Below are 57009 nucleotides of genomic sequence, written 5' to 3' on the forward strand. Positions count from 1 at the left end.
CGCTGGCCGAGGTGAGGCCGTACGTCGATGCCGGACTGCGTCACCTCGTCTTCCACGCGCCCGGCATGGACCAGGCCGAGTTCCTCCGCGAGTTCGGCGCCGAGGTCCTCCCCGCCCTCCGGGAGCTGTGAGGGCGGCCTCGATCACCGCCACCGATCACCGAGACGGCAGACGGGGAGCGGTCGGACTCGACATCGATGAGGAGGGACGACGATGACCGACCTTGGCATCGAATACCAGACGGTGATGGGACTGCCGCCGATTGAGTTCGTGCACCTCGCCGCCGACCTCGGATGCTCCCGGATCTCGATGAAGGCCCGGGGTGGGGGAGGCCCGTACAACCCGTGGGGGTTCCCGGAGTACTCCTTCGTCGACGATGCGGCCCTGCGGCGCCGGATGTGCGCTGCGATGGACGCCCGGGGCGTGTCGATCTCTCTCGGCGAGGGGTTCGTGGTGCTTCCGGGACGCGATCTCCTCCAGGACCGCGCCAATCTCGACGTCATGGAGGAGTTCGGGGTCAGGCGGGTCAACGCGGTGACGATGGATCCCGACCTCGCCCGGAGCGTGGACCAGATCGGTGCTCTGGCCGAGGCGGCGGCCGAGCGGGGGATGGAGACGACGATGGAGTTCGCTCGCTCCCTGGCGGTGAGCGAGCTCGCGGAGGCGATGTGGATCGTGGCCGAGGTCGCTCGGCCGGACTTCCGCCTGCTGATCGACACGATGCACGTCGCGCGCTCCGGAGTCACCCCGGAGGAGCTGGGAGCGCTCGATCCGTCGTTGATCGGCTACGTGCAGCTCTGCGATGCCACGGTCAGGCAGAACCATGCGGTCTATCGCGACGACTCGAGCGACCGTCTGGTGCCCGGGGAGGGCGAGCTTCCTCTGCCGGAGCTCCTCGCCGCGATGCCGGCCGGCCTGCCGGTCGGCGTGGAGGTTCCGATGCGGAGCAGGGCGGAGGCGGGGGCGAGCCCGCAGGCCTGTGCCGCGGAGGCCGTCGAGGGCGCTCGCCGAGTCCTCGCCCAGGCGGCCGTCCGCCGCGGGGTCGACGCGGCACGCGGGCTGCTCGCTCGGGACTCACGACACTCAGCGGAATGAGGGCCCGTGCCCTTCGCGTGGCTGAGCCCGTTCTCGGGCTAGTCGGCCGTCCCGTCGCTCGCCGGCGGCTGGTAGGAGAGGAAGCCGGCCTCGCCGGGGTTCTCCGACTCGCTCCTGGAACTGCGCTCCTGGGCGTCGCGCAGCGCGGCCAACCGCGCCTCGAGGAGGGCGCGCTCGGGTGTTGATCCCGCCGCGTCGAGGGCGCTCTCGACGTGCGTGATCTCCTTGCGCAGCCGCACTCCCGACTCGTGGAACGTGAGCAGGTCGTGGTCGTCCTCGTCCCAGTAGGGGCCCTCTGTCTCCGCCATGAAGCACACCTTTCCATCGACGCGTTGTGGTACTAGTTGAATAGGTTATATGATAGACGTCACGCAACGCATCTCAGGTCGTCACGGAGGTTGTTCCCCGATGGTGTCGGTTCGACCCTTGCCGCAGCCGACCCTGGCCAGCGACCAGTTCTGGTCGAGTGGCGGCGATGGCATCCTGCGGGTCACCCGATGCCAGGAATGTGGGGCGTACACCCACCCGCCGTTGCCCCGGTGCCGGTCCTGTGGTGGGCCGAAGCTGGACCTCGAACCGGTCTCGGGGCGAGCTGTCGTCGTCGGATTCACGGTCAACCACCAGCAGTGGCTGGCCGACTTCCCGCCGCCGTACGTGATCGCCATCGTCGCTCTGGCGGAGGACGACGGCGTTCGCCTGACCACCAACATCGTCAACTGCGCCCCCGACGAGGTCCACGTGGGGCAGTTCGTCCGGGTTCTCTTCGATCACCTCGGAGACATCCACGTGCCGCTCTTCGAGCCCGACCCGGACAGGGTCGGCGAGGTCGGCGAGGTCCCGAAGGACGGCGACGTCGCCGCCGGGGTGCGGCCGCCCGCGTCCTCCGCTCGGTTCGAGCATCGCAGCTTCCTCAGCGGCGTCGGCCAGTCCCGGATCGGCCGGCGACTGATGGTCGATCCGCTGGCGCTGACGGTCGACGCCTGCCAGGAGGCGATCGCCGACGCCGGTCTGACCTTGGCCGACATCGACGGCCTGTCGACCTACCCGGGGCGGGTGCCGTCGCCGGGCATGTCCGAGGGCGGGATCGGACCGCTCGTCGAAGCGCTCCAGCTCCGCCCGACCTGGTTCAATGCGGCCGCGGACACGCCCGGCCAGGCGGGTGCCGTGATCGCGGCGATGCTGGCCGTCGCCTCGGGCCTGTGTCGCCATGTGCTCTGCTACCGGACCGTCTGGGAGTCCTCCCACGCGACGATGGTCCGCGACGGTCGGTGGGACGCGCCCGCGGCTCGCGCCTCCGGACAACTCGAGTTCCTGGCGCCGTACGGAGCGATGTCGGCGGCCGGTTGGATCGGGATGTACGCCTCGAAGTACTTCCACCGCTACGGCGCCGACCGCACGATGCTCGGCTGGCTCGCGGTGAACTCCCGCGCCAACGCGGCACGCAATCCCGAGGCTGTCTATCGCGACCCGATCACGCTCGACGACTACTTCGCCGCGCGGATGGTGTCGACTCCGTTCGGGCTCTACGACTGCGACGTGCCGGTCGACGGGGCGGTCGCCCTGGTCGTGTCGGCGATCGAGACCGCCGGCGACCGTCCTCAGCCGCCGGTGAGGGTCGAGGCCGTCGGGACCCAGATCCTCGAGCGCCTGAGCTGGGACCAGGGCACCCTCGAGCACGAGCCCCAGACGGCGGGCCCTGCGCAACACCTCTGGACCCGCACCGACCTGCGCCAGCACGACGTCGACGTCGCGCTTCTCTACGACGGCTTCACCTTCAACGCCGTCTCGTGGTTGGAGGCGCTCGGCTTCTGCGAGCCGGGTGGCGCGGCCGACTTCATGGACGAGGGCCGTGCCATCGCACTCGGAGGAGCGTTGCCGGTCAATCCCCACGGCGGACAGCTCTCGGCGGGGCGACTCCACGGATTCGGCTTCCTGCGCGAGGCGGTTCTCCAGCTGCGCGGTCAGGCTGCGGGCAGGCAGGTCGCCGGCGCCGAGACCGCGGTGGTCACCACGGGCGGAGGAGCGCCCGGCAGCGCGCTCCTCCTCAGCCGCCACTAGTCCGAGCAACGACGTTCAGAGTGCCACAACGATTCCTACGAGGAGATCCGACGATGTACAAGCCCATGACCGGTGTCCGGGTGCTCGAGGTCGCCCAATTCACCTTCGTCCCTGCCGCGGGTGCGGTCCTGGCCGAGTGGGGTGCGGAGGTCGTCAAGATCGAGCACGCAGAACGAGGCGACGGTCAGCGCGGCCTCACCACCGTGCTCGGGGTGGACGCGATCAGCGAGGGGAGCAGCTTCTCGCCCATCTTCGACGCGCCGAACCGCGGCAAGCGGAGCGTCGGCCTGGCGCTGGAGAGGCCCGAGGCGCGGGCGGTCTTCGAAGACCTCGTCCGCAACAGCGACGTCTTCATGACCAACTTCCTGCCACCAGCACGGGCGAAGCTCGGGATCGAGCTCGAGGACGTACGGGCGATCAACCCGGACATCATCTACGTCCGCGGCTCCGGTTACGGCCAGCGCGGCGAGGAGTCGGACATGGGCGGCTACGACATGAGCGCCTTCTGGGCGCGCGCCGGCGGCGCGGCCGGAGCCACGCCGCCCGGAGCGGACCGTCTGGCGCCGATGCCGGCCGGCGCGTACGGCGACAACCAGGGGGGGATGACGATCGCGGGAGGCGTCGCGGCTGCGCTCTTCGCCCGTCAGGCGACGGGGGAGACCTCCGTCGTCGACGTCTCCCTCCTGGGGGTCGGCGCCTGGGCGAGCCAGTTCACCGTGAATCTCGCCATGATGGCGGGCGGGCCCCCGCCCCGCCCGCCGGCTCCCCGCCACGGATCGGCCCGGAACCCGCTGGTCGGGAGCTATCGGACCTCCGACGACCGGTGGCTCCTGCTCTCGATGGTCCAGCCCGGTCCGTACTGGCACGGATTCTGCGACCTGATCGGCCGGCCCGAGCTCGCCACCGACGAGCGCTTCGACACCGTCCAGAAGCTGATGGCGAACGCCTCCGCGGCAGGCGAGATCATCGCCGAGGTCCTCGCGACGCGCCCCTACGACGAGTGGATCGCGGCGTTCGAGGGATTCAAGGGGCCGTGGGCGAGCGTCCAGGATGCGTGGGGCGTGGCCAACGACCCCGCCCTGCGGGCCAACGGACTGGTCGGCGCCTTCGAGGATGCCGAGGGGGTGCGGCGCGAGATGATCGCCAGCCCGGTGCAGTTCGACGGGACCCCGGCCGAGGTCTCTCGCGGGCCGCTCTTCGCCGAGCACACCGACGAGGTCCTGGCGGAGCTCGGCTACAGCGACGAGCGGCTGCTGGAGCTCAAGATCGCCGGCGCGATCACCTGACGCGACGCCCGGAGCCCGGGCGCACGATCGGTGAATTCGGGCAGTCTCAGCGGGAGGCGGTCGTGACGGCGACGCTCAGCCCGCCGTCGTCGCTTCGGCGACCCAGGTAGGCCTCCTCGATCCGGCTCTCGTCAGCCGCCAGCTCCCGGGCATCGCCGCGAAGCGCGACGTCGCCGTGGGAGAGGACCAGGGCCGTGTCGGCCACCCGAAGGGCGAGGCTGACGTGCTGCTCGACCAGGACGCATGCCGCGCCGGTGTCGTGGGCGACCCGTCGGATGACCGGGAGCAGCGACTCCACGATCACGGGAGCGAGTCCCATGCTCAGCTCGTCCACCAGCAGGACCCGGGGATCCTGCATCAGCGCCCGGCCGATCGCCAGCATCTGCTGCTCGCCTCCGGAGAGGCTGCCGGCGCCGACCTTCGCCCGCCGCCCGAGCTCGGGAAAGTACCCGAAGATGGTGTCCAACGTCGTCGGCGAGCCCCGGCGACTGGCCAGCCGGAGGTTCTCCACGACCGTCAGCTCCTTGAACAGCGCACGATCGTCCGGCACCAGCACGACCCCTGCGCGGACGGCGGCGCGCGGCGAGCCCGGCCTCAGCTCGCGCCCGTCGACCTCCACGCGGCCACCGAGCGGGCAGAGGAGGCCGGCCAGGGTGAGCATCAAGGTCGTCTTGCCGGCGCCATTGGGCCCGAGGAGGGCGAGCACGCTGCCCGCCTCCAGGCTGAGATCGACCTGCCGGGCGACCGGGTGCCCCGCGTGGTAGCCCGCGTCAACCGCGGTGCAGGTGAGTGCGGTCGTCATGCTCCTGCTCCTGCCTGCGCGGCGTGCGTCGTGCCGAGGTAGGCACGCTTCACCTCGTCGTTTCCCTGGATCTCGGCCGGTGTGCCGACGGCGACGACCTTGCCGAGGTTCAACACCACGATGCGATCGCAGATGTCGAGCACCAGGCCCATGTCGTGCTCGACCATCACGACGCTGATGCCGGCGTCTCGCACCCGGCGCAGGCGCTCGCCGAGCCATTGACTCTCACCGGTGTCCAGACCGGCCGCAGGCTCGTCGAGCAGCACGACTCGAGGACGTCCGGCGAGTGCCCGTGCGACCGAGACCAGCTGCCGCTGCCCCACCGAGAGCTCGCGCACCGGGCGGTGGGCGACGTCGGAGAGATCGACCAGCCCAAGGTAGACGTCGATGTCGAGTGCGCCGTCGGCATGCGAGTAGCGGGCCGCCGTCGTGCCGACCTCCACGTTCTCCCGAACGCTGAGATCCTCGTAGAGCTCGATGCCCTGGAAGGTGCGGCCCAGCCCCTTCCGGCTGCGTTCGAACGGCTTGAGGCCGCTGAGGTCGAGGCCGTCCAGGGTGACCGATCCGGTGGATCGGGCGAAGCCGGTGATGGCGTCGATCAGCGTCGTCTTGCCCGCTCCGTTGGGTCCGATCAGGCCGATGATCTCCCCGCTTCGGGCCTCGAAGCTGACGTCCTCGTTCGCCACCACGCGTCCGTAGCGGACACCCACCTCGGAGATCGTCAAGATCGGATCGATCGCGACGGGCGACGACGCGACGGGCGCGGACGCGGGGGTCGTGCCGGTGTCGTGCACGAGATCCGCGTCGGGGCTCGATCGGGGTGCTGAATCCTGGGGGCGGCGCGTCTGCCGCCTCGCGCGCAGGTGCGCGATCTGCGCGTGCACCTCGCCCACGATGCCCTCGGGGTTGAGGATGACCGTGAGGATCAGGAAGAGCCCGCTGACGGTGGTGAAGTACTCGCCACCCTTGACCGGACCGTGGTGGAACAACGCGGCCGCCGTCCCCAGCGCGACCAGGCCGAGTCCGATCCGGGTGAGCTTCGGGGCGACCAGTCGTACGACGCCGAGGACCAGGAGGCCGAGCACGAGGATGTAGATCCAGAGGGGCAGGCCCTTGAAGACCAGGACGTAGACCAGCCCGCCGGAGGCGATCACGCCGGCGTTGATGCCGCCCGAGACCGAGGTGATCCCGGAGAGGTAGGCGGTGGTGAACAGGGCGAGCGAGCCGAACGCCGTGTACGAGCTGAAGTTGGCCGCGGTCTGCTGATAGCCCATCATCGAGCCGCCCAGACCCGCGATGAACCCGCCGATGGCGAAGGCGATGAGCTTGACCCGCGAGACCGACAGGCCGGCCGCTGCCGCGGAGCGCTCGTTGGCGCGTACGGCCAGCATGGCGGCGCCGAGCCGGCTGCGTCGGAGCATGGCCACCCCGCCGGCGATGAGCAGCAGGACGACGAGCGTCAGGATGCCGAAGGACAGGTGGGGGTAGCCCTCGCCGGCGCCCACACCCAGATCCAGCCCGAAGAGATGCGGGTCCGCGATCGGCGCGCCGGAGTATCCGCCGTTGAAGTCGACGTTCTCGAACCACAGCGTCTGCAGGACGACGGCCAGAGCGAGCGTCGTCACGGCCACGGGCAGGCCGCGGATGCGGAGTGCGGGGAGCCCGACCACGACCCCCACGACCATCGCGACCAGGGCGGCGAGCAAGGGGGCGAAGGGGAACGGGACGTGCAGTTGCTCCTGGATGCGGGTGAGGGAGAAGGCGGCGACGCCGGCCAGGGTCAGTTGGGCGAACGAGATCTGCCCGCTGAACCCCGTCACCACCACCTGGGAGAGCACGATGACCGCCAGGATCATCGACGTGATCACTCCGCCCCGGACGGATCCGTGTGTCGTCGTCAACCCGATCAGGCCCAGCGCCGTGATCGAGATGGCCGGCAGCAGATAGCCCCGCGGGCGAGGGGCGACGCCCAGGGTCTGCTGGACGACGGCGCCGCGGTGGGGAAGCTCCTGGCCGCGGAGCAGCAGGAAGCCCAGGATGACGAGCAGGGGAACCAGGTCGGCGAGGCCCGAGTCCGGCAGCCAGCTCTTGGCCTGCAGGTGCGTCGCCTCGGACTGGAGCATGCCGATCACGAGCGCGGCGGTGACGGTGATCCCGATCCGGCTGAAGTTGCCCGCCAGCGCAGCGGCGAGTGCCGCGACGAGGAACACCGTGTACGACGCCGGGGTGAGCGGCACGATCGGCGCGATCAGGATGCCGCCGATACCGCCGATGACGGTGCTGAGGGACCAGTTGATCAGCGCGATGCGCTGGGGCGAGATCCCGGTGACGAAGGCGCCCTTCTCCGACTCGGCGGCCGCGCGCGTCGCCAGCCCGAAGCGGGTGAAGCGGAACCAGAGGCCCAGCGCGATCGACATCAGGACGATGATCGCCGCGAACCACAGCCGGTCACCGGGGACCCGGCTCCCGAAGATCGTGTAGACGTGGGACGAGAAGATCGGAGGGGTCTGGATCCCGGTCGTGCCCAAGCGGGCGCTGAGCAGCTCCTGGATCACGATCATGACCCCGACCGAGGCCACGGCCTTCGCCGTCGCGGGCGCCGACCGGAGTGGACGGAACACCAGGGCGTAGAGGACCGCGCCGACGATCGCCGCGACCACGAGCGAGATCGCGAACGCGGGCCAGAACTCGAGGGGCCCGCCGAGGTCCACGGTGGCGCTGAACCCCGGAATAGGGTTGATCAGCTCGCCCTTGCGGAGGAAGGCGTAGGTGTAGGCGACGTAGAGCGCGATCGCTCCGGTCGCGAGGTTCACGACACCGGAACTGCGGTACGTGACCACGAGGGCGAGCGCAAGCGCGGCGTAGACGGCCCCGTTGCCGAGCCCGAGGATGAGGAAAACGACGTCGATGCTGCCCATGCTTGGCGCTCGCCCTTCGTGGTCTCTGGTTGCTCAGTGGCCGGTCTCGCCGCTGCCTACTCGACCACCTGCGGGTCGGTCCCCTTGCCGTCCTTCACGGTGAGCAGGAGGCCGGCCGCCGTGCAGTCGGACGGGAGGGCGGGAAGGGCCGTGCCGTCGCAGGTGAACGTGATGCCGGTGGCGGCGGGCATCGGGACGTCCTTCGCGGCGGTGATGGCGGCCTTGATCGCGTCGGAGGTCACGTCTCCGCTGAGTCCGCCCAGCGTGACCGCGCGGACGAGGCCGAGGACGGACTGGTAGCCGGTCACGGTGAAGCCGGTGGCGTCGGCCTTCGGGGCGTACTTCTCCATCACCTGGCGGTAGAGCGCCGACTCCTCGTCGTCGGTCGAGGTGGAGGAGTTCGTCATCACCTTGACCCCGTCGAACGCGGACCCGAGCGCCTCGGCCGTCCCGCTGTTGAGGCACGAGGCATTGACCATCGTCGGGATGTCGGGCGCGACGACGGTGATCGCCTTGAGCGTCGTCGTGCACCCCGTCTCGCTGTTGACCACGGCGAGGCCGTCAGGGTCGCCGGCGAGTCCTTCGGTCACCTGCGGCGTGGCGTCGGCGACGCCGGCGGGGATCGCGGTGATGTTCAGCTCGACTCCGGCGGCCTCGAAGAACGGATCGCCCACGGCCTTGACCGCGCCGGCTGCGGCGGGGACGTCGACTGGGAAGACCGTGACGCTCTTCCATCCCTCGGACTTGGCGTACTCGGCGAACCCCTTGAGCGTGGCCGCGAAACCACCGCCCCACATGTAGGTGCCGTCCGAGGTCTGTTCTGCCGCGGAGTTGCCCGATGCCGAGACGTAAGGAATGCCGGCGCCGGTCACGATGGGCACGATGGTGTCGCCGAACCCGTTGGCCGTGGACACCACGACCGCGACCTTCTCCTCGACCATCTGGTTCGCACAGGCGGTGGCGCCGGTGGCGTCGGACTTGGTCCCGCAGCGAACGATCTCGATCGGGTGACCCGCCAGGCCCCCGAGCTCGTCGTTGGCGTACTTCGCGGCCGCCTCTCCGGCGTCGTTGTAGTTCGAGTTCGACACCGCGCCACCGCCCTCGTCGCTCACGAGTCCGACCTTGACCGCGGTGCCGCTGGCCTTGGTGCCGGGGAAGTAGCTGGCGAGCGCCGTCGGGACCGTGCTCGAGCCGTCGTCCGCCGAGTCGTCGGAATCGCTCGAGCCACATCCGGCGACGCCCGTCAGGGCCATGCTCATCACGGCGGCGAGCGCCGCAGGTCGGCGCAGAAGGGAGCGCGTGGGGTTCTGTCGTGCTGTTGGATTCATGTCCTGCCTCGCTGATCGTGCGGGCGGCGGCGCCGCGCAGTATCCGACATCTCGATGAACTAGTGAGATGATTCAACTGATCTTTAGGTACGGCAGGGCAGTGTGTCAATCGTCACAACAAATTGAATGTTGCGCCCGTATGTGCCGCGGGCAGCAGGCATGCCCGGACCCGGCGTCAGGTGAAGAGGTCGACGACCTGGGTGGACTTCAGGTCGTCGTTGAGGAGGTAGTGCGCGGCGGACTCCATGTGGGCCAGCCAGTGCTTCTCGGCGCCGTCGGCATCGCCGGCCTTCAGGAGGCGGATGAACTTCGCGTACGACCGGATCGTGCGTCGGAAGCGCTCCTGGTCGCCGGCGTCGTAGCCCTGGGAGAGCTGGGCCCGGAGGTGGGTGCCGACGATCTCGGCGAGAACGGCGCCCTGGGTGGCCAGGGTCTTGTTCCCGCACTCCTGGAGGATCGCCTGATGGAAGTCGGAGGTGAGTCGCGACCACGTGTCCGGGTTGAGGACGAACGGCTCGCGCTCGTCTAACTCCGCGGCAAGCTCGTCGACGATGGCCGAGAGTCGCGCGATGCTCTCCGGGCTCTTGCGCAGAGCCAGCAGCCGCGCCGCGGCGGGCTCGGTCACCATGCGCGCCTCGTAGACATCGCTGATCATCGTGCCCTGCGTCTGCAGGACGAGGCCGACGTACCTCGCCGCGACGGAGACCTGTGGCTCGATCACCTCGGCGCCGCCGCGACTGCCGCGCCGGACGCTGATCAGAGCCTCGGCCTCGAGGATCCGGAACGCCTCGCGCAACGTGGGCCGCGAGACCTGGAACTGCTCCATGAGCTGGGACTCCGGCGGCAGGGTCTGTCCCGGTGTGATCTCGCCCAGCACGATCTGTCGGCGAAGGCGGGCGGCGATCAGCTCGGCGGTCTTCGGTGCTCGGATGGTCGTTCCGACCCGGCCGTTCGTGCCCGGCGAGCCCGAGGCGGTCGTGGGCATGCCCGATGGTACCGCGCTCATCGGTCATTCGGTCCAGACCCTTCCGCAATGCGCGCTTTGGTGATATCAGTTTACTGATTGTTCGTCTTTCGTATCGACGTGGCGAGACCTGCTCGCCTGCCAGGAGGCACGCGTGTACAGCCCGTTCTTTCATGTCGGCGTCCTGGTCCGTGACATCGATGAGGCCGTCCGGGACTTCTCCGAGGTCCTGGGCATCGAGTTCGAGGACATCCTGACCGCGCCGGTCGCCACGGGCGAGACGATCCGGTGCTGCTACTCCTACGGCGGCCCGCCGATGCTCGAGCTCGTCGAGGCGACGGGCACGGGGATCTGGCGACCGGATCTGGGGGAGGGCCTGCATCACCTCGGCTTCGCCACGCCGGACGTGGCGGCGGTGTGCCCGGCCTTCTCCGGCGAGGTGGACACGATCATCCCGGGTGCTGACGCGGGCGACGGGCCCCGGGTGATCTACACCCGCCCGCAGGTCCTGCACGGGGTGCGAGTGGAGTACCTGAAGTCGTCGATGGTCGAGGCCTCGATGGCCCGCCTCGCGGCACATCGTTCAGTATGATCAGATAACTATTACAACTATCATGAGTGACGTGGAAGAGGAGGCCGGGAGATGTCGGCGCTGCTGTCCGGCGAGGAACTGGCACTGAGGGACTCGGTCCGCGCGTTCCTCGACAGGAAGATCGCTCCGCTGGTCCGGGACCACGAGCAGGCTCACACCTTCCCCTGGGACCTGCTCCCCGAGGTCTACGCCTGCGGCTACGTCCGCGGCGGCGTTCCGGAGGCACTCGGCGGTGACGAGTTCCCCATGATCGCCCAGGCGATCCTCATGGAGGAGGCCGGCCGTTGCTGGGGGTCCCTCCGGACCACCGTCAACGTCCAGGGGATGGTGGCGCGGATCGTGGCGGCGGCGGGCACCGCCGAGCAGCGCGAACGCTTCCTCGCCCCGGTGCTGGCCGGACGACGTTTCGGCTGGTTCGCTCTGACCGAGCCAGGAGCGGGCTCGGACGCCGGCTCGCTGCGGACCCGGGCCAAGCGAACCGCCGGCGGGTTCATCGTCAACGGCAGCAAGATCTACATCACCAACGCGCTCGGGTGCGACTTCGGCATCCTGTTCGCCCGCGTCGTCGGTGAGGACGACGCCGACGAGGGGGTGACCGCCCTCCTGGTGGATCGTGCGGAGTCGGCGTACGGCGTGCACGACATCCCGCACATGCCGCTGCGCGCGACCACCAGCTGTGAGCTCACCTTCGACGACACCTTCGTGCCGGAGACCAACGTGCTCGGGGAGATCGGCGGTGGACTCGCCCTCGGCATGGGCGCGGTGAACGTCGGGCGCCTGAACATGGCGATGGGCGCGGTCGGGCTCTCCCAGGCCTGCCTGGAGGAGTCGATCCGGTTCTGCACCCAGCGCGAGCAGTTCGGCAAGCCGCTGGCGGCCTTCCAGCTGGTCCAGCAGATGGTGGTGGAGATCGCCACCCTGACCGAGACCTCCCGGCTGCTCGGCTACCAGGCGGCCCGCGCCATCGATGCCGGCGAGCCCGGACGGTACGAGTGCTCGATGGCCAAGCTCTACTGCGGGGAGTCGGCCGGTCGCGCTGCGACGTTGGCGCTCCAGGTCCACGGAGGTGCCGGGCTGATGGAGGAGTCGCCGGTCGAGCGGTACTTCCGAGACGCCCGCGAGGCGACCATCCCCGAAGGGACCAGTCAGATCCAGATCCTCCACCTGGGCAAGGCGCTCCTCGGCCAGTCGGCGATGCGCTGACCGCGGGGCGGCGGAGGAGCGGGCGTGGGTGCGAACGAGAGGACCAGGAGATGAGTGACGCCGTCGAGGTCGACCAGGACGGTCCCGTCCTGGTCATCACGATCAACCGACCCGACCAGCGCAATGCGGTCAACGGCGCGGTCTCGCGGGGGATCGCCGAGGCGCTCGACCTGCTGGACGCCGATCCCGACCTCCGGGCGGGGGTGCTGCACGGCGCGGGCGGCACCTTCTGCGCCGGCATGGATCTCAAGGCGTTCGCGGCCGGCGAGCCGGTCCGCGACGACGTCCGCGGCTTCGCCGGTCTCGTCGAGCGCCCGCCGGCCTCCCCGCTCATCGCCGCGGTCGAGGGGTGGGCCCTCGGTGGCGGCTTCGAGGTGGTGCTCTCCTGCGATCTCGTCGTCGCGGCCCGCACGGCGAGGTTCGGGCTGCCCGAGGTCAAGCGCGGGCTCGCCGCCCGCGGCGGCGGTGTCTTCCGACTGCCCCGGCGGATGCCGTACGGGATCGCGATGGAGCTGATCATGACCGGCGCGGCGCTGGAGGCGCCCCGGGCGGCGGACTTCGGGCTGGTCAACCGGCTCGTCGAGGAGGGGGAAGCCCTCGCCGCCGCGGTGGAGCTGGCGCGCGAGGTGGCGGCGAACGCGCCGATGTCGGTGCGGGCCTCCAAGCAGGTCGCCTCCGCATCGCTGGACTGGCCGGTCGAGGAGTGCTTCGCGCGCCAGCGCGAGTATCTGGAGCCCGTCTTCGCCTCGTCCGACGCTGCTGAGGGCGTCGCGGCGTTCCGCGAGCACCGCGACCCCGTCTGGAAGGACCGATGACACACGGCGCCGAGACGCGTGCCGGGCGGCAGGCGCTGGGAGACCTCACCGTGGTCTGCCTCAGTGCCCTCGGGCCGGTGCCGTACGCGGCCATGCTGTTGGGCGACCTCGGAGCCCGCGTCATCAGGGTCGACCGACCCCAGAGGCCCGTGGGCGTGACGGGCCTGCGGCAGGAGGACGACCCCCGGACCCGTGGGCACGAGTCCCTGGGGCTGGATCTCCGCGACGAGCGCGGTCGGGAGGTGCTCCTGCGCCTGGTCGGCTCGGCCGATGTCTTCCTCGAGGGCATGCGGCCGGGAGCGGCCGAGCGACTCCGGGTCGGGCCGGAGGACCTCCGGGAGCACAACCCGGCGCTGGTCTACGGCCGGGCGACCGGGTGGGGACAGACCGGCGCGCGGGCGCTGACTGCCGGGCACGACATCAACTACGCGGCCGTCGCCGGCGCGCTCTATCCGATCGGTCCGGCCGACGCACCCCCGCCGCCGCCGCTCAACCTGCTCGCCGACTTCGGCGGTGGCGGCATGTTCCTCGCGCTCGGCGTCCTGGCGGCAGTGCACCAGCGGGTCGCCACCGGCCGCGGCCAGGTGGTCGACGCCGCGATGGTCGACGGCGTCGCCTCGCTGACGACGATGATGCACGGGATGCTGTCGGCGGGCCTGTGGAGCGACACCCGTGGCGACAACGCACTCGACGGGGCGGCGCCCTACTACCGGACCTACGCCACGGCGGACGGTGGATTCATCGCGGTCGGTGCCATCGAGGGCCAGTTCTACGCCGATCTGCTCGCGGTCCTCGACCTCCCGGCCGAGGAGTGGCCCCAAGACGATCGGTCGCGCTGGCCCGAGCAGACCCGTCGGCTCGCCGAGATCTTCGGGAGTCGCGACCGGGAGCACTGGGAGAGGACCTTCGCCGGGCGCGACGCCTGCGTCACCCCGGTCTACTCGCTGGGCGAGGCAGCCCTGGTCGGCGAGCTGCGCGAGCGGGGCACGTTCGTGGAGTGGGACGGCGTGGTGCAGCCGGCCCCGGCGCCGCGGCTCTCCGACTCGGCCGTGATCCAACGCCCACGCGTGGGCTGGTGCCGTGACACCGAAGGCCTGCTGGCGGAGGCCGGCCTCACGGGCGCCGAGGTCGACGAGCTCAGGAAGGCAGGGGTGGTGCGCTGATGGACACGCGCGAGCACGAAGGCAAGGTCGCTCTGATCACCGGCGGCGGACGGGGCTTCGGCGCCGCCTTCGGACGGGCGCTTGCCGAACGGGGCGCCCACGTCGTCCTCGCGGACGTCGATGTCCAGGCGGCCACCGAGGCGGCGACGGCCCTGCGGGCAGCGGGTCTGGCGGCCAGCGGAGTCGCCTGCGACGTCGCCGACGAGGATCAGGTCGCCGCGGTGGTCGCCGACGTCGTCGCCCAGCACGGTGGCCTCGACATCCTGGTCAACAACGCCGGTCTGCACTCCGACGCCTACAACAGGCCCTCAGCCGAGATCGGGATCCCCAGGCTGCGCAGGCTCTTCGACGTCAACGTGATGGGGGTGCTGATCTGCACCCTCGCCGCGCAGGAGGCGATGGCCGGACGTCCGGGCGCCTCGGTGGTCAACCTCGCCTCGGCGGCGGCGTACACCAACCCGACAGCGTACGGCGTCTCGAAGCTGGCCGTCCGGGGCCTGACCATCTCCCTGGCCAGGGAGCTCGCCCCGCTCGGGATCCGGGTGAACGGGATCGCGCCGGGCCTGATCTTCACCGACACGATCCGGGAGGAGCTGCCGCCGGCCGTGGTGGAGCGGGTGATGGCCGGTCAGCTCCTGCCCCGCGAAGGCGAGGTCGGCGACATCGTGAACACGCTGCTCCACCTGGTCTCCTCGCGTGCGGGATTCGTCACCGGCGAGACGTTGCGGGTCACCGGCGGCAGTCACCTGTCCATCTGAGCTCCACGGGCCGACGTGGCCCGGGATCACACGAGAAAGAGAACGACTTATGCGAGACGCAGTCATCGTCGACGCGGTCCGCGCCCCCATCGGGCGTCGCAACGGAACGCTCGCAGGTGTCCACCCCGTGGACCTGGCGGCCGACGTGCTCATCGCGGTAGCGGAGCGAAACCAGCTCGACCCGGCGTCGGTGGACGACGTGATCTGGGGGTGTGTCACCCAGATCGCCGACCAGTCGACGAACGTCGGTCGGCTCGCGGTGCTCGCCGCGGGGTGGCCCGAGACGATTCCGGGGGTCACCGTCGACCGCGCCTGCGGCTCGAGCCAGCAGGCGGTGCACTTCGCGGCCGCGTCGGTCATCTCGGGGCAGAACGACGTCGTCATCGCCGGTGGTGTCGAGTCGATGAGCCGGGTGCCGCTCGGCTCCGCACGGGCCACGGGGGAGCCGTTCGGTCCCCGGGTCAGGGACCGCTACCAGCGCGACAGCTTCAGCCAGGGGCTCGGTGCCGAGGAGATCGCGCGGCGCTGGGGGCTGGATCGGACTCGGCTCGACGAGTTCGCCTTGGAGTCCCATCTACGGGCCGCTGCCGCGATCGACGCCGGCGCGTTCGCCGGACAGATCACGCCGGTCCTCGGCCCCGACGGCGCCTTCACGATGGACGAGGGCGTCCGGCGTCAGAGCTCCATGGCCACACTGGCCGACCTCAAACCCGCGTTCCGGGAGGACGGGGTCATCCACGCCGGCAACAGCTCGCAGATCTCCGACGGCAGTGCCGCCCTGCTGATCATGACCAGCGAGAAGGCGGCGGCCCTCGGCCTGCGGCCGCTCGCGCGATTCCACTCCGGGGTCGCGCTCGGCGACGACCCCGTGACCATGCTGACCGCGCCGATCCCGGCGACGCGCAAGGTGCTCGCCCGCGCGGGCCTGTCGATCGACGACATCGGCGTCTTCGAGGTCAACGAGGCCTTCGCGTCCGTGCCCCTGGCCTGGGAGATCGAGACCGGCGCCGACCACGCCCGGGTGAATCCCCTGGGTGGCGCCATCGCCGTCGGCCACCCGCTCGGCGCCTCCGGGGCGATCCTGATGACGCGCATGATCCATCACATGGTGGACCACGGCCTCCAGTACGGCCTCCAGACGATGTGCGAGGCAGGCGGCATGGCCAACGCGACGGTGATCGAGCTCCTCGCCTCCTGACGCCCACGGACGCCTCACCCGGATCTCCGTCCTCTCTGCACCCTCTCCCTACCCGCCCCATCCCCTCACCAACAGGAGCCGCAAGTGAAGCTCGCGTCCACCTCCGCCCTCGTCACCGGCGGTGCCTCCGGCCTCGGCCTCGCGACCGTACGCCGCCTCGTCGCTGCCGGTGCGAAGGTCGGCATCGCCGACCTCAACCCACCTGCCGACGGCCTTCTCGACGAGCTCGGCGGGGGAGTCGTCTACGTCAAGACCGACATCGCCGACGAGACCTCGGTGATCGAGGCCCTCGATCTGATCGAGGACGCCAACGGCCCGATCCGTGCCGCTGTGCACTGCGCCGGGCGAGGGGGCGACCGCGTGCGGATCCTGGATCGAGACGGCAACCCCGGCTCGTTGGACACCTTCTCCGAGGTCATTCGGATCAACCTGATCGGCACCTACAACGTGCTCCGGCTCGCAGCGCAGCGCATCGGGCGGTCCGAGCCGGTGGACGGCGAGCGTGGAGCGATCGTGCTGACCGCCTCGGTGGCCGCCTTCGACGGCCAGATCGGGCAGACGTCCTACACCGCGGCCAAGGCGGCGGTGCACGGGATCACCCTGGTCGCGGCCCGTGACCTGGCCAGCCGGCAGATCCGGGTCAACACGATCGCGCCGGGCGTGTTCGACACCCCGATGCTGGCGCGGCTCCGCGACGACATCCGTGCGGCGTTGGAGGCGACGGTGCCCCACCCGAGCCGTCTCGGATCCCCGGACGACTACGCCCACCTGGCCGTCAGCCTGCTGGAGAACTCCTATGTGAACGGCGAGACGATCCGGCTCGATGGGGCCATCCGGATGCAGCCCCGCTGAGCGGCTGCGGCCGGCGTACGGGAAGGGCGAGAGGCGATGACCACGGGGGAACGAGCTGCGCGGGCGCCGCGCATCGGCTTCGTCGGGCCCGGTCGAATGGGACGCCCCATGGTCGACCGTCTCGTCGACGCCGGCCGCGACGTCCGCGTGCACGCACGGAGTGAGGAGCGCCGCTCGGAGCTCGAAGCGGCCGGCATCGCCGTGGCCGACGACATCGCGGGCCTGGCCGCCGGATGCGATGTCGTGCTGGTCACCGTCTTCGACGACGACCAGCTCCGGGCCGTCGCCGACATCGTCGCGGCGTCGATGCCCGACGGTGGCGTTCTCGTGTCCCACGTCACCGGGCGGGTGAGGACGGTGGACGAGCTCGCGGCGCGGCATCCTCGGATCGGTGTGGTCGCCGCGCCGGTCAGCGGTACGCCGGCCGACATCGCTGCGGCGCGCCTGACCGTCATGCTGGGTGGCGAGGAGGCCGATCGCAGCCGGGCCCGGGCGGTCGTCTCGACCTACGCCGATCCTGTCATCGAGGCCGGATCGCGACGGGCGGCCCTCTCGGTCAAGCTGCTCAACAACCTCCTGCTCGCCGCCAACGTCCAGTGCCTCCTGGATGCCGCACGCCTGGCCGGTTCCCTCGGCCTGGGCGAGGACGTGCTGCTGACCTCCCTGGCGCAGATGAGCGGAGGGAGCCGGGCCAGCGAGCACGCGCTTCGCTACGGAGGAACCGACGAGCTGGTCGAGGGCATCGCCCAGTTCCTGGTCAAGGACGTCGCGGTCTGCTTCGAGCAGGCGGAGGAGCTCGGTGTGGACACTGGCCTGCTGGGAGACCTCATCACGCGGGGCGGCCGCTTCGTCTGAGCCGGCGTTCACCTGTTCCGCGCCTGTCGCGTCCCTGTCCGGGCACCCTGGCGACGGCGGGAACCGGTGGATCCGGGCTGAGGCTCATGTCGTCGGGGCCGCGACCTTGCGGAAGTCCCAGCTGGTCACCTTCTCGGGGACCAGGCGCAGCCATCCGTGCCGGCCGTCGTGGGTCATCCGGCCCGAGGCGCTGTACTTGCGGGCGAACAGCTCCTCGGGCTCGACCAGCTCGGGGTCCGGCTCGCCCGTGCGGGGCGCGCTGCCGATCTGCTCGGCCCGCCCCGACAGCTCGACGCCGCGCAGCTCGAAGAAGTCCTCCCCGGCGTCGACCACGATCGCGCACCGGGAGTCGAGTGCCAGATCCGTCCAGCGCTGGCTCCGAACCACCGAGTTGAGCCAGAGCGCGGCGCCGTCCCAGACGAACCAGAGCGGGGCCACGTGGGGCCGCCCGGTCGCGCTCACGGTCGCGACGCGGCAGGTCCGCGTGGTGCGGAGGAAGGCGTCGACCTCCTCAGGGGACATCGCGATCGCGCGCCCCCGTCGCTGCCGGCGCGGTGTCGTCATCGGGTTACGCCGACTTCTCAGGGACCATTGCTGGATAGTACAATAGGTCATATGATTCACGTCACGCCCGACGTAGGGGAACTTGAAAGGTGAGGAACCGTGCCGCTCCAGGACTACATGCAGATCATCTCGGTCGACGACCATCTGATTGAGCATCCCCGTGTCTTCACGGACCGACTTCCGAAGAAGTTCCAGGAGCGTGGGCCACGGATCGTGGAGGACGAGCGCGGCAGCCACATCTGGCATTTCGAGGACGACATCTTCCCCTACATCGGGCTCAATGCGGTGGCGGGCAAGTCGCCCGAGCAGTTCGGGATGGAGCCACTGCGGTTCGACGACATGATCCCGGGGTGCTACGACCCGGCGGCGCGGGTCAAGGACATGGACGTCGACGGCGTCCAGGCGGCCTGCTGCTTCCCGTCGTTCCCGGGTTTCGGTGGCCGGGTGTTCCTCCGTGCCAAGGACAAGGAGCTCGGTCTCGCCTCGCTCCAGGCGTGGAACGACTTCAGCATCGAAGAGTGGTGCGCGACCGCTCCCGACCGGTACATCCCGCTCGCCCTCCTCCCGATCTGGGACATCGAAGCCTCCGTCGCCGAGTTCAGGCGGGTCGCCGCGATGGGCGCCCGGACCATCTCCTTCCCCGACAGCCCCGCGCCGTTGGGCCTGCCGTCGTTCCACAGCGACTACTGGGGACCGATCTGGGACGTCGCGGAGGAGACCGGGATCCCGATCAGCCTGCACTTCGGCTCGGGCAGCTTCGTGCCCGGGTTCTCCGCCTCGGCCTCCGGCCTGGTGACCGGGGAGAACTTCTCCTCGGTCGCGGTTCGCTATGACGACGGCTCCGGGCTTCCGAAGGACGAGGCGCCCAACGCGGTCTCGTTCACGCTCTACGCCTGCAACCTGATGTGGTCGGCGACCGACCTGCTGTTCTCCGGCCAGCTGCAGAAGCACCCCGACCTCAAGTTCATGCTCGCCGAGGGCGGGATCGGCTGGATCCCCTACATCGCCGAGCGGGCGGACGCGGTGTGGTCGAAGCACCGCTACTACCAGCCCATCGACTTCCATGCCCGTCCGAGTGAGCTGCTCAAGAAGCACTTCTGGGGCTGCTACATCACCGACGACTTCGGTCTGGCCAACCGGCACGCGATCGGGATCGACCGGATCTGTGTCGAGATCGACTATCCGCACTCGGACTCCGAGTGGCCGAACAGCCGCAAGGTCATCGCCGAGTCGCTGCTCGACGTCCCGGATGATGAGGCGCACAAGATCGTCGAGCTCAACGCGCGCGACGTGCTCAACTTTCCCCGGGTATGACCTCGGTCCACTCGCGACTCTCCGTCAGCGGGTTGTGCTTCCCCGAGATGTCGGCCGAGGAAGCCGTCCGTGCGTGCGGAGAGCTGGGGGTGCTCTGGACCTCGATCACCTCGGCCAAGGCGAGCGCGACCGGAGCCGGGGTGCTGGCCGCGGCGGCCCGTGAGTCCGGCGTGGGCGTGGCGACGACCACGGCCGCGATCCGCTTCGACCTGGCCCCGGGCGCGGACAACTCCGACCGGGTGAGCGCGGCCCTCGCCGATGTCGACCAAGCCGCCGCCTTAGGCGCGACCACGGTCTACACGCTGACCGGCCCTCGGGTCTTCGACACCTGGTCGGAGAACGCGGAGGCCTACGCGGCACTGGCCGCACCGGTGGTCGCCCATGCCGGGGCCAAGGGTGTTCGGGTCGCGCTGGAGCCGACGAACTGGCTCTACGCCGACCTCACCTTCGTGCACAGTTTCCGCGACGCCGTCGCGCTCGCCACCCTGGCGGGGATGGGCGTCTGCCTGGACCTGTTCCACGTCTGGACCGAGGCCGACCTGCTCGAGAACATCGCCGAGCACATCGATCTGATCCATCACGTCCAGGTGAGCGACATGGAGCGAGGCGCTCGCTCGCTCCCCTGCCGGACCGTGCCCGGCGACGGCGATATCCCGCTGCGCTCCCTGGTCGCGCACCTGCTCGCGGCGGGATACACCGGCCCCTTCGACCTGGAGCTGAGCGGACCGCGGATCGACGAATCCGGTCATCGTGCGGCCGTGCTGACCTCCTTGGCTCGGCTGGAGAGCCTCCTCGACGACCTCGGCGCCTGATCCGGCTCGGGCGCCGTTCCGCCTGGATCGAGGTTCAGGAGAAGAGGTCGACGACCGGCTTCGTCTTCAAGTCGTCCTTGAGCAGCCAGTGGCCGGCGACCTCCATGTGCGAGAGCCAGTGTGCCTCGGCGCCCGCGGCGTCCTTGTCCCGGACCAGCCGGATGAACTTCTGGTAGGACCGGATCGCGCGCTGGAAGCGCTCGGGGCTGTCGTCGGCGGTGAAGCCGGTCGCGATTCGTGTCCGCACGTGTGTCGCCACGATCTCTTGCAGGACCGCGCCCTGGATGGCCAGGGTCCGGTTGCCGCAACGCTGGAGGATGAGCTCGTGGAAGCGGTACGTCAGCTGCGACCAACTGTCGGGATCCGGCACGAACGTGTCTCGCGCGGCGACCTCGTCCTTGAGTGCGAGGACCACAGCCTCGAGGTCCTCGAGGTCCCGCTCGGTCCGGTTGGCGGCGAGCATTCGCGCGCACGGCGGCTCTGAGATCATGCGGGCCTGGTAGACGTCGTCGATGGTGGTGCCCTGGGTCTGGAGCAGGATGCCGACATAGCGGGCGGCGACCGAGGCGTCGGGAGCCATCACCTGAGCGCCGCCACGACTCCCGCGGCGGACGCTGATCAGGGTCTCGGCCTCGAGGATCCGGAAGGCCTCGCGCAGCGTCGGCCGCGAGACGCCGTACTGCTCCATCAACTGCAACTCGGGCGGAAGCGTCTCGCCGGGAGGCAGTTCGCCGCGCACGATCCTGCGGCGGAGATGCGTCGCGATGAGCTCAGCCGTCTTGGGGGCGCGGACGACCGTGCCGATCCGGGGGCCCGAGTCCTGAGCAAGAGTCATGGCCGGATCCTATCCCTACTAATGGATCAAATAGCGCACTGATCGTGTTACTTAAGCGACATGGCTTAGGAGACGGCGGGCGCTACTTCGCGCCCTTCGGGGTGAACCGCAGGCCGCCGTCGATGCGGATGGTCTCGCCGTTGAGATAGACGTTCTCGGCGATCTGCTGCACCAGCTGGGCGTACTCCTCGGGGCGTCCCATCCGCTTCGGGAAGGGGATCGCCGGACCCCAGTACCCGTCCAGCTGCGCTGGATCGGCGTCGCCGTACGCCGGGGTCAGGAAGGTCCCGGGCGCAAGGGTGAGCGCCCGAATGCCCAAGGGGCCGAGATCGCGAGCCAGTGGCAGGGTCATCGAGACCAGACCGCCCTTCGCCGCGGCGTAGGCGGTCTGTCCGATGGTGCCGTCGAAGGCGGCGATCGAGGCGGTGTTGATGATCACGCCCCGCTCGCCGCTCTCCAACGGGTCGGTGCGCGCCATCGCGGCCGCCGCCAGGCGGTCGATGTTGTAGGTCGCCAGGAGGAAGACCTCGATCACCCGGGCGAAGGACGACTGGGGAGCCGGCGCGTTCTCCTTGTCGAGGATCCGCGGACCGCCCGGCCCCCCGTGCGCCACGACGGCGATCCGGAGCGGGCCGAGCCCCTCCGCGGCCGCGACCGCGGCGGCGACGTCGTCCTCCCGGGTCACGTCGGTCCGCACGAAGACGGCGCCCACGCCGAGCTCGTCGACGATCGCGCGTCCCTTGGCCTGGTCGAGATCGCTGACGACCACCCGCGCCCCCGCGGCGTGGAGGCGGCGCGCGGTCGCTGCGCCGAAGCCGCCCCCGCCGCCCGCAACGAGTGCCACTGCACCGGCGATGTCCATGGTTCTCCCTCCGTCACCGGCGCCCTGCGCGGTCGCCAGTTAAGTTGAATCATTGCACTATAAGGATTACGGTAGCGGACAACGCAGATCTGAACGAGGGGCGGCAGATGTCAGTCGGTTCCACCACTGAGCACGACGAGTTGCGGTCCGTGCTGCGGCGGTTTCTCGACGAGAAGTCCAGCAGCGAGGACGTCCGTCGGCTGATCGCCTCCGCCGAGACCCATGACACCTCGGTGTGGGAGCAGATGTCGAACCAGCTGGGCCTCCAGGGGCTGGTGATCCCCGAGGAGTTCGGCGGCGCCGGCTTCGGCCCGGTCGAGCTCGGCATCGTGCTCGAGGAGATGGGTCGGGCGCTCCTGGTCGCGCCGTACTTCGGCACCGTCGCGCTCGCAGCGCAGGCCCTCGTCCTCTGCGATGACGGTGACATCTCTCGGCGCTGGCTTCCCGAGATCGCCTCCGGTTCCGTGACCGCGACCGTGGCCATCGCCGAGGACGACGGATCCTGGACCGCCGATCCCTCGGCCACGGCGCGTCGCGACGGGGACGACTGGCGTCTGTACGGCACCCGGTGCTTCGTCATCGACGGCGCCACGGCCGACCTTCTGGTCGTGGTCGCCGCGGCGCCGGACGGGCCCGGAGTCTTCGTGGTCGAGCCGGGCGCCTCCGGAGTGGCGCGCACCCGTGTGGAGTGGCTGGATCTGACCCGCGAGCTCGCCGTCGTCGGGTTCGACGCCGTCCGGGCGTCGCGGGTGAGCCCGAGTGGCGGCTTCGCGGCCTGGCGGAGCGCCTTTCTCGACCGAGCGCTGGCGGCACTGGCGGCGGAGCAGGCCGGTGGCGCGGCACGCTGCCTGGAGATGGCGGTCGACTACGCGAAGGTGCGCGAGCAGTTCGGGCGCCCGATCGGTTCCTTCCAGGCGATCAAGCACATGTGCGCACGTGTCCTCATCGAGGTCGAGGCGGCACACCTGGCCGCGGCGTACGCCGGAAGCGCAGTGGTCCGGCCGGGGCGGGAGGCCTCCGTGGCGGCGACGGTCGCCGCTGCTCAGTGTTCCGCGGCCTACACCTCGGCCGCGAAGGAATGCCTGCAGGTGCACGGCGGGATCGGCTACACCTGGGAGCACGACACCCATCTGCACCTGCGCCGTGCCAAGGCGAGCGAGTCGCTCCTCGGCCGGCCCCAGCTCCAGCGGAGCCGGTTGGCCGACCTGGTGGAGATCTGAGATGGGGACGGCCCCGATGGTGGTCGACCTGGCCGACGTCGCCGCCGACGAGGACTTCCGGTCCCAGCTGCGCGCCTTCCTCGCCGAGCACCACCCCGGCCGCGCGCCGAAGGATGCGGGGGAGCGGCTCACCTGGCAGAAGGGATGGCTCGCCACCCTCTTCGACCATGGCGTCGCCGGTCCGAGCTGGCCGCGCCGGTACGGCGGCATGGGCCTCTCCTTCGCTCGCCAGGTGATCTATCAGGAGGAGCTGGCCCGGGCCCGCGTGCCGGGTCCGCTCGGCACCGGACTGGGGATCGTCGCGCCGACGATCATCATGTTCGGCACCGACGAGCAGAAGGAGCGGTGGCTGCGCCCGATGCTGCGCGGCGACACGGTCTGGTGCCAGGGCTACTCCGAACCCGGCGCGGGCTCGGATCTGCCGAGTCTTCGCACCGCGGCGCGCCGGGACGGCGATCACTACGTCGTGACCGGGCAGAAGGTGTGGACCTCCCATGCCGGCGACGCCGACGCCTTCTTCACCCTGGTGCGCACCGGAACCCCCGAGAGCCGACAGAAGGGCATCACCTACCTCGTCATCGATGCCCACGCTCCCGGCGTCGAGGTGCGCCCCCTCCGTGATCTCACCGGCGGGCATCTGTTCGCCGAGGTCTTCTTCGACGAGGTCCGGGTCCCGGTGGCGGATCGCATCGGCGAGGAGAACCAGGGCTGGCCGTTGGCCCGCACCAGCCTCGGCCACGAGCGTTCGGCGGGCGCGATGAACCAGGCGGCGCGCTATCGCCGGGTCCTGTCGGAGCTCGAGAGCCTGGCTCGCGAGCGTGGGCTGCTCGCCGATCCCCTCACCCGGGATCGGCTCGCCTACTTCGAGGTCCGGGTCAGGCTCATCCACTACAGCGCCGAGCGCACGATCGCCGACATCCTCAGCAAGGGTGAGCCGGGCGCCTCCTCCTCGGTCTCCCGGCTGCTCATCTCCACCTTCGAGCAGGAGCTTCACGAGTTCGCCGTCGACCTGCTCGGCCCGGCCGGGCTGCTGGCCAAGGGAGAGCCAGGCTCGGTGCAGAGCGCGCGCTGGCTGGGCGGATTCCTGCGGACGCGGGCCTCGACCATCGGGGCGGGCACCCGCGAGATCCAGTTGAACACCGTGGCCGAGCAGATCCTCGGACTGCCGCGCGACCCCGCCATGCCGCCGCGCTGAGCGACGGCCGGACAGGAGAATCCTCATGCGTCTCGAACCGAGGCCCGAGCTGGACGCCTATCGCGCCCAGGTGCGCGACTTCATCGCGACCCGCAGTCCCGGTCGACGCGCCCATACCGGCGTGCGCGCACCCGAGCCGGAGCTGATGCCCGCCATCCGCACCTGGATCGCGGAGCTCTACGACGCCGACCTCCTGGGCCAGAGCTGGCCGGTCGAGCACGGCGGCCTGCCCGGCGACAGGACCGAGTTCGCCTTCATCGTCGCCGAGGAGCTCGCCCGAGCCCGGGCGTGGGGTGAGATCGGTGCCGCGGGCCTGGCCTCGGGAGCGCTGCTCGCCTTCGGCACCCAGGAGCAGAAGGCGCACTTCCTGCCGCGGATCCGCTCGGGTGAGGACCTGTGGTGCCAGCTCTTCAGCGAGCCCGGCGCCGGCAGCGACCTGGCCGGTCTCAGCACGCGGGCGCGGCGCGACGGCGACCACTACGTCGTCGACGGACAGAAGGTCTGGACCACGAACGGCCACCACGCCGACGTCGGCTACCTGCTCGCTCGCACCGACGGCTCGGGTGTCAAGCAGGCCGGCATCACCGCGTTCGCCCTCGACATGCGGACCCCCGGAGTCGACGTCCGGCCGTTGCGGGAGATCACCGGTACCACCGACTTCAACGAGGTCTTCCTCGACTCGGTGCGGATCCCGGTCGATCGTGTGATCGGGAAGGTCGACGACGGCTGGCGGGTGGCGAACACCAGCCTGGGGCACGAGCGCAGCAGCGTCGGGGCCCGGGGAGTCGAGCTCATCGAGCAGCTCGACGAGCTCATCGGTCTGGCCCGGGAGACGCGCGTCGGCGCCGGCCCGGCGCTGGCCGACCCCGCCACTCGGGCCCGCCTGGGACGAACCGCCACGCGGGCGCTGGTCGCCGACCTGATGGGCAAGGTCGTCCAGTCCCGCATCCTGGGCGGCACCGAGGACGCCGCCGACGCGCCGCTGGCCAAGGTGCTCTACAGCGAGGTCAACCTGGAGGCCGCCGAGCTGGGCCTCGCCCTGGGCGGGATCGGCGGCATCGCGACCGAGGGCGACGCCGACGTGCTGGCCGGAGGCTGGTGGCAGGACGCGTGGCTCTACGCCCGCGCCTATACGATCGCCGGCGGTGCCAACGAGGTGCTCAAGACCGTCGTCGCCGAGCGCGCCCTCGGACTCCCCAAGGACCGTCGGTGACCGGCGGGGCCGGATCCGGCCCGGTCTTCGGGCTGCCCTGGAGGGGGGCGGATGTCGCTCGCGAGGCCGAGGCGGCCGGCGTCCGGGCGTTCTGCAGCGGTGAGTTCGTCGACCATGAGGCCTACTCGACCCTGATGGAGATGGCGCTCTCGACCCGTCGCGCCGTCGTCGGACCCGGGATCGCCTACGCCTTCGCGCGGACACCCTATGCGCATGCCGCAGCGCTGCGCGGGGTCTGGTCGCGAGCGCCTGAGCGGCTCTTCCTCGGACTCGGCTCGGGCGCCTATCGGGTCAACCGGGACTGGTTCGGCGTCGAGGCGGACCGGCCGGTCGCGCGCATGGCCGACCTGGTCCGCGCGATCAGGGCCTGGCTGCATGCCGAGAACGGCGAGCGCGTGCGGTACGACGGCGAGTTCTACCGGGTCGATGCCGCGGTCGCGGCTCCTGTCCTCGGTCGCATCGACCTGCCCATCCTGGTGGGTGGCTTCAACGCGCAGATGGCCCGGATGGCGGCACGGACCGCGGACGGCCTCATCGCGCACGGCCTCTTCACCCGGTCCTGGTGGGATGACGTCGTCCGCCCCGCGATGGCGGCCGGATCGGCGCGTGCCGAGCGCGACACGGCGCCGCGCGAGCACGGCTGGATCATCACGGCGATCGACGACGACGACCCGGAACGGGCCGTTCTGGACGCCCGTCGGATGATCGGCTTCTACCTGACCGTCAAGACCTACGACCCCTATGTGGAGCACCACGGGTGGACCCGCGAGGTCGAGAGCATCCGGACCGCCTTCGCCGCCCACGACCTGCCGGCGATGGCGCGGGCCGTCTCCGACGAGATGGTGGCGCAGATCGCGGTCTGCGGCACCACCGACGACGGCCGCGCGGCGCTGGCGCGGCGGGCCGGCTCGCTGCCGCGCGACGTCGCCTACCTCGCACCGCCCAGCTTCCTGGTCAGCGAGCGTCGCGGTCAGCGCTACGCGCGAGCGAGCCTCGCGCTGATGCCGGGTGAGCACGCGTGAGGTTCATCGTCGACTACCCGATCGTGGTCCAGGGCTACGACCCCGCGCTGGTGACCCGCGCCGGCATGACCCGCGTCGTGACCGCGATCGAGCGGCACGGCTACGATGCGGTCGCGTTCAGCGAGCACCCGGCGCCCTCGGCGAGGTGGATCGCCGCCGGTGGCCACGAGTCTCTCCACCAGATGGCGGCGCTCTCCTTCTGCGCCGCGGCGACCGAGCGGATCCGGCTGATGCCGCTGCTGATGGTGCTGCCCTACCACAACCCGTTCCTGGCGGCGAAGGCGCTCGCGACCGTCGACCTGCTCTCCGACGGACGGGTCACCCTGGTCGCGGGGACCGGCTACCTGCGCTCGGAGTTCCTCGCCATGGGGATCGACATCGAGGAGCGGAACGAGATCTTCGACGAGGCGCTCGAGGTCATCCGCGGCGTGTGGAACGAGGTGCCCTACCACCATTCCGGCTCCCGCTTCTCGGCGCGCGGACTGGCTTCGCTCCCGCTTCCGGCACAGCCGTCCGGGCCGCCGTTGCTGATCGGCGGCAACAGCCGGCGGGCCCGTGAGCGGGCAGCGTGGGCCGACGGATGGAGCCCCATCCTGGTGCCGCCGGAGGTCGCGGCGACCTCGCGCACGCCGGGGATCGCCTCCGTCGCCGCGCTCGCCGCCGCCGTACGGCAGGTGCGTGAGCGGGCCGTGGAGGTGCGTGGCGAGGGGGCGACGGTCACCGTCCAGGTGCTGACCCCTCAGATGCGCTTCATCCAGGCCGGCGGCTCCGTCGAGGAGCACCGGCACCACCTCGGAGAGCTGGCCCAAGCCGGGGTCGACGCGTTCGTGGTCCGGCCGCCGGGGGACGACGTGGAGCGCACGCTGGACGCCCTGGCGGAGTACGCCGCGCTCATCCTCGCCTCGCCGGGGTCAGCGTGTGCGCCCGCCGAGGTGGGTGCGAGCCCGGCTCAGTGAAGACCGCCGTCGACCCTGATCAACGAGCCGGTGGTGTAGGAGGAGGCGGGGGAGGCCAGATAGAGCGCGGTGGTGACCACTTCGCCGGGGTTCCCGGGCCGGCCCGCGGCGTTCCTCCAGCTCCGCTTGCTCTCGTCGGGCCAGCTCTTCGCGATGTCGGTCAGGAACGGGCCCGCGGAGATCGTGTTGACCCGCACCTTGGGCGCGAACTCGAGAGCGAAGACGGTGGTGAGGGCGTTGAGTGCCGCCTTCGCGCCGGCGTACGGCCCGAAGCGCGGTGCGGGGAAGAGGGCGCCGCTGGAGGAGACGTTGACGATCACGCCGCCGTCGGCGTCGTACATCCGTTGGCCGGCGATGGATCCGAGCCTGAACGGCCCTTTGAAGTTGACCCCGATCACCTTGTCGAAGAGCTCCTCGGTGGTCTCGGCCGACGACGGGGCGACCGGAGACATCCCTGCGTTGTTGACCAGGATGTCGAGCGTGCCCATCTCCGCGTAGACCGCGTCGACCAGCGCGGTGCACTCCTCCCAGTGCCCCACGTGCGCGGCGATCGGCAGGGCGCGCCGGCCCAGGGCGCGGACCTCGTCGGCGAGAGCCTCGCAGTTGTCGAGCTTGCGGCTCGCGATGACCACATCGGCTCCCGCCCGCGCGAATCCGAGGACCATCTCGCGGCCGAGCCCGCGGCTGCCGCCCGTGACCAGCGCGACCCTTCCGCTCAGGTCGAACAGGGAGGCCGGTCCGCTGTCCTCTGTGCTCACAGCCCGAACTCTGCCAGGACGGCGGCGTGCTTCTCCCGGGCCGCGGCGCGGCGGGTGGGGATGTGCTCGGTCGGGAAGAGCCCCGGGGCGGGCTCGTAGTCGCTGAGCACCTGCTTGGAGACCGTCACCTTGTGCACCTCGGTCGGACCGTCGGCGAGGCTGAGGTTGGGCTCGTTGGACCACCAGCCGCCCAGCGGCGTCTCGTTGGTGGCGCCGAGCGACCCGTGCAGGTGGAGAGCACGCTGCAGGATGTCGTGTTGGACCTGGGCCAGAGCGACCTTGCACATCGCGATGTGCTTGCGGGCAGCGCCATGCGGCTCATTGTCGATGATCCAGGCCGTCTTGAGGACGAGCAGCCGGTACTGCTCCAGCTGGATGGCCGAGTCGGCGATGAATCCCTGGACGAACTGGTGCTCGGCGAGCGTCTTGCCCTGGGTCCGCCGGGAGAGGGCGCGCTCGCACATCATGTCGAAGGCGCGCTGGCACTTGCCCACCACACGCATGGCGTGGTGGACCCGTCCACCACCGAGCCTGGCCTGGGCCACCTTGAAGCCTTCGCCCGGCTGACCGAGCATCGCGTCGAGGGGCACGCGCACGCTGTTGTACCGGAGGTAGCCGTGGATGCCCTCGTCGAGCTCGTCGCGCTCGCTGATCGTGCCCACGTTGCGCAGGATCTCGATGCCGGGCGTGCTGGTCGGGACCACGAGCATGGACATCCGCCGGTACGGCGAGGCGTCGGGGTCGGTCACGGCCATCACGATGAGGAACTCGGCGAACCGGGCGTTCGAGGAGAACCACTTCTCGCCGTCGATGACCCATTCGTCGCCGTCGCGGTAGGCCCGGCAGAGAAACTCCTTGGGATCGGCGCCGGCCTGGGGCTCGGTCATCGAGAACGTCGAGACGATCTCCCCATCGAGCAGCGGCTGCAGGTAGCGCTGCTTCTGCTCGGGGGTCCCGAACATCGCCAGGATCTCGGCGTTCCCGGTGTCCGGGGCGGCTGTTCCGAAGACGGTCGGGGCCCAGTAGGAGCGGCCGATGATCTCGTTCATCAGGGCCAGCTTGAGCTGTCCGTAACCCTGGCCACCGAGCTCCTCGCCCAGGTGACAGGCCCACAGGCCCTGGTCGCGCACCTGCTGCTGGAGCGGCTTGAGGATCGTCCGAGAGGCCTTGTTGTCGACGTCGTACGGGTCTCCACCGTGCGGGAACAGGAGATCGAGCGGCTCGCACTCCTCGCGGACGAAGCGCGCCATCCAGTCGAGCTTCGCCTGAAACTCCGGCTCGGTCGAGAAATCCCACATGTGGTTGGCTCCTGCCTTGACCTTGAATCGGTTAACTGAATCATAGAAGATAGTTGATTGACGGAACAAGGCTGATCCGCCCGAGGCAGTGAGGTGCGAACGCATGGCAGGACCACAGGTAGACGACGAGCTGCTCGCGTCGCTCGGCAAGCGGGTCGCCGACCAGGTCTCGGAGTGGCGGCCGGGCGCCTCGGTCATCGACCTCCGCCCGCTCGCCGGAGGTACGTCGAGCCTGGCCTTCACGCTGGAGATCTCCGACGTGTCGCCGCGCGAGTCCCCGCTCGTGCTCAAGGTCGCGCCGCCAGGACTCGAGCCGGTGCGCAACCGCGACGTGCTGCGCCAGGCTCGCCTGCTCAGCGCGCTCCACGAGCAGAGTCCCGGGCTCGCTCCCGAGGTGTTCTTCACCGACGCCGGCGAGCCGCCGGAGGTGCCGCCGTTCTTGGCCATGAACCTCGTCGAGGGAGAGTGCCTCGAGCCGATCCTCGTTCCGGTCGATCAACGCCCCTCTCCACAGGTCGCCCGCTCGCGGGGGCTGGCGGCGGCACGCAACCTGGCCTTCCTGCACAGCATCGCCCCGGCCGATCTGGGCCTGAGCGAGGAGCCCGTGGTCACGCTCGCGTCCGAGATCGAGCGCTGGACCCGTGCGTTCGAGACGCTTCCGCCCGATCTCCGGGGCGACTTCGCCTCCGTCGCGGGGCTGCTGCGCGACTCGATGCCCGCTCCGGTCGACCCGGTGGTCAACCACGGCGACTATCGGCTGGGCAATCTCCTCTGTGGGGGAGAGGAGGTCAACGCGATCATCGACTGGGAGATCTGGTCGGTCGGCGACCCCAGGATCGACGTCACCTGGCTGCTGTTCTTCGCCGATGACGGCGGGCACCCGGCCGCGGAGCCGGGGCCACCGGTCGGCACGCCGAGCGGGGCTGAGTTGATCGATGTCTACGAGTCCGAGCGCGGCGTCGAGCTCGGCGATCTGAGCTGGTTCACCGCACTGTCGAAGTACAAGGAGGCCGGCCTGACCGGCCTGCTGCTCAAGCGGGCCGACAAGAACGGCACCGCCATGAAGCCCGCCCTCGCCCGGATGCGGCCGGAACTGCCCCGCCTGCTGCGCGAGGCCGCCCTCCTCCTGGAGGGATGAGATGGCCGACTCCGCCACACTCGCCGACACCCCGCGGCCCCCTCGGGGCGACTGGCTCGGCACCCCCTACCTGCGCCTGGAGCGACGAGGATCGATCGCCCACCTCGTCGTCGATCGCCCCGAGGCACGCAACGCACTGACCCGCGCGATGTACTTCGGGGTCCGCTACGCCACGCGCCTGGTCGACGCCGACCCCGAGCTCGCCGGCCTGCTCATCACCGGGTCCGGCGAGGTCTTCATCCCCGGAGGCGACCTCGGCGCGAAGCCGGTCGACGACTGGCTCGATCTGGACGTCCCCGGCGCGATCGACGTGCTGCCCTTCGACACCTTGCGACAGAGCGTCAAGCCGGTGGTCGCGGCGGTCAACGGGATCTGCCAGGGCGGCGGCCTCCTGATCGCCCTCTGCTCGGACCTCTCCGTGGCCAGCGAGCGGGCGACCTTCCGCGTCCCGGAGCTGTTCCGCGGCATCTCCGACACCTACTACGCCCAACTGCTGGTCCGCCTGATCGGCCCGGTGCGCACCAAGGACCTGATGCTCAGCGGCCGGGTGCTGAGCGCGTCCGAGGCTCTGGAGTGGGGCCTGATCAACCGGGTCGCGCGCCACGAGGAGCTGATCTCCTCGGCGACCGAGCTGCTGGCCAGGTCGCTGGAGACCGCGCCGATGGCGCGCCGCGACATCAAGCGGGTGCTCGACCAGTACGTCGGCCTGCACGACCGGATCGCCTTCACCGACAGCCTTCAGCGCTCCGAGGCCAGAGAGGGCTTCGCCGCGTTCATCGAGAAGCGCTCGCCCGACTGGGTTCCCGCCCCATTCGCACGGAAGGAGAGGATCTGATGCCCGACGCCGTCATCGTCGACATCGTCCGCACCGCCTCGGGACGGGGGAAGCCCGGCGGGGCACTCTCCGGAGTCCATCCCGTCACGCTGCTCGCCACGACGCTGCGTGCTCTGCTCGAGCGCAACGGACTCGACCCCGCTCTGGTCGAGGACGTCATCGCCGGCTGCGTGGGCCAGGTCGGCGACCAGTCGCTCAACATCGGTCGCAACGCCCTGCTCGCGGCCGGGTTCCCCGAGGAGGTGCCCGCCACGACGATCGACCGGCAGTGCGGCTCGAGCCAGCAGGCGATGCACTTCGCCGCCCAGGGAGTGATGGCCGGCGCCTACGACATCGTCATCGCATGCGGGGTGGAGTCCATGAGCCGGGTGCCCATCGGCACCTCCCGGCTGACCGGCAGCCCGCAGGCCCCGCTGTCCGAGCGGTACCCCGAAGGGCTCGTCAACCAGGGCATCGGCGCGGAGCTGATCGCCGCACGGTGGAAGCTCTCTCGCGAGGAGCTGGACGCCTACGCGGCGGAGTCCCACCGCCGTGCCTCGGCGGCCATCGACGACGGCGCCTTCGCCGCCGAGATCGTGCCGGTCGCCCTGCCGGACGGCGGCGTGCACGTGATCGACGAGACGGTGCGCCCGGCGACGACCCCGGCAGGACTGGCGGGGCTGGCGCCGGCGTACCTCGACGAGGCGATGACCTCGCGGTTCCCCGAGATCACCTGGAGCATCACGCCGGGCAACTCCTCCCCGCTGACCGACGGAGCCTCCGCGGCCCTGATCATGAGCGAGCCGATGGCTGCCTCGCTCGGCCTGCGTCCGCGGGCGCGCTTCCGCAGCTTCGCCGTCGTCGGCAGCGATCCCGTGCTCATGCTCACCGGCCCGATCCCCGCCACGGAGAGGATCCTGCAGCGCTCGGGACTCGGGATCGGCCAGATCGACGCGTTCGAGGTCAACGAGGCGTTCGCATCGGTGCCGCTGGCCTGGGCCCGCGAGTTCGACGTCGACCCGGAGAAGCTCAACCCGCGCGGTGGCGCGATCGCGCTGGGACATGCCCTCGGCGGCTCCGGCGTCAGGCTCGCCGCCACCCTGCTCAACCACCTCGAGGCGACCGACGGGCAGTTCGGCCTCCAGACGATGTGCGAGGGCGGCGGCATGGCCAACGCCACCATCATCGAGCGGATGTGACAGGTCCGATGGTGACGACGACCGACCTCGACCTCGGCCTGGCTATCCTCCGCCTCGCGCTCGGGCCGATGCTGATGCTTCACGGCTGGAACAAGGTCGCAGGCCCGGGCGGCCTGGGCGGCACCGCCGGGTGGTTCGAGTCGCTCGGGCTTCGGCCCGGCGCCGTCCACGCGCGACTCGCGGCGGGCACCGAGTTGCTCGCCGGTGCTCTGCTGACCCTCGGGGCGCTCACCGGGCTGGCCTGCGCCGCCTTCGTCGGACTGATGAGCGTGGCATCGCTCACCGACCACCGCGGCAAGGGCTACTTCATCTTCAAGGGGGGCTCGGAGTACGTCCTCCTGGTGGGGATGGCAGCCCTCGGAATCGCTGCGCTCGGACCCGGCCGGTGGTCCCTCGACCACGCCCTCGGCCTGGATCTGGCCGGCTCCTGGTGGGCCCTCTTCGCTCTCGTCGCCGGTGGTCTCACCGCCGCCGGGCTGCTCCTCGGAGCGCGCCGGCTCGCCCCTCCGTCCACCCCCTCGACTCCGCCGGCATGAGGATCGCGACCTCCGCCGGCCCGGCTGTGCTGGGGCCCGCCGGTGCGGCCCCGGCGCGGCGGCCAGGCTCGATCCGGCGTACGTCGACGATCGACTGCTCCTGGCCCTCCGGGACGGGCGCCGAGACGGTGCTCGAGGGTCGGGCGCGGGATCTGGTCACCCTCGATGACGGCCGGACCCGGAGCCTGGGCGATGCTCGGCTCGACGTGGTGACCGGCAGGGACAAGCGGATCGTCTCGATCGCCTCGATGCCGGTGCTGCCGGGGCTCGCGGATCTGGTCGAGTCGCACAGCATCAGCGGCTACCGAGCCGGCCTCGCCGCCGCGGCGCCCGCCGAGGTCGGCGCCGCCACGCTGCTCCACAGCCTGCTCGACGACATCCCCGGGGCGAGTCTGGTCTCGCGCTATGCCATCACGCGGTGGGGTGGAGCCGCACCCACCGGCGATCCGGTCCGCGGCGCCGACCGGCCGCGCCGCAGCGTCGTCGGCGTGTGCACGGGGTTCCAGCCGGGCTCGAGTGCGATCAACGAGGACGGGACCGCACGGCTGCCGTCGGCCGAGGTCGAGGTGGCCGAGATCGACGCCGGCGACGACCTCCTGGCCTGGCACCCGCTCGTCGAGGTGGCCGGCCCGTCGATGCGTCGGTCCCGGCGGACCGACGTCCGTGTCGAGGACGGTCGGATCCGGGTCGAGGCGTTCTACCAGGACTCCTGTCTCGTGCCGGACGGGTCACGCCGGGGCCTGCACGAGTACACCCTCACCGCCACCGTCGACCTCCGCACCGGCGAGCTGCTCGAGCTGACGCCGCAGCCCCGCGTGCTACCGCACGGCGAGTGCCCGTTGGCGGTGCTCCAGGTCGGCCGGCTCGTCGGCACTCCGGTGGCCGACCTGCGCCGGCGAGTCTCGCGTGAGCTGCGCGGCACCGCCGGGTGCACCCATCTCAACGACACCGTGCGTGCTCTGGCCGACGTGCCCGTGCTCGCCGCCACCGCGCTGTCCGCCCTGGACAGCTGAGACCACGAGGAGAACCATGATCGACGCCGTCATCGTCAGCGCGGTACGGACCCCTGTCGCGACCGCCTTCAAGGGCGCGCTGCGCGACACCTCCGCCGAGGTGCTGGCGACTCATGTCGTCAAGGCCGCGCTGGATCGCAGCGGGCTCTGGGCCGACGACGTCGACGACGTCATCCTGGCCGAGGAGCTGGCAGGTGGTGGAGACATCGCCCGCTACGCCGCGGTCGCCGTCGGCATGACCCGCGTTGCCGGGCAGTCGGTCAACCGGCACTGTGCCGGCAGCCTCGCCGCCGTCGGGAACGCAGCGGCCTCGATCCGCGCGGGGATGGACCGGGCCGTCATCGCGGGTGGCACCCATGCGGCATCGATGAACCCGCGGCTCACCTGGCGGATCCCGGGGTCGGAGGAGACCCGTACCGGGTTCAACCCGACGTTCCCCTACTACGAGGGCGCGAGCGACGACGTCGCCGTCTCCGTCGGCTGGAACACCGCGCAGGAGGTCGGCATCAGCCGGGAGGAGATGGACGCGTGGGCGAAGCGGTCGCACGACCGAGCGATCGCCGCGATCGACGGCGGACTCTTCGACGACGAGATCGTGCCGATCGACACGTTCGTCGACGGGGAGCCCCTCCGCTTCGCTGTCGACGAGCATCCGCGCAGGGGCACCTCACTGGAGAGGCTCGCCGCCCTCGCGCCACTGCGGCCGGCCATCGACGGGTTCAGCATCACGGCCGGCAACGCCAGCGGCGTGAACGACGCGGCGTCGGCGATGATGCTGGTCGCCGACGATCTCGCCAAGGAGCGCGGGCTGACCGTGCTTGGAAGGGTCCGCGCCTGGGCCGCGATCGGGGTCGCACCGCACCGCACCGGCATGGCCGCGGTCGAGGTGATTCCGCTCGTCCTCAAGCGGGCCGGGCTGGATGTGCGCGACGTGGACCTATGGGAGATCAACGAGGCGTTCGCGCCCGTCCCGATCGCCGCCGTGCGCCGTCTCGGCCTCGATGCCGACCGCGTCAACGTGCACGGCAGCGGTTGCAGCCTCGGCCATCCCGTCGCCGCGTCCGGGGCGCGGATCCTGACCACCCTGACCCACGAGCTTCGTCGTCGCGGTGGTGGGATCGGGGTGGCGGCCATGTGCGCCGCCGGCGGCCAGGCTGGTGCCGTGGTGATCCAGGCGTGAGCCTCCACCGCCGCGCCGGGTCCCGAGCGGGGGAGCGCGGGTGATGCGGATCGGGATGCCGCTCGGCTATGCCGGGGGCTTCATCGAGGTCGTCGACCGGCTGCGTGACTTCGAGGAGGTCGGCCTCGACCTCGTCTACCTGCCGGAGGCCTACACGTTCGATGCCGTCAGTCAGCTGGGCTTCCTCGCCGCCCGCACCACCACAGTGCGGCTCGCGACGAACATCCTCAACGTCTATTCGCGGACGCCGGCACTCCTGGCCATGACCGCCGCCGGACTCGACTACGTGTCGGGAGGTCGCTTCGTCCTGGGGCTCGGCGCCTCCGGGCCCCAGGTGGTCGAGGGCTTCCACGGACTCCCCTACACCGCGCCATTGGGGCGAACGCGCGAGGTCGTCGAGATCTGCCGCATGGTGTGGGCCCGCGAACCGCTGCGCTATGCGGGGAGGCACTTCCGGCTGCCGCTGGATCGCGAGGGCGGCGGAAGCGGCCTGGGAAGACCACTCAAGCTGGTCAACGAGCCGGTCCGCCCGGAGATCCCGATCGTGCTGGCCGCCCTCGGCGTGAAGAGCGTCGAGCAGACGGCCGAGATCGCCGATGGCTGGGCGCCCATGTTCTACCTCCCCGAAGCGGCGCCGGCCGCGTTCGCGCCGGCCCTCGAAAGGGGACTCGCCAAGCGGGCGCCGTCCCGGGGCCCGCTGGAGATCCTCGCCGCGACCACCCTCCTGATCAGCGAGGATCCCGAGGAGATCGGCAGGGGCGAGCAGGTCGTCCGGCGGCAGCTGGCGCTCTATGTCGGAGGCATGGGGGCGAAGGGCAAGAATTTCTACACCGACCTCGTCGCGACGTACGGGTTCTCCGAAGCCGCGACCGAGATCCAGGCCCTGTTCCTGGCCGGCCGGAGGGCCGATGCGGAGGCCGCCGTACCCCATGAGCTGATCGCGAGCTTGTCGCTCATCGGGCCGGTTGATCACGTCCGGCGGCGGCTCGCCGCCTTTGCCCGGCACGGAGTGACCGACCTCAACGTGACGCCGGTGGCGCGCTCCCATCGGGATCGGGTCCGTGATGTCGCCGCCGTCGTCGAGGCTGCGAGTGAGATGACTATCACCAGGCTTAATTAGTGATATTATTATGTGATTAATCGTGTCACGGGCGGGAGGACGGATGAAGGCAGTGCGGTGCGAGGAGTACGGCGGGCCGGATCGGGTGGTGATCCGCGAGGACGTCCGTGCCCCCGAGGTCACGGACGGACACGTGCTCGTCGACGTCGCCGCGGCGGCGGTCAACTTCACCGACCTGCTGTTCGTCGCGAACGAGTACCAGGTCGCCGCGGACCTCCCCTTCACTCCGGGCAGTGAGTTCGCCGGTCGGGTCGCGGCGCTCGGTGCCGGTGTCAGCGGTCTCGAGGTGGGCGACGTCGTCCACGGCTCGGTCTTCAACGGTGCGATGGCCGAGCAGGTGCTCGCTCCCGCGTCGTCCGTCTCCCGGGTGCCCGAAGGACTCTCGATGGCCGAGGCCGCGGCCTTCAGGGTCACCTACCTCACCGCCTATCACGCGCTGGTGACGATCGCAGACATCAAGCCGGGGCAGTGGGTCGTCGTGCTCGGCGCGGCGGGTGGCGTCGGATCGGCTGCCGTGGACGTCGCGGTTCGCCTCGGCGCGCGCGTGATCGCGGCCGCCTCGTCGTCCGACCGCCTTCGGGTCTGTGCGGACCTCGGCGCCGAAGCGGGGATCGACTATTCCACCGAGGATCTCAAGTCGCGGATCAAGGAGATCACCGGAGCCGGGGCCGATCTCGTCGTCGATCCGGTCGGCGACCGCTGGGCGGAGCCGGCGCTGCGGGCGATCCGCTGGGGCGGCACCTTCGTCACCGTCGGCTACGCGGGCGGTGAGATCCCCCGGATCCCGCTCAATCTCGTGCTGCTCAAGAACGTGACGATCCGTGGCCTCGAGCTTCGGACATGGAGTCAGCGACTTCCCGAGGAGACCGCCCGTGCCCGGGCGGGCCTGGCCGAGCTGGTCGCCGGTGGGATGCGGCCCCTGGTCTCCGAGACGTACCCGATGGAGGAGGCGGTAACCGCCCTCTCGCGGGTGGCTGGGCGAGTTCCGGCCGGGAAGGTGATCATCCGCGTGGGAGAGGACGTGCAGTGACGGGAACGGACTCGGTCCTGGTGGAACGCCGCGACCGCATTCAGGTGATCACGATCAACCGGCCGGAGGCGCGCAACGCGCTCGACGGCGCCACTTCGCGGGCGATCGCGGCGGCGGTCGACGAGCTCGACGGCGACGACGAACTCCGCGTCGGCGTGCTGACGGGCGCCGGTGGCACCTTCTGCTCGGGCATGGACCTCAAGGCGTTCCTGCGCGGTGACTCGCCCGGCATCCCGGGCCGCGGATTCGGGGGGATCACCGAGACGCCGCCGCGGAAGCCGATGATCGCCGCTGTGGAGGGCTGGGCCCTCGCGGGCGGCTTCGAGCTCATGCTCGCCTGTGATCTCGCCGTCGCCGCGGAGGCGAGTCGGTTCGGGGTGCCGGAGGTGAAGCGCGGACTGGTCGCCGGTGGCGGCGCCGCGTTCCTGCTGGCGCGCCGGATCCCGCTGGCGCCTGCCCTGGAGTTCCTTCTCACCGGCGAGCCGGTGACGGCCCGGCGGGCATACGACCTCGGGCTGGTCAACCGCATCACCGTCGACGGCGGTGCCCTCGACGGCGCGATGGAGCTCGCCGCCGCTATCGCCGCCAATGGCCCGCTGGCTGTGGCCGCCACCAAGCAGATCGCCGTCGCTCAGGCCGATTGGACGCTCGCGGAGGGCTGGGAGCGGCAGCGGGAGATCTATGCGCCGGTCTTCGCCTCGGAGGATGCCCGCGAGGGTGCGGCTGCGTTTGCCGAGCGGCGCCCCGCGGTCTGGAAAGGCCGTTGACCTCACGTGCTCAATCAGTAAACTCATTTAAAGACATTAGGTGAGGTGATCCGGAGATCGTTCCCATCGCCTCCGACCCGGGAGACATCGTGAAGCTTGCAGTGGGCCAGTCCTTGGTCAGTTCCGTCGACTCGACGACCGTCATCGTCACGCGCGCAGGCGACGAGGAGGTCAGCCTCGCCTGCGGCGGGGTCGAGATGGTCACCGTCGGCGCCGACCCGGTCGAGGGGGTCGCGGACCCGCACCTCCAAGCCGGCGCCCTGCTGGGGAAGCGGTACGTCGACGGGGCGGGGACGGTGGAGGTGCTGGTGACCAAGGGCGGGAGCGGGACGCTCACGCTCGACGGCGAATCCATGGGGATCCTCGGCGCGAAGCCGCTTCCCGCCTCCGACTGATCGGTGTGCCGCTATGCGTCTGACACTGCTTCTCGGCATGGCCGCCGACGGCTTCGGCGACCGGATCGTCGTCGGGTCGCGCCGCGATGGACTCACCGCAGCCGCGCTCTCGGCCCGCGCGCATTCGGGAGCCCGCCTCGTCCTGGAGCGCGGTGCCGACGCGATCGTCTATCTCGGTGTGAACGGGCCGGCCTTCCCGGTGGCTCTCTTCGCGGCGGCGCGGGCCGGCGTGCCGGTGGTGCCCGTGAACTACCGGCTGGGTCCGGATCAGCTCGCGGCCCTGTTGGCCAAGCACCCGCGGGCGCTGGGGATCGCCGACGAGTCGGCGCTGCCCGCCCTGGCCCGGGCGGGCATCGGCGCGCTGAGCACGGCGGAGTGGCTGGCGGAGACGGCGAAGGACCGCGGCGAGGTCGTCGATGAGCCCTCCGACCCCGCGGACACCGCCGTGGTGATCTACACCAGCGGCACCACGTCCGAACCCAAGGGTGTCCTGCTGCGACACCGCAACCTGGTCTCCTACGTCCTCGGCTCCGTGGAGTTCGCCTCCGCGGGGGAGGAGCAGGCCGCTCTGGTCAGCGTGCCGCCCTACCACATCGCTGCGGTCGCGAACGTCGTCACCAACCTGTACGCCGGACGGCGGACCCTCGTCCTGGAGTCGTTCGATCCCGCGGAGTGGCTGCGCACCGTCCGGGACGAGGGCATCACCGGAGCGATGGTGGTGCCGACGATGTTGGCCCGGATCGTCGAGTGCGACGCGGACAAGTCGGTCCCGACGCTGCGGTCGCTCTCCTACGGCGGCGCGCCCATGCCGAGCGCGCTGATCGAACGTGCGTTGCGCGTATGGCCCGAGGTGGGGTTCGTCAACGCGTACGGACTGACCGAGACCAGCTCCACTGTCGCGCTCCTCGGCCCGGAGGAGCATCGTGCGGCCCTCGCCTCCGACGATCCGCACGTGCGCGCGCGACTGGGGTCCGTCGGACGGCCCCTGCCGGGGATCGAGCTGGAGATCCGCGGGCCGCTCGGGACGCCCCTGCCGGCCGGAGCTCCCGGCCGGATCTGCGTCAGGGGGGACCAGGTGTCCGCGGAATACGCTGGGATCGGCCGACTGGTCGACGAGGACGGCTTCTTCGACACCCGCGACGAGGGGTATCTCGACGCAGAGGGCTTCCTCTTCATCGGTGGACGAACCGATGACACGATCATTCGCGGCGCGGAGAACATCGCCCCGGCCGAGATCGAGGACGTGCTGCTGCGCCACCCCGCAGTGCTCGACGCCGCGGTCTTCGGGGTGAGCGACCCGGAGTGGGGCCAGCGGATCGAGGCGGCGATCGTTCCGCGTGCCGACGCCACCGTCGATGAGGGCGAGATCCGCGCCTTCGTCCGCCAGGCACTGCGGTCGAGCAAGACCCCCGACCGCATCTGGGTGCTGGGCGAGCTGCCTCGCACGGAGACCGGCAAACTCGTTCGGCGCCGGATCCCGCAGGTACTCCCGACCGAAGAGGCGATGGCCTGACCTACCCGGCTCCGTGGACGGCGCCGGCGCGGATGGTCACGCGGACGTTGGCAGAGGTCAGCTCGTCCAGTGCGGTCGCCAGAGGCACGTGGAGCAGCACCAGGTCGGCGCGCTCGCCCGGCGCCACCCGACGTGCCGGGCCGCCGGGCGTGCGGGCATCGCTCAGATAGCTCGCCAGCGCCTGACGCGGATGAAGAGTCTCCCCGGGGCCGAGCACGCGCCCCGAGCGGGTGCGCCGGCGGCAGGCCGCCCGCATCACCGTCCACGGATCGGACGAGGAGTACGGCGCGTCGCTGGAGATCGCCACCTTGACCGCGGCGTCCCGCAGACTCCTGACCCGGTAGAGCTCCTCGAGGTCGCGGGGGTCCACGTCGCGGAGGTAGTCGTCGCCGCGGAGATGGACGAAGTCGGGCTGGGTGACCACGTGCAGACCGGCCCGCGCCATGCGGGGTATCACCGCTTCCGGGACGAGGGCGGCGTGCTCGATCCGATCGCCGGCCACGTGGCCGACCTCGTCGAGCACGGCCAGCGTCAGCAGCAGGGACTCCCGCGAGACGCAGTGCACGGCCACCGGCCGGGTGCCCTCCCGCGCCGCGCGGACGACGCCGACCAGCTCGCCGTAGTCCGGAAGGTCGTGATCCCGGAGCAGGATCTTGCGTGGACCGTGACAGAGATCGCCCGGCAGATCCCGCTGCGCGGGCGAGCCCAGCAGCATGACCCGGAGGGGAAGGTCGTGGAGGGTGGTCGCACTGGCGATGGCCGAGACGGCCGTGCTGTCGAGATCGGGCGTCGCGTCGGTGACGCCGGTCAGCCCGGTCGCCGCCAGCCGCGCGCCCAGCCGTGCCAGGGACGGGACACTGGTCTCCAGACTCGCCCGGAGCCGGGCGTCGTAGCGCCACAGCCGACCGGTCGGCTCACCGTGCTCGTCACGCTCGACGTCACGCGTCCGGTCGAGACCGTCGCGCACGACGGCCAGAGCGGCGCTGTTCAGCATCCACAGGGCGCCGCTGCGGTGTTGCACCCGGACGGGGCGTCCAGGGAGCAGATCGTCCAGTCGGTGCCGGTCGAGGTCTCCGGCAACCGACTCGTGATAGCCGGTGCCGCGCACCCATCCGTCCTCGGTGGCCGCCCCCCGCAGCGCCCGGGCGAGCTCGTCCAGGTCGGTGACCGCCGGGGGGCCGCAGTCGACGGAGCTCAGCGACGCCGCCGCGGCGAGGAGGTGGACGTGATGGTCGTGCAGCCCGGGGAGGAGTGCGCCGCCGTTGCCGTCGATCACCTCGTCGAGACCGGTGGCCGGGAGGGTGGGTCCCACCCGGACGACCCGGTCCCGTTCGATCAGGACGTCGACACGGCGGCCGCTCACCGCCACGTCGCGCAGCAGGAGCCGGGTCACGGCAGGAGCCGCCCGGTGTCGGCGCCGAGGGCGCCGGCTGCCTCCTGTGGCACGCGGGCGCGCGCCGGGCGCACGGGTACGTCGCCCTCGTCCGACTCCACCCACCAGTCCGAGCTGCGGCGGCCGATCCGGTGCGGCACGGTGCGGCCCCGGCCCGCGGCGGCGGCGACGTGATGCATCGAGACGTCGATGAGCTCTGCGCGGTCGTGAAGCAGGGCCCGCGAGGCTGCCAGGGCGGCCGCGACTCCGGCCAGCGGATCGGCGAGAGCGTCGCCGCACGGCATCGGCGGACGGCCGGGTTCCCGGGCGATCAGCCCGGCCCCGGAGGCGACGTCATCCCCGAAGCCGATCCAGTTGCGGGACCGGCCGTGGGCCGTGATGGAGAGCCAGGAGGTGCCGGCTTCCACGACCTCCTCGGCCATCACCCCGATCTGGGCGAGCGCGCGCGGACGCGAGGCCTCGAGGACCAGGTCGGCGGAGGCCACCAGGTCGCGCAGACGTCGCTGATCCCCGGGGTCGGTCAGGTCGAGGGCGACCATCGCCTTGCCGCCGTGGAGGAGGTCGAAGAAGATCGGCGATCCTGACCGGGCGCCGTCCGGCCGCCGGCCGGACTCGACCTTGATCACCTCGGCCCCGCCGAGATGGAGGAGGTGCGAGCAGAGCGGACCGGCCCACAGCGAGGTCAGGTCCACGACCCGGGGACGGTCCGTGAGGCGTCTCCTGCGGGGTCCTGAGCGGGTCTCGATCGCTGATCGGTCGTCGGCGGTTCCGGGCGTGGCGGGGGAGGGCTCCGCAGCGATCGCCGCGCCGGCCAGGCCGAGCAGGCGCACGCGCGCGAGGGCCTCCGCGGTCGTCGTGCCGGCCGCCCACCGGGCGACGGCCGGCCAGTGGCCGGTGGCGGTCGGATGGGCCACGAGAGCGCCGACGAGGTCGAGATCCGTCTCGCGGGGCAGGGAGAGTCCCAGCCATCCGTCGAGGCAGCGCACGGATCGGAACGCCCCACCGCACGAGGTCGGCCCCTGCCGCGCCAGGCCGGCGAGGGCCGCCCGCTCGCCGAGCAGGGCAGCCGAGGGGAGCGAGGGAGTCGTCCCGGTGCGTGCGGCGGTGAGGCGGGCGATCTCGGCCAGGCTCCGCCGTACGCCACCGGCCGGATCCCCCGGTGCCGCCAGTGGTGGCCCCTCCGCTCGTCCGGTGAGCGCCATGGCGCCGGAGCCGGCCCAGTCGCCGAGCGGAGTCGCCGAGCCTCGGCCGGCCTCCGGCGGGCTGCCGGCCGCGGGCTCAGTGCAGGTCATCGACCAGTCCCCACTCCCGTGCCGTCGGAGCGTCGAAGCGGCGGTTGGTCAAGGCCATGAACGCCGTGCGCCAGCGGCCGATCCGACGGGTCAGGCTCACGGTGCCGCCAGCGCCGGGCACCAGTCCCATGGCCAGCTCCGGCAGCTGGAAGTAGGCGTCGCGCTGGGCGATGACCCGGTCGGCGAAGGACGGGATCTCCACGCCCGCCCCGATGCAGGCGCCGTGGACCTCGAACCTGACCCGGTCGCGCAGACGATGGACGGCCTGTCCGGCGTTGAGCTGGAGCCGGAGCAGGTGCGCCGCCGCCAGGTCACCCGCGGTCCCGAACTCGTCCAGGTCGCCGCCACTGCAGAACGACGAGCCGTTGCCGCGCACCACCACCTCGGCGACGGTCCGGTCCAGGGTCGCGAGCTCGAGCGCCTGGACAAGTCCGTCACGTACCGCGGCGCCGAAGGCGTTGTGCCGCTCCGGCCGGTTGAGGGTCACCGTCAGCCGTCCCTCGGCCCGGGCGAGGAGCACCGGCTCGTCCGCCTCGGGAATCGGCCGACGGGGCCGGCGGCTGCGCCATCGGGCGAACTCGGTGCCCCCCAGGAGCATCGAGTAGGCGAGGGACTCGGCGAGGAGACCCTCGGCTACGTCCACCGCCGATGTCAGCCGCAGCAGCCCTTCCAGAGTGGTCGCCGCCAGCGGTGCCGTCGCCACGCTGGTGAGGATCCGCTCCAGATCTCCGCTCTCGGGCCGTGCCCACTGAACCCCCGGTCCGGCGGGCGCCAGCGTGCAGGTCAACTCGGCGAGCAGCTCGGCGGACCGATCGGGCAGTGGTGCGGTCGCCAGGCCGACCAGGAGGGGTGAGCGGCGCGCCCGCAGCGCTGACACGATCGGATCGCTCCGCTCCCAGTCGGTCTCGTCCAGGTCGACGACGACGATCGCGGGAACCGGACCGCCGGACTCCGCTCGCAGCGCGGGCCCGTGCAGCAGGTCGGCGACCTTCAGGCGTTCCACGGGGCCCAGCATGCCGCTGTCGGACCGTTCGCGGCGATCATTCGGTGAGTGCCAGCACCCGCTCGTGGTGCTCCGCCGGGGCACCGAAGAGGAGCTCGTCGACCTTCGCACGGCGGAGGAACAGGTGCAGGTCGTGCTCCCAGGTGAACCCGATGCCGCCGTGGGTCTGCAGCGCCTCGCTGGCCAGTGCCGAGACGCCCTCGCTGGTGAACGCCTTCGCGACGCTGACCGCCCGCGAGGCGTCGGACGTCCCCGCGTCGAGGGCCATGGCCGCGTAGTAGACGGCTGCGCGGGCGCCCTTCAGCGTGGCGAGCATGTCGGCGAGCTTGTGCTTGACCGACTGGAAGGAGCCCAGCGGACGATCGAACTGCTCACGGACCACGACGTAGTCGCGCGTCATCTCGAGGAGGCGCTCTCCGACGCCCAGCGAGTCGGCTGCCATCACCAGGGTGGCCGCGTCGCTCAGCTGGCGAGCCTCCTCCGTGGCGTAGGGGAGAAGGTGCTCGGCGGCGACGGTGACGTCCTCGAAGTCGACCCGATGCCAGCGGCGGGTCTCGTCCAGGGTGGTGCGGCGCGTCGACGCCACCGCCGTCCGTGGGACGAGGGCCAGGCAGGGCGAGCCGACCGGTCCGGCGCAGACCAGCAGCCAGTCGGCCGAGCCCGCGGCGTGGACCGCCGCCGCGGTGCCGGTGAGGACGAGCCCGTCCGCCGTCGGCTCGGCGCTCAGCTCGGATCCGTCAACCCAGGTTGCGCGGACCGCGCCCGCCATCAGGTCGTCGAGTACGCCGGCGGGGGCGGCGGGGGCTCCGCTGATCGCCCGCGCGGCCAGGGCAGACTCGGCGAACGGGCCGGGCGCCGCCGCCCGTCCGAGCTCCTCGGCGACCAGGCACAGCTCGACGATGCCTTGGCCGGCGCCGTCGAGGCGCTCCTCGACGACGAGGCCCAGCCAGCCGAGGTCGGCACCGAGGCGCCACAGCTTGTCGTCGACGTCCTGCTCGGCGTGGCCGAGCGCGCGGACGAGGGCCGGCGGACAATGCGCGGCGAGCATGCTCCGACTGATCTCGCGGAGCGATTCCTGGTCCTCGGAGACCTCGAAGTCCATGAAGCCCGTCCTTCCCGTGACGGCTCACCGGCCGGTATATGCTGCGTTAAGCGCAAGATTATCTAACTATATTCGGTTCGTCCGAGGAGTGCCATGACTGCCGAGTTCGAGACCGTCCTCTTCGAGGTGACGGAACACGTCGCGACCGTGACCCTCAACCGCCCGGAGAGGTTGAACGCGTTCAACCAGGTGATGATCGATGAGTTCCGACTGATCTGGGAGAGGGTCCGCACCGATGACGACATCCACGTGGTCGTCCTGCGGGCGGCGGGCGATCGGGCGTTCTGCACCGGCGTCGACGTCGGCGAAGGACTGCGGAAGTCGCCGAACGCCTGGTCCCAGGAGGATCCCGGGCGAGGTCTCGGGCCGAAGCAGAACAAGGTCTGGAAGCCGGTCGTCGCCGCCGTCCACGGCATGGTGGCCGGCGGGGCGTTCTACTGGATCAACGAGAGCGACATCGTGATCTGCTCCGACGACGCGACCTTCTTCGATCCTCATGTCTCCTACGGGATGACCTCGGCCCTGGAGCCGATCGGGTTGGCGCGGCGGGTCCCGCTCGGCGAGGCCCTGCGCTGGGCCCTGATCGGACTGGACGAGCGGATGTCGGCGGAACGGGCACGCGAGATCGGCCTGGTCTCGGAGGTCGTCGAGGCCGGCGACCTGTGGGTTCGCGCAGACGCGCTCGCCCGCATCATCGCGGTCAAGCCGACTGCGGCGATCCAGGGCACCGTGCGCGCCATCTGGGAGACGTTGGACCTGGACCGCGAGACCGCTCAAGCGGTCGGCTTCCACTACACCACGATCGGGAACCCGATCGGCATGCCCCAGGTCTCCCGCGCCACCTTCGTGAAACCGCGTTGGACGCTGCGCTGAGCCTCAGCCCGGGTCGGGTTCCTCGGCATGGCGGGCGATCTCGGCGGCCAGCAGGTCGGTCAGGTTGTCGGCCGGCGGCTTCGGCAGCTCGACGGCGCGGTCCCGGGTGGGCAGCAGGACGACGGCCGTGCCCGGAGTCGTCTCCTCGCCGCGCTGGTTCCAGCAACTGATCGCGAGATGCACCTCGTGGCGTCCGTCCACCTCGACCTTGTCGACCACCGTGCCGCGCACCCAGGTGGTGTCGCCGATGTAGTTGAACCGACGGTGCTCGCACCGCAGCTTGAAGAGCCACCCGTCGTCACCCATCCAGTCGGTGATCGCATGAGTCAGCCAGGTCTCGCGCATCGCTCCGTAGTCGTAGCTCATCGGAATCCCCAGCTCCTGGGCGCGGGTCGGATCCCAGTGCAACCGCTGGACCGTGTCGGGCACGTTGCGGGCGTTCGGCGGATAGAGGCCGGGCACCTTCCTCCGGACCCTGCGGGAGAGTCCGAACGCCCCGGGTGGGGTCAGTTGCATACCCCAGCCGAGATGCCACAGCACGATGTCGGTGACGAGGAGCGGCCCCTTGACCCGAGGCTGGAGCTCGTCGCCGACCCGGACGTCCTCGAAGTAGCGGGGCTCGCTCCCGCGCCGGGTCTCGGCGTCGTACGCCGCGTCGATCTCGGCCAGCGCATCGGGCTCGTACGGACTGAAGTCGACCTCGGGTGACTTCTTCTCCGACCGCCTCCTCGAGGTGTGGCGCTCGGCGTTGATCCAGGTGCCACGGCGAAGGGTGACGATCTCGCCCAGGCCGTTGGCGTAGAGGAAGTCATGGGTGACGTGGGCCGTCCGTCCGCCGAACGAACTGGGCTTGTCCGCCACGCCGACCTGAGCGCGGATCAGGTTGCAGGTGTCGCCGAGGCGAAGCGGTCGGTAGTACTCGAACTCCATCGCCGCCTGGTAGGAGCCCAGCCCGGCGAACGGGTCGCCCTTGAGCAGGTGCCTCTGTTCCTCCGTCAGGGCGGGGGCCGCGCTCTCGCCCATCGCGTAGCTGAAGTTCGGCGGGGCGATCAACGTCGCCCAGCGGGTGTTCTTGCCGTAGCCCGGATCGCAGTAGAGCGGGTTGTCGTCACCGTAGCCGTAGGCGAAGTGGCGGCTCGCGTCTCGCGTGACCTCCGTGACATGCGGGAAGTCGGTGCGCACGGGAATCCCGATCCGCTGGCGGGACCGCTCGAAGGAGACGTCGGAGAGGACGCCGAAGCCCTCGGGCGCGCTCATGCGAGCGACTCGTCGGTGCTGCTGAAGAACTGCTCCATCACGAGTGCTCTGCTGACCTTCATCGACGGCGTTCGCGGGAGGTGCTCCACGACCTTGAGCGCGACGGGACGCTGGTAGCGCGTGAGGCGGTCGGTCAGGAAGCTCATCAGCTCACTCTCCGTGGCGGGGCTCGACAAGGTGACGACGGCGGCGGGAACCTCGCCGAGCCGGTCGTGCGGCAGTCCGATGGCGCTGGCCTCGTCGACTGCGGGATGGGCGCACAGCGCGTCCTCGATCACGCTCGGGGGGATCTTGAAGCCGCCCCGATTGATCGCCCCGTCGGCGCGGCCGCGGATGAAGAGGAATCCGTCCTCGTCGACGACGGCGAGGTCGGTGGTGCGGAGCCATTCGCCCTCGCCGCCGGGCAGTTGCGGTCCGCGGGCCTCGAGCAGCCCGGTGCTCCCGGCCGCCAGCGGCTCTCCGGTGTTGGGGTCGACGGTGCGGAGCTCGATGCCGGGGAAGGCGCGCCCCACGCTCCCGCGCTTGGACGCCCCCCACTTCCGCTTCGCCTTGAGGGACCAGCCGGCGATCGCGCCGGCGAACTCCGTGGCGCCGTACGTCCCCAGCACGGGTACGTCGAAGCGTGCCTCGAACTCCTCGGCCAGCTCCGGCGGTAGGGGGGCCGTACCGGATCCGACGGCGACGACGCTCTCGAAGGTGTCCGGGGGGACGTCGGCCCGGAGAACCATCCGCAGGGCGGTCGGAGCCAGGCGAACCAGGCGGGGGCGATGGGCTCGAACCAACTCGACCCATGCGTCGACCTCGAACTTCTCGAGAAGAGCAGCGGTCCGCCCCTCGAGGACGTGCGAGATGGCGAAGTAGAGGCCACTGATGTGCGCGAGCGATGCCCACAGGATGATCGTGCCGGGACGAAGACGCGCTTCGTCCTCGCCGTCGATGCCGACACCCGCGGATCGATACGAGGCGGTGAGACGGTCGTAGCCGAGCTCGACCCTCTTGGGGCGTCCGGTCGTGCCGCTCGTCATCATCAAGATGGCCACGCCATTGGCCGGGAGTCGTGCCGGATGCGGCTCGCCGCCGGCGACCTCGACGAGGGCCGGACCGCAGGCGCTGATCATCGCGATCGCGCCGGACTGCTCGGCGGCGTCGCGGAAGGCTCCCCGCTCCCAGTCGTCGCGGTCGGCGATGATGACGTCGGGAGAGAGTTCGAGGATGTCCTGAGCGAGTCCGGCATCGCCCAGATGAGGACTCAGCGTCACCACCTGCCGTCCGGTCGCGATGGTGGCGATGATCGCCGCCATCGAGCCCGGCCGGTTCCTGAGGACGATTCCGATCCGGTCGGCGCCCGGATGGCGCGCGAGCGTCACCTCCAGCGCCGTCAGGGCGTCCCCATAGAACTGCCACGGGTAGGTCACGCCCTCGAAGGTGACCGCGGGCGCCTCGGGGTCGATCTCCAGCACCTCGCGGAGCCGGCGCGACAGGGATCGGCCGGCCGCGGCCTCGCGTGGTCCGGAGTCGTCGTTCTGCATGGGTCCTTCCCGGGTTCTCGCTGCTGAGGATGCCTTCGGCCGTCACGGCGTGGGACAGTGTCAGTGGGTAAAGAATAAAGTGTAATCAGATAACTAATCAATAGGTTCAGGTGGAACGCGTCGATCCCGATCGCTCGTCGCCCGCGCGTTGCCGGCCGCGGGGGTTCCCGTAGTCCTCGCGCCTGCGATGGCGGCTCGGTCGCCGAGCGGGAGAGCCCGGCCGGCCCGCCGGTCCATGACGAAGGCCCCCGGGACGGATCCCGGGGGCCTCACCTGCCTGTGGCCAGGGGCGGGGTCGAACCGCCGACCTACCGATTTTCAGTCGGTCGCTCGTACCAACTGAGCTACCTGGCCGGGCCGAGGCGAGAGATTACCGGACCGGGGTGGGTGGGATCGAATCGGTGCGCTCGTGCGCGTCAGGGCGACTCGAGCGCGGCCTCGGGGTCGGGGACGGTGTGGCCGAGGGCGGCGGCGGCCAGCACCCGGCTGGTGACCTCCTCGAGGGTTCCGCCCCAGGGGAGGAACGGCTTGGCGATCTGCAGGGCGGCGAGGCCGTGGGCGGCCGACCAGAGGTCGAGCGTGACGGCCACCGGGTCACCGGCCGGGAAGACGCCGGCGTCCATGCAGGCGGTCACCGCCTCGTTGAAGTGCGTCCAGGCACCGGCCTGGAGGACCGAGTCGACATCGGGGCGGGCGCAGGGGTCCATCGTCGCGAGCCGGTAGTGCTCGGGATGCTCGACGGCGAAGCGGACGTAGGCGACGCCGTACGCCCGCAGCCTCTGCAGCGCGGACGGGGCGTCGGCGCCGGCGGCGACCATCGCCGCGTCGAGCTCGTCGAAGACGTCGATGACGACGGCGCTCAGCAGCGCGTCCTTGTCCTCGAAGTGGAGGTAGAGCGACGGCGGGGTGACGCCGACCGCCTTCGCCACCGCGCGGATCGACACCGCGTCCGCCGACGGGGCCGCGGCCATCAGCGCACGGGCGGCGGCGATGATCTCGGCACGCAGCTGCTCGCCGCTGCCGCGTGGGGAACGGCGCCTCGGCGTACTCGCGGAGCTCACGGTCAGGACTCTCGCAGTCCGATGCGCTCGTGCAGGCGAGCCAGCGGGCGGGGCGCCCACCAGTTGGCGCGTCCCATGAGGCGCATGAACGCCGGCACGAGGATGCCGCGCACGAGGGTGGCGTCCATGAGGACGGCGAGGGTGAGGCCGAGGCCGAAGAGCTGCATGAACTGCACCCGGCTGGTGATCATCGCGGCGAAGACGATCGCCATCAGCGCCGCGGCTGCCGTGACGAGGCGACCGGTCCGGGCGAGCCCGAGCGCGACGGCGCGGGTGTTGGCGTCGTGGGTGTGGTCGGAGTGCACCCACTCCTCGCGGATGCGGGAGAGCAGGAACACCTCGTAGTCCATCGACATGCCGAACGCGAGGCAGAACATCAGCACGACCATGTTGACCACGAGGTAGCCGGCCGGCGTGAAGCCGAGCAGCGACGACAGGTGGCCGTCCTGGAAGACCCACACCATCGCGCCGAAAGTCGCGGTGAGGGAGAAGAGGTTGAGCACGAGCGCCTTCAGTGGCACCACGATCGAGCCGGTGAAGAGGAAGAGGATGACGAAGGTCGTCAGCGCGATCAGCCCGAGCGCCCACGGCAGGCCGGCGAGGATGCCGTCGATGGCGTCGACGTTGAAAGCTGCCCAGCCGCTCCAGTGCACGTCGGCGCCGCTCGGCGCGGAGACGGCGCGGAGGTCGCGGACCAGCTCGATGCCGGCGTGGGAGAACGGGTCGACGTCGGAGGAGACGTCGAAGCGTACGGCGTCGCCGCTGGTCCGGACGGTGACCTGGTCGACACCGTCCACCTGCTTCAGCCGCTCGACGTAGGCCTGCGTCGCGGCGGCGTCGGCGCCGCCCGTCGCGCTGACGCCGTTGAGCGCGGAGGCCGCGTTGATCGCGAAGTCGCTGCGCAGCTCGTCGCCGACCACGCGTGCGGTCTGGGCGGTGGTGAGCACCCGGTCGTCGGGGTAGCCGTAGTCGGCGCGGAGGAACGGCGAGCCGAGCAGGAGGAGCACCGCGACCACCGCGGCGCCGAAGAGGATCGGGCGGCGCATGACCCGCATGGCGAGGCGGTACCAGAACGTGTTCTCGGCGTTGCGGTCCTCGCGGGTCCGCCGGACCTTGAGCGAGTTGATCCGCGTGCCCAGCACCGCGAGGAGCGCTGGGAGGACCAGCAGCGAGGCGAGGGCGGCGAGTGCGACGACCGCCAGGCCGGCGTACGCGAAGGAACGGAGGAAGTAGAGCGGGAAGACCGCGAGGGCGGCCAGGGAGAGGGCGACCGTGCAGGCGCTGAAGAAGACGGTGCGGCCGGCGGTGGCGACCGTGGTGCGGATCGCGGCCGGGACGTCGTCGCCGTGCGCGAGCTGCTCGCGGAAGCGGCTGACCATGAAGAGGCTGTAGTCGATCGCGAGGGCGAGCCCCAGCGCGGTCGTCATGTTCATCGCGTAGATCGACACGTCGGTGAGGCTCGCGAGCCCCCGGAGGACGGCCAGCGTGCCGACGATCGCCAGGATTCCGACGCTGAGGGGGACCGCGGCCGCGACCACCGAGCCGAAGACGAGGACGAGCGCGATGGCGGTGAGCGGGATCGAGACCAGCTCGGCGCGGGTGAGGTCCTTCGACGTCTGGTCCGTGACGGCGGAGTAGGTCGCGGCGGCGCCGCCGACGCGGACGGTGGCGCCGTCGGTCTTCGCGCTCTTCGTGTTGAGGTGCTTCGCGAACCAGCCGCCGCGGGTCTGCTGGGTGTCGTCGTCGCCGCGGACGTGGGCGAGGACGAGGGCCTTGTCCCCGTCCGTGGAGACGAGAGCCGCGCGGGCCTCCTCCGGCGCCTCCCAGTACGACGTCACGTTGGACACCCACGCGCCCTTGCCCGCCAGGGTCTGGGCGACCTCCGCGCCGGCCGCCCTCGCCGACTCGGAGTCGGCGCCGGCCGGGGAGTCGACGACCACGATGAGGTTGGCCGAGCCGCCGTCGAAGTAGGTGTCGAGCTGGTCGCTCGCGAGCGTCGAGTCCGCGCCGCCGACCGTGAACCCGCCGGCCTTCAGGTGATCGGCGACGGGTGCCCCGAGGGCGCCGCCGGCGATGAGGAGGAGGGCCGCGATCGCGAGGATCCGGCGAGGTGCTGACAGCGCCACTGCTGCGAACCAGGAGAACACGAACGCCAGTTAACGGTGTTAAGTTATCGGTGTCAATGAAAATCTGGATCGGTCGCAGTTGAGCCGGTCCCGCCGACTCCCCGTAGACTCCTCGCGCTTCCCCGGATGCGCGCTGCCGCAGGACAGGGAGAGTGCCGCCCCCTTCGTCTAGCGGCCCAGGACCCCGCCCTTTCACGGCGGTAGCGCCGGTTCGAATCCGGTAGGGGGTACGTTCGGCCACACCTGATGCGCGCTATTCGAAACAGCCTGTACACGGCCGCCGTTGCTCGGACGAGTCGTGGCAACTCCTTGCTGGCGGTGCCCCCGACACGGCCAATGAGATCGCGCCTGCTGTCGCCTGGTGGGAAGATGCGGCCATGGTCGCTTCGCTGCTCGATCGCGCTATCTACTCCTATGGGGACGTGGATCGGCTCGTCGGTCTGCGCAGCGGCACCGCGCGGCGCTGGCTGGACGGGTACGAGCGCCAGGGTCGCTTCTATGACCCGGTGCTCCGACCCGAGCCCACCGGCTCCGACTCCGTGACCTGGGGAGAGATGGTTGAAGCGAGGCTTCTGGCTGAGTTTCGTGATCGAAGAGTCACCGTCCAGCGGATGCGGCCGGCGATCGTGAAGCTTCGTGAGGAGTTCGGTCGCTACCCCCTGGCGCACGCCCGCCCATTCCTCGATGTCGAAGGCCGTGAGCTCGTCCAGGTCGTCCAGCAGGCCGTGGGGCTAGACCAGGGCTTGCGGCTCGTGGTCGTCCGCGACGGGCAGTATCTCCTCACTGAGGCAGCCCAACGCTTCAGCGCTGCCGTGGAGTATGCCGACAACGTCGCCGATCTGTTGCGCCCCGACCTGCGCACCCCCGATGTGGTCATGGATCCGCGCCGGGCGTTCGGCCAGCCCGCCGTCCGCAACGTCCGCACCGACTCCCTGGCCGAGGACTACCGCGCAGGAGCCAGCCGCGAAGACCTCGCCGATCTCTACGAGCTCACCGCCGAACAGGTCGACGCCGCGATCCGTTTCGAGCTCATCGCGGGTGCCGAGCGCGCCGCCTGACCATGACAGCCCAGGCGCCGGTGTACTTCACCGACGAGAACGCCCTCGGGCTGGGCAAGCTCTTGCGCCGCACTGGACGCGACGACATCCTCTACCCCGGCCACGAGGACCTGCCCGAGATACCGGTGGGCACCCTCGACCTGGACTGGATGCCCATCATCGGTTCTCGCAACCTGGTCGTGGTGACCCGTGACAGACGCATCCGAACCCGTCCGGCCGAACTGCACGCCTACTGGGAGCACGGCATCCGGTCGGTCTGGATCGGAGCCAAGCAAGACCTCGGGCCACGCCAACAGCTCGACCTGTTCCTTCGCTACGAGGAGCGACTCCGCCGCGAGATCACCAAGCGCGGCCCTGGACCGTGGGCACTGGCCATGAGCCCCTCCGGCCTGCGCCCCCTTCGTCTACACGAACCGAACCGGGACCAACGCTGACCAGCCACGGGCAGCCGCCACAATCGCGGCGGTTTGACGCACCGCTGACGACCGGGGGGGATCCTGGGAGTCCAGCTGTCTGGCGAGCAGGCCGACTTCAACGACGATCATCGTTACGACCGCGCCATCAACGCTCGGCCTTGACGGAGGACTCCCATCGCTCGCTGGGCGGGAGAGCCCCTGATTGGTCTCCATGTGTGTGTCGGAGCCACAAGGCAAACTGTGCCCGTGGCTCAACGGAAGCAGCTCCCTGACATGTCGCCGGAGCAGGTGGTCGCGGTGGAGGACGCCCTGCTTGCCAATGCGGATCGGCTGCTCAATGCGGCCCTCGCGGTGCTCGACCTTGGAAGCTTCGGGCTTGCTCGGTCTCTCGCGATCCTCGGCATGGAGGAGTCTGGGGAGGCCATTGCGATCCACGAGCGACGGGTCGAGATGGCCTACGCCCCCGAGGGCGAGCCGTTCGTGACGAAGCAGCTCAATCAGTTGTGGGCCAGCCACCCGAAGAAGCTTCGGCTTGTCCACAGCTTCCTGGTGAACGAGCCGTACTGGTTCGACACCATCGAGCCCGACCGCGACGAGACCGCTGCCTATCTGGGGACCATCGAACGGTGGACCGAGAGGCACAACACCCTGAAACAGCAGGGCTTCTACGTCGACCTTGATGACAACGGAGATGCGCTCGCCCCGCAAGACATCGCCGAGGAGGAGTCGCTGGCAGTCGTCATCCGGCACGTTCACCAGATTGGCTGGCAGCTACGGCTCGGCGAGCACATTGAGGCGAAGCAGCAGGCCCAGTGCGCGGAGGAGATTCCGCCTGCCACCGAAGAAGAGCTGGAGGAGACACGCAAGCTGTTCAGCGACGTGAAGCCCGAGGTCCTGGAGACCGTCCTCGACGCCCAGCGCTGCGGCAAGGAGGGCCGGGAGTTGCACAACGACGCCTACCGGCTGCACCTACCCGGGCCTGACAGCAACCCGTTCGAGAACCTCGGCAAGCCGGGCTACGAGGCCGAGACGCGAGAACTGATCTGGTTGTCGGAGGATCTCGACAAGCGCGAGGAGCGGGACCGGTCGGAGCCCTAGTCCCGGCCAGTGTCGAAAGCTCCGACAAGTTGCTCTGTAGCTAGGACCTGGGCTGCACCAGCGCCGAAAGCGCCGCCGCGACACCTGATCACGGTTCTCGCTCGCGTGCCATACCGTATCGCTGCACCAGCGGCGGAGTGACGCACGGCGAGCAGGCCTTGGTCAGGACCGAGATCTCGACCCTGCGGCGTTGCCTTGTTCTAAGCCTCGCTCGCGATTCCTAAACTGGAGGTGACGAGGAAATGACCGGAGGCCGGTGACCGGCGAACGTTAAGGACACTGATGGCGCGACGTCAGATGGGGCTTCTCGCCCAGATCGAAAAGGGTGCCCTCGACGAGTCCATCCCCCTTGCCTCCACCTTGCGCAAGTGTGTGGTTCTGGGCGGCCACGCCGGCTCGAGCGAGCTGCGGGACTGGGCACGCCACGAGCTCGACGGCTACGGGGACGACGTGTCCGAGATGCCTGACTACCGGGTCATCGCTGCGCCTATCCTGGCCAACGGCATGAACGTCGCCTACCAGTTCAGGCGTCACCAACTCTCCGTGTGGGACCTACCCGACTTCGCCCAGGAGGCGTACCGCGACGGCATCAAGATGCCGATGGGAGTCGGTGAACTGGAGAAGCTCGCGGGCAACTCGAAGCCGATCGACATGCAGGCGCCGGGTATGCCGGACGTGGTCCACTACATGAACAACTTCGGGGAGTACAACGCCTCATTCGAGAGCATCTACTTCAGCGTCGCCCCGACGGCGGTCCACGGGATCCTCGACAAGATCAGAACTAACCTCGTCGCGATGGTCGCCGAGCTGCGAGCAGTCGGCGTGGGCAGCGAGGACATACCCACGTCGCTGGCTGCCGACCAGGCTGTGAACGTGATCATCAAGAAGGCCAAACGCAGCCCGATTACGATTAACAACGCCGTCGCCTCCGGGCCCGGCGCTGTTGCTAGCGCCGACCAGCAGAACACCGCCGCCGGCCAAGAGGACGAATCTCCATGGTGGGTCCACGCCGCGCGCGGATCCTGGGTCTTCCTCGTCGGTCTCGCTGGAATCATCGGCGCGTACGCAGCCGTGGCAGCTGGCAAGAACTGGTGGCCCTTCTAACAACATCGTGCGATCGATGCCTCCGCTGCGGCGCGAAAGAACGGCTGGAGACGTCCCCAACGGATGCCTGGTCGACCTCACGGGCGTCATGTCGAGGTTCATAGGACGGCGTCTCGCCGCGCTACGAACATGCGAGGTGTCTCTTAGCCCCTTTGGAGACGCCACATTCCGCGGTTGATGACTGCGTCTGAGACACCGAGTCGTCTGGCGACCCACACACGAAACACGAGGCGGTTCTTCACAAGCATCCCGTACATCTCCTGCGCCGGTGGATCGAACTGGCGGTCGGGATGCTTGATGCCGTTGTACATGTTCGCGGAGTCCCGAGCCCATGTTGTTGCCTTGAACGGGAGGACGTCTTGGACCTCACGAGCGATGTCTCGAAGGTGGTTCTCGTGCGACCGTCGACCCTTAACACCTTGTGCGACTTGGAGGCGATACCCGACGTTTTCGAGACCGATCCCGCAGTCAGCGAGGAGCCCGTCCAAGGAAGCGTCACGACTACCGATGCCGAACGTCATCGCGCTGATGCCACGGTTGAACTCGGTGCGGAGATCAAGCCATTTCCGGACTCCCGGAGCTCCGATGTCGTCATACCCGAAAAGGAAGTCGGGCTTCGATCCGCCACCGGGCCCTGGTAGCGCGCTCGTGAGCACCCTAGACCAGCGTTCGCCGATCTTCTTGCCGCTCAGGACCCGCTCGGGGTCGCGAAGATGCATCGCTGACACGCGCTCAAAGCCGAGCGGACTCCAAGCACTGAGCTGGACGAGCTGCTGGAGCGCGATGTGGATGTCGACGTGGTCGATCCACTCACGTGGCTTGGTCACCTCGGTCCGCACATAGCAAGCGTCCTCGATCGAGGTAAGCCCGGGTCCACCGGGGAGAGACCAATCGGGCCCGGTCACGACCGATAGATTCAGCCGACGGTCGGGGACTGCTGTACGGACAGGTGACATCTGATCTGCGCCGGTTGGAGCCGGCGCTGGAAGGATGTGCACCATGCCGAAGGCGTTCCCCAGGGAGTTCCGCGAGGACGTGATCAGGGTCTATCGGGAC

53 protein-coding genes and 2 tRNA genes are annotated in these 57009 nt (G+C 70.4%); 35 read left to right on the plus strand and 20 right to left on the minus strand.

Going from position 1 to position 57009, the window contains the following annotated elements; all coding sequences use genetic code 11:
- Positions 1-213: 213 nt before the first annotated feature.
- A complete protein-coding gene (locus QM572_RS17815; protein ID WP_415095316.1) occupies positions 214-1095 on the plus strand; it encodes a sugar phosphate isomerase/epimerase family protein in 882 nt (293 codons plus the stop codon).
- Between the two features lie 38 nt (positions 1096-1133).
- Here QM572_RS17815 and QM572_RS17820 read toward each other — a convergent pair whose 3' ends face one another.
- Positions 1134-1403, minus strand: a complete 270-nt coding sequence (locus QM572_RS17820; RefSeq protein WP_415095317.1) for a hypothetical protein — start codon at positions 1401-1403, stop codon at positions 1134-1136.
- A gap of 118 nt (positions 1404-1521) precedes the next feature.
- Between QM572_RS17820 and QM572_RS17825 the strand changes: the two genes are divergently transcribed.
- Positions 1522-3153 (plus strand): thiolase C-terminal domain-containing protein, encoded by a 1632-nt coding sequence (locus tag QM572_RS17825; protein WP_415095318.1) that lies wholly within the window; start codon positions 1522-1524, stop codon positions 3151-3153.
- 53 nt (positions 3154-3206) lie between these two features.
- The gene (locus QM572_RS17830; protein WP_415095319.1) at positions 3207-4439 is read left to right on the plus strand and encodes a CaiB/BaiF CoA transferase family protein; all 1233 of its coding nucleotides are present in this window, start codon (positions 3207-3209) and stop codon (positions 4437-4439) included.
- Positions 4440-4485: 46 nt separating this feature from the next.
- Here the strand turns inward: QM572_RS17830 and QM572_RS17835 are convergent, their stop codons facing one another.
- The 4 genes from QM572_RS17835 to QM572_RS17850 form a co-directional block, all read right to left on the minus strand.
- Complete coding sequence (locus QM572_RS17835; protein ID WP_415095320.1) at positions 4486-5241, minus strand: ABC transporter ATP-binding protein; 756 nt, start codon at positions 5239-5241, stop codon at positions 4486-4488.
- Complete coding sequence (locus QM572_RS17840) at positions 5238-8159, minus strand: ABC transporter permease subunit (protein WP_415095321.1); 2922 nt, start codon at positions 8157-8159, stop codon at positions 5238-5240. Before QM572_RS17840 ends, QM572_RS17835 begins: the two co-directional genes overlap by 4 nt.
- 56 nt (positions 8160-8215) lie before the next feature.
- A complete protein-coding gene (locus QM572_RS17845; RefSeq protein ID WP_415095322.1) occupies positions 8216-9412 on the minus strand; it encodes an ABC transporter substrate-binding protein in 1197 nt (398 codons plus the stop codon).
- Positions 9413-9662: 250 nt separating this feature from the next.
- A complete protein-coding gene (locus QM572_RS17850; protein ID WP_415095323.1) occupies positions 9663-10472 on the minus strand; it encodes a FadR/GntR family transcriptional regulator in 810 nt (269 codons plus the stop codon).
- 133 nt (positions 10473-10605) lie between these two features.
- On the opposite strand from QM572_RS17850, the gene QM572_RS17855 reads away from it, so the two are divergent.
- From QM572_RS17855 to QM572_RS17890, 8 genes are all read left to right on the plus strand, one after another.
- Positions 10606-11043, plus strand: a complete 438-nt coding sequence (locus tag QM572_RS17855; RefSeq protein ID WP_415095324.1) for a VOC family protein — start codon at positions 10606-10608, stop codon at positions 11041-11043.
- Positions 11044-11094: 51 nt separating this feature from the next.
- Positions 11095-12246 (plus strand): acyl-CoA dehydrogenase family protein, encoded by a 1152-nt coding sequence (locus tag QM572_RS17860; protein ID WP_415095325.1) that lies wholly within the window; start codon positions 11095-11097, stop codon positions 12244-12246.
- Between the two features lie 50 nt (positions 12247-12296).
- Entirely contained in the window at positions 12297-13061 is a 765-nt protein-coding gene (locus QM572_RS17865; protein ID WP_415095326.1) for a crotonase/enoyl-CoA hydratase family protein, read from the plus strand.
- Positions 13058-14224 carry a CaiB/BaiF CoA transferase family protein gene (locus QM572_RS17870; RefSeq protein ID WP_415095327.1) on the plus strand — a complete coding sequence of 389 codons (1167 nt, stop codon included), beginning with the start codon at positions 13058-13060 and terminating at the stop codon, positions 14222-14224. The genes QM572_RS17865 and QM572_RS17870 overlap by 4 nt, the downstream gene beginning before the upstream one ends.
- Positions 14224-14982 (plus strand): SDR family NAD(P)-dependent oxidoreductase, encoded by a 759-nt coding sequence (locus QM572_RS17875; RefSeq protein ID WP_415095328.1) that lies wholly within the window; start codon positions 14224-14226, stop codon positions 14980-14982. The genes QM572_RS17870 and QM572_RS17875 overlap by 1 nt, the downstream gene beginning before the upstream one ends.
- 49 nt (positions 14983-15031) lie before the next feature.
- Positions 15032-16180, plus strand: coding sequence for a thiolase family protein (locus QM572_RS17880; RefSeq protein ID WP_415095329.1), 1149 nt, complete (start codon positions 15032-15034; stop codon positions 16178-16180).
- Between the two features lie 84 nt (positions 16181-16264).
- On the plus strand, positions 16265-17032 hold the full coding sequence (locus QM572_RS17885; RefSeq protein ID WP_415095330.1) for an SDR family NAD(P)-dependent oxidoreductase: 768 nt from the start codon (positions 16265-16267) through the stop codon (positions 17030-17032).
- A gap of 36 nt (positions 17033-17068) precedes the next feature.
- Positions 17069-17887, plus strand: a complete 819-nt coding sequence (locus QM572_RS17890; RefSeq protein ID WP_415095331.1) for an NAD(P)-dependent oxidoreductase — start codon at positions 17069-17071, stop codon at positions 17885-17887.
- 84 nt (positions 17888-17971) lie between these two features.
- On the opposite strand, the gene QM572_RS17895 is transcribed toward QM572_RS17890, so the two are convergent.
- On the minus strand, positions 17972-18451 hold the full coding sequence (locus tag QM572_RS17895; protein WP_415095332.1) for a pyridoxamine 5'-phosphate oxidase family protein: 480 nt from the start codon (positions 18449-18451) through the stop codon (positions 17972-17974).
- 99 nt (positions 18452-18550) lie between these two features.
- Between QM572_RS17895 and QM572_RS17900 the strand changes: the two genes are divergently transcribed.
- Together QM572_RS17900 and QM572_RS17905 are read left to right on the plus strand one after the other, a co-directional pair.
- Positions 18551-19765, plus strand: a complete 1215-nt coding sequence (locus QM572_RS17900; protein ID WP_415095333.1) for an amidohydrolase family protein — start codon at positions 18551-18553, stop codon at positions 19763-19765.
- The gene (locus tag QM572_RS17905; RefSeq protein ID WP_415095334.1) at positions 19762-20577 is read left to right on the plus strand and encodes a sugar phosphate isomerase/epimerase family protein; all 816 of its coding nucleotides are present in this window, start codon (positions 19762-19764) and stop codon (positions 20575-20577) included. Before QM572_RS17900 ends, QM572_RS17905 begins: the two co-directional genes overlap by 4 nt.
- A 34-nt stretch (positions 20578-20611) precedes the next feature.
- Here QM572_RS17905 and QM572_RS17910 read toward each other — a convergent pair whose 3' ends face one another.
- Positions 20612-21412, minus strand: coding sequence for a FadR/GntR family transcriptional regulator (locus QM572_RS17910; RefSeq protein ID WP_415095335.1), 801 nt, complete (start codon positions 21410-21412; stop codon positions 20612-20614).
- Between the two features lie 82 nt (positions 21413-21494).
- Entirely contained in the window at positions 21495-22274 is a 780-nt protein-coding gene (locus QM572_RS17915; protein WP_415095336.1) for an SDR family NAD(P)-dependent oxidoreductase, read from the minus strand.
- Positions 22275-22381: 107 nt separating this feature from the next.
- On the opposite strand from QM572_RS17915, the gene QM572_RS17920 reads away from it, so the two are divergent.
- From QM572_RS17920 to QM572_RS17940, 5 genes are read left to right on the plus strand one after another with little or no spacing between them, the layout of a single operon-like run.
- The gene (locus QM572_RS17920; RefSeq protein WP_415095337.1) at positions 22382-23494 is read left to right on the plus strand and encodes an acyl-CoA dehydrogenase family protein; all 1113 of its coding nucleotides are present in this window, start codon (positions 22382-22384) and stop codon (positions 23492-23494) included.
- 1 nt (position 23495) lies between these two features.
- Entirely contained in the window at positions 23496-24689 is a 1194-nt protein-coding gene (locus QM572_RS17925; RefSeq protein WP_415095338.1) for an acyl-CoA dehydrogenase family protein, read from the plus strand.
- Positions 24690-24714: 25 nt separating this feature from the next.
- Positions 24715-25902, plus strand: coding sequence for an acyl-CoA dehydrogenase family protein (locus QM572_RS17930; protein ID WP_415095339.1), 1188 nt, complete (start codon positions 24715-24717; stop codon positions 25900-25902).
- Positions 25899-26924, plus strand: a complete 1026-nt coding sequence (locus QM572_RS17935; RefSeq protein WP_415095341.1) for an LLM class flavin-dependent oxidoreductase — start codon at positions 25899-25901, stop codon at positions 26922-26924. Before QM572_RS17930 ends, QM572_RS17935 begins: the two co-directional genes overlap by 4 nt.
- Positions 26921-27880, plus strand: coding sequence for a TIGR03619 family F420-dependent LLM class oxidoreductase (locus tag QM572_RS17940; RefSeq protein ID WP_415095342.1), 960 nt, complete (start codon positions 26921-26923; stop codon positions 27878-27880). Before QM572_RS17935 ends, QM572_RS17940 begins: the two co-directional genes overlap by 4 nt.
- Here the strand turns inward: QM572_RS17940 and QM572_RS17945 are convergent.
- Together QM572_RS17945 and QM572_RS17950 are read right to left on the minus strand one after the other, a co-directional pair.
- On the minus strand, positions 27874-28638 hold the full coding sequence (locus QM572_RS17945) for an SDR family NAD(P)-dependent oxidoreductase (RefSeq protein WP_415095343.1): 765 nt from the start codon (positions 28636-28638) through the stop codon (positions 27874-27876). The two genes, QM572_RS17940 and QM572_RS17945, sit on opposite strands and share 7 nt — an antisense overlap.
- On the minus strand, positions 28635-29936 hold the full coding sequence (locus QM572_RS17950) for an acyl-CoA dehydrogenase family protein (RefSeq protein ID WP_415095344.1): 1302 nt from the start codon (positions 29934-29936) through the stop codon (positions 28635-28637). Before QM572_RS17950 ends, QM572_RS17945 begins: the two co-directional genes overlap by 4 nt.
- Before the next feature lie 103 nt (positions 29937-30039).
- Between QM572_RS17950 and QM572_RS17955 the strand changes: the two genes are divergently transcribed.
- The 11 genes from QM572_RS17955 (at position 30040) to QM572_RS18005 (ending at position 40641) form a co-directional block, all read left to right on the plus strand.
- Positions 30040-31074 (plus strand): phosphotransferase family protein, encoded by a 1035-nt coding sequence (locus QM572_RS17955; protein WP_415095345.1) that lies wholly within the window; start codon positions 30040-30042, stop codon positions 31072-31074.
- A gap of 1 nt (position 31075) precedes the next feature.
- The gene (locus QM572_RS17960; protein ID WP_415095346.1) at positions 31076-31909 is read left to right on the plus strand and encodes an enoyl-CoA hydratase/isomerase family protein; all 834 of its coding nucleotides are present in this window, start codon (positions 31076-31078) and stop codon (positions 31907-31909) included.
- Entirely contained in the window at positions 31909-33087 is a 1179-nt protein-coding gene (locus QM572_RS17965; protein ID WP_415095347.1) for a thiolase family protein, read from the plus strand. Before QM572_RS17960 ends, QM572_RS17965 begins: the two co-directional genes overlap by 1 nt.
- 8 nt (positions 33088-33095) lie before the next feature.
- Positions 33096-33623 (plus strand): DoxX family protein, encoded by a 528-nt coding sequence (locus tag QM572_RS17970; RefSeq protein WP_415095348.1) that lies wholly within the window; start codon positions 33096-33098, stop codon positions 33621-33623.
- Positions 33620-34636, plus strand: a complete 1017-nt coding sequence (locus QM572_RS17975) for a DUF2889 domain-containing protein (RefSeq protein ID WP_415095349.1) — start codon at positions 33620-33622, stop codon at positions 34634-34636. Before QM572_RS17970 ends, QM572_RS17975 begins: the two co-directional genes overlap by 4 nt.
- A 16-nt stretch (positions 34637-34652) precedes the next feature.
- Positions 34653-35816 carry a thiolase family protein gene (locus tag QM572_RS17980; RefSeq protein WP_415095350.1) on the plus strand — a complete coding sequence of 388 codons (1164 nt, stop codon included), beginning with the start codon at positions 34653-34655 and terminating at the stop codon, positions 35814-35816.
- Positions 35817-35859: 43 nt separating this feature from the next.
- Entirely contained in the window at positions 35860-36936 is a 1077-nt protein-coding gene (locus QM572_RS17985; protein WP_415095351.1) for an LLM class F420-dependent oxidoreductase, read from the plus strand.
- 43 nt (positions 36937-36979) lie between these two features.
- Positions 36980-37966 (plus strand): NADPH:quinone oxidoreductase family protein, encoded by a 987-nt coding sequence (locus QM572_RS17990; protein WP_415095352.1) that lies wholly within the window; start codon positions 36980-36982, stop codon positions 37964-37966.
- Positions 37963-38733: a crotonase/enoyl-CoA hydratase family protein gene (locus QM572_RS17995; RefSeq protein ID WP_415095353.1), complete on the plus strand. Its 771-nt coding sequence runs from the start codon at positions 37963-37965 to the stop codon at positions 38731-38733. Before QM572_RS17990 ends, QM572_RS17995 begins: the two co-directional genes overlap by 4 nt.
- An 89-nt stretch (positions 38734-38822) precedes the next feature.
- Positions 38823-39128 (plus strand): hypothetical protein, encoded by a 306-nt coding sequence (locus QM572_RS18000; protein WP_415095354.1) that lies wholly within the window; start codon positions 38823-38825, stop codon positions 39126-39128.
- Between the two features lie 13 nt (positions 39129-39141).
- Positions 39142-40641, plus strand: a complete 1500-nt coding sequence (locus QM572_RS18005; protein WP_415095355.1) for a class I adenylate-forming enzyme family protein — start codon at positions 39142-39144, stop codon at positions 40639-40641.
- A gap of 1 nt (position 40642) precedes the next feature.
- Here the strand turns inward: QM572_RS18005 and QM572_RS18010 are convergent, their stop codons facing one another.
- The 4 genes from QM572_RS18010 to QM572_RS18025 are packed head-to-tail and all read right to left on the minus strand — an operon-like array spanning position 40643 to position 45431.
- A complete protein-coding gene (locus tag QM572_RS18010; protein WP_415095356.1) occupies positions 40643-42034 on the minus strand; it encodes an amidohydrolase family protein in 1392 nt (463 codons plus the stop codon).
- Positions 42031-43326 carry a CoA transferase gene (locus QM572_RS18015; protein ID WP_415095357.1) on the minus strand — a complete coding sequence of 432 codons (1296 nt, stop codon included), beginning with the start codon at positions 43324-43326 and terminating at the stop codon, positions 42031-42033. The genes QM572_RS18010 and QM572_RS18015 overlap by 4 nt, the downstream gene beginning before the upstream one ends.
- Positions 43313-44329, minus strand: coding sequence for an enoyl-CoA hydratase/isomerase family protein (locus QM572_RS18020; protein WP_415095358.1), 1017 nt, complete (start codon positions 44327-44329; stop codon positions 43313-43315). Before QM572_RS18020 ends, QM572_RS18015 begins: the two co-directional genes overlap by 14 nt.
- A gap of 37 nt (positions 44330-44366) precedes the next feature.
- Complete coding sequence (locus tag QM572_RS18025) at positions 44367-45431, minus strand: acyl-CoA dehydrogenase family protein (RefSeq protein ID WP_415095359.1); 1065 nt, start codon at positions 45429-45431, stop codon at positions 44367-44369.
- Positions 45432-45524: 93 nt separating this feature from the next.
- Here QM572_RS18025 and QM572_RS18030 point away from each other — a divergent pair, with 93 nt between their 5' ends.
- Entirely contained in the window at positions 45525-46304 is a 780-nt protein-coding gene (locus tag QM572_RS18030; RefSeq protein ID WP_415095360.1) for an enoyl-CoA hydratase/isomerase family protein, read from the plus strand.
- Between the two features lie 3 nt (positions 46305-46307).
- On the opposite strand, the gene QM572_RS18035 is transcribed toward QM572_RS18030, so the two are convergent.
- The 5 genes from QM572_RS18035 to QM572_RS18055 all read right to left on the minus strand — a co-directional run bounded on the left by QM572_RS18035 (position 46308) and on the right by QM572_RS18055 (position 52298).
- Positions 46308-47561 (minus strand): MaoC family dehydratase N-terminal domain-containing protein, encoded by a 1254-nt coding sequence (locus tag QM572_RS18035; protein WP_415095361.1) that lies wholly within the window; start codon positions 47559-47561, stop codon positions 46308-46310.
- Positions 47558-49090 (minus strand): class I adenylate-forming enzyme family protein, encoded by a 1533-nt coding sequence (locus QM572_RS18040; RefSeq protein WP_415095362.1) that lies wholly within the window; start codon positions 49088-49090, stop codon positions 47558-47560. The genes QM572_RS18035 and QM572_RS18040 overlap by 4 nt, the downstream gene beginning before the upstream one ends.
- Before the next feature lie 280 nt (positions 49091-49370).
- Positions 49371-49444: transfer RNA gene (locus tag QM572_RS18045), tRNA-Phe, on the minus strand.
- Between the two features lie 62 nt (positions 49445-49506).
- A complete protein-coding gene (locus tag QM572_RS18050; RefSeq protein WP_415095363.1) occupies positions 49507-50151 on the minus strand; it encodes a TetR/AcrR family transcriptional regulator in 645 nt (214 codons plus the stop codon).
- A 2-nt stretch (positions 50152-50153) separates the two neighbouring features.
- On the minus strand, positions 50154-52298 hold the full coding sequence (locus QM572_RS18055; RefSeq protein ID WP_415095364.1) for an MMPL family transporter: 2145 nt from the start codon (positions 52296-52298) through the stop codon (positions 50154-50156).
- Positions 52299-52434: 136 nt separating this feature from the next.
- Between QM572_RS18055 and QM572_RS18060 the strand changes: the two genes are divergently transcribed.
- The 5 genes from QM572_RS18060 to QM572_RS18080 all read left to right on the plus strand — a co-directional run bounded on the left by QM572_RS18060 (position 52435) and on the right by QM572_RS18080 (position 55953).
- Positions 52435-52507 (plus strand) — tRNA-Glu (locus tag QM572_RS18060).
- A gap of 147 nt (positions 52508-52654) precedes the next feature.
- Positions 52655-53335 (plus strand): DUF433 domain-containing protein, encoded by a 681-nt coding sequence (locus QM572_RS18065; protein ID WP_415095365.1) that lies wholly within the window; start codon positions 52655-52657, stop codon positions 53333-53335.
- Between the two features lie 20 nt (positions 53336-53355).
- Positions 53356-53769, plus strand: coding sequence for a hypothetical protein (locus tag QM572_RS18070; protein ID WP_415095366.1), 414 nt, complete (start codon positions 53356-53358; stop codon positions 53767-53769).
- Between the two features lie 228 nt (positions 53770-53997).
- Positions 53998-54849 (plus strand): AbiV family abortive infection protein, encoded by an 852-nt coding sequence (locus QM572_RS18075; protein WP_415095367.1) that lies wholly within the window; start codon positions 53998-54000, stop codon positions 54847-54849.
- Between the two features lie 282 nt (positions 54850-55131).
- Positions 55132-55953: a hypothetical protein gene (locus tag QM572_RS18080; protein WP_415095368.1), complete on the plus strand. Its 822-nt coding sequence runs from the start codon at positions 55132-55134 to the stop codon at positions 55951-55953.
- Positions 55954-56096: 143 nt separating this feature from the next.
- Here QM572_RS18080 and QM572_RS18085 read toward each other — a convergent pair whose 3' ends face one another.
- Positions 56097-56954: a hypothetical protein gene (locus tag QM572_RS18085; RefSeq protein WP_415095369.1), complete on the minus strand. Its 858-nt coding sequence runs from the start codon at positions 56952-56954 to the stop codon at positions 56097-56099.
- Positions 56955-57009 lie beyond the last annotated feature (55 nt).

Origin of the sequence: Nocardioides sp., assembly GCF_047607365.1 — a bacterium.
GTDB lineage: Bacteria > Actinomycetota > Actinomycetes > Propionibacteriales > Nocardioidaceae > Nocardioides.

Excerpts from the sequence above, each read along its gene's own strand:
- QM572_RS17815 (WP_415095316.1), top strand. The coding sequence starts at position 214 with ATGACCGACCTTGGCATCGAATACCAGACGGTGATGGGACTGCCGCCG.
- QM572_RS17820 (WP_415095317.1), bottom strand. The coding sequence starts at position 1,403 with ATGGCGGAGACAGAGGGCCCCTACTGGGACGAGGACGACCACGACCTG.
- QM572_RS17830 (WP_415095319.1), top strand. The coding sequence starts at position 3,207 with ATGTACAAGCCCATGACCGGTGTCCGGGTGCTCGAGGTCGCCCAATTC.
- QM572_RS17835 (WP_415095320.1), bottom strand. The coding sequence starts at position 5,241 with ATGACGACCGCACTCACCTGCACCGCGGTTGACGCGGGCTACCACGCG.
- QM572_RS17840 (WP_415095321.1), bottom strand. The coding sequence starts at position 8,159 with ATGGGCAGCATCGACGTCGTTTTCCTCATCCTCGGGCTCGGCAACGGG.
- QM572_RS17845 (WP_415095322.1), bottom strand. The coding sequence starts at position 9,412 with ATGGCCCTGACGGGCGTCGCCGGATGTGGCTCGAGCGATTCCGACGAC.
- QM572_RS17850 (WP_415095323.1), bottom strand. The coding sequence starts at position 10,472 with ATGCCCACGACCGCCTCGGGCTCGCCGGGCACGAACGGCCGGGTCGGA.
- QM572_RS17860 (WP_415095325.1), top strand. The coding sequence starts at position 11,095 with ATGTCGGCGCTGCTGTCCGGCGAGGAACTGGCACTGAGGGACTCGGTC.
- QM572_RS17865 (WP_415095326.1), top strand. The coding sequence starts at position 12,297 with ATGAGTGACGCCGTCGAGGTCGACCAGGACGGTCCCGTCCTGGTCATC.
- QM572_RS17870 (WP_415095327.1), top strand. The coding sequence starts at position 13,058 with ATGACACACGGCGCCGAGACGCGTGCCGGGCGGCAGGCGCTGGGAGAC.
- QM572_RS17875 (WP_415095328.1), top strand. The coding sequence starts at position 14,224 with ATGGACACGCGCGAGCACGAAGGCAAGGTCGCTCTGATCACCGGCGGC.
- QM572_RS17880 (WP_415095329.1), top strand. The coding sequence starts at position 15,032 with ATGCGAGACGCAGTCATCGTCGACGCGGTCCGCGCCCCCATCGGGCGT.
- QM572_RS17890 (WP_415095331.1), top strand. The coding sequence starts at position 17,069 with ATGACCACGGGGGAACGAGCTGCGCGGGCGCCGCGCATCGGCTTCGTC.
- QM572_RS17895 (WP_415095332.1), bottom strand. The coding sequence starts at position 18,451 with ATGACGACACCGCGCCGGCAGCGACGGGGGCGCGCGATCGCGATGTCC.
- QM572_RS17905 (WP_415095334.1), top strand. The coding sequence starts at position 19,762 with ATGACCTCGGTCCACTCGCGACTCTCCGTCAGCGGGTTGTGCTTCCCC.
- QM572_RS17910 (WP_415095335.1), bottom strand. The coding sequence starts at position 21,412 with ATGACTCTTGCTCAGGACTCGGGCCCCCGGATCGGCACGGTCGTCCGC.
- QM572_RS17915 (WP_415095336.1), bottom strand. The coding sequence starts at position 22,274 with ATGGACATCGCCGGTGCAGTGGCACTCGTTGCGGGCGGCGGGGGCGGC.
- QM572_RS17920 (WP_415095337.1), top strand. The coding sequence starts at position 22,382 with ATGTCAGTCGGTTCCACCACTGAGCACGACGAGTTGCGGTCCGTGCTG.
- QM572_RS17925 (WP_415095338.1), top strand. The coding sequence starts at position 23,496 with ATGGGGACGGCCCCGATGGTGGTCGACCTGGCCGACGTCGCCGCCGAC.
- QM572_RS17930 (WP_415095339.1), top strand. The coding sequence starts at position 24,715 with ATGCGTCTCGAACCGAGGCCCGAGCTGGACGCCTATCGCGCCCAGGTG.
- QM572_RS17950 (WP_415095344.1), bottom strand. The coding sequence starts at position 29,936 with ATGTGGGATTTCTCGACCGAGCCGGAGTTTCAGGCGAAGCTCGACTGG.
- QM572_RS17955 (WP_415095345.1), top strand. The coding sequence starts at position 30,040 with ATGGCAGGACCACAGGTAGACGACGAGCTGCTCGCGTCGCTCGGCAAG.
- QM572_RS17960 (WP_415095346.1), top strand. The coding sequence starts at position 31,076 with ATGGCCGACTCCGCCACACTCGCCGACACCCCGCGGCCCCCTCGGGGC.
- QM572_RS17965 (WP_415095347.1), top strand. The coding sequence starts at position 31,909 with ATGCCCGACGCCGTCATCGTCGACATCGTCCGCACCGCCTCGGGACGG.
- QM572_RS17970 (WP_415095348.1), top strand. The coding sequence starts at position 33,096 with ATGGTGACGACGACCGACCTCGACCTCGGCCTGGCTATCCTCCGCCTC.
- QM572_RS17975 (WP_415095349.1), top strand. The coding sequence starts at position 33,620 with ATGAGGATCGCGACCTCCGCCGGCCCGGCTGTGCTGGGGCCCGCCGGT.
- QM572_RS17980 (WP_415095350.1), top strand. The coding sequence starts at position 34,653 with ATGATCGACGCCGTCATCGTCAGCGCGGTACGGACCCCTGTCGCGACC.
- QM572_RS17985 (WP_415095351.1), top strand. The coding sequence starts at position 35,860 with ATGCGGATCGGGATGCCGCTCGGCTATGCCGGGGGCTTCATCGAGGTC.
- QM572_RS17990 (WP_415095352.1), top strand. The coding sequence starts at position 36,980 with ATGAAGGCAGTGCGGTGCGAGGAGTACGGCGGGCCGGATCGGGTGGTG.
- QM572_RS18005 (WP_415095355.1), top strand. The coding sequence starts at position 39,142 with ATGCGTCTGACACTGCTTCTCGGCATGGCCGCCGACGGCTTCGGCGAC.
- QM572_RS18015 (WP_415095357.1), bottom strand. The coding sequence starts at position 43,326 with ATGACCTGCACTGAGCCCGCGGCCGGCAGCCCGCCGGAGGCCGGCCGA.
- QM572_RS18025 (WP_415095359.1), bottom strand. The coding sequence starts at position 45,431 with ATGGACTTCGAGGTCTCCGAGGACCAGGAATCGCTCCGCGAGATCAGT.
- QM572_RS18030 (WP_415095360.1), top strand. The coding sequence starts at position 45,525 with ATGACTGCCGAGTTCGAGACCGTCCTCTTCGAGGTGACGGAACACGTC.
- QM572_RS18035 (WP_415095361.1), bottom strand. The coding sequence starts at position 47,561 with ATGAGCGCGCCCGAGGGCTTCGGCGTCCTCTCCGACGTCTCCTTCGAG.
- QM572_RS18040 (WP_415095362.1), bottom strand. The coding sequence starts at position 49,090 with ATGCAGAACGACGACTCCGGACCACGCGAGGCCGCGGCCGGCCGATCC.
- QM572_RS18065 (WP_415095365.1), top strand. The coding sequence starts at position 52,655 with ATGGTCGCTTCGCTGCTCGATCGCGCTATCTACTCCTATGGGGACGTG.
- QM572_RS18080 (WP_415095368.1), top strand. The coding sequence starts at position 55,132 with ATGGCGCGACGTCAGATGGGGCTTCTCGCCCAGATCGAAAAGGGTGCC.
- QM572_RS18085 (WP_415095369.1), bottom strand. The coding sequence starts at position 56,954 with ATGGTGCACATCCTTCCAGCGCCGGCTCCAACCGGCGCAGATCAGATG.